Source organism: Alteribacter populi, assembly GCF_002352765.1.
GTDB classification, from domain to species: domain Bacteria; phylum Bacillota; class Bacilli; order Bacillales; family Salisediminibacteriaceae; genus Alteribacter; species Alteribacter populi.
Map to the genome: position 1 here is coordinate 1423800 of NZ_KZ293963.1, position 57671 is coordinate 1481470.

A 57671-nucleotide genomic window follows, 5' to 3' on the forward strand; every position below is an offset into this window, starting at 1 on the left:
CATAAAACACTTGATCTGACATTATATCTTGTTGATAAGGTACCCTGGACAATAATGGTCTAAACATTTACTCGCACTTCCTTCTGACTTTCCCGCACCTATTCCAAAAGAAAAGCCCCTTGCCATTGATACTATTGGGTCACTTCAGAGGTGCAAACAAGCTATTCGCAAGCAAAATCGCATAACAATTCACACCCCTATTCACATAGGTTGAAATATTTAATTCCACCGTGTGATTTAGCGTGCGAATTCCTATGTGAAAGAGAAGTATTTGGATACTTATGTTAAAATATAATAAAGGAATGTAAGGTATTTGTGAGTAAGTGTACTAAAAACTATTTGGTTTACTTCAATAAGTAAATGTCTTTCTATCTCTTTATGCAAAAAGAGTAGTCGAAGAAAAGTATAATTGTTTCATGTTAATAAAATTGATATGATTAATTGGATGTAAATGAAAGGAGCATTAGATATGTGTTGCTCATGTTGTCCAGTCGTAGATATGCAAAAGTCTCTCTAATTTAAAAAACTTAGGAGGTTATTTTGCAGATGTTATTACAGGAAAAATTAATTAATGTAATTAAAGAGAAGTGTGAGAATGATCCTCGTATTTCTGCATGTATGATGTATGGATCGTTTACAAAAGGTGAAGGAGACCAATACTCAGATGTTGAGTTTTATATCTTTTTAAAGAATACGGAAATTGGACAATTTGAATCTTCCGACTGGATTAGAGATATTGCCCCATATGGTTTACTTTTTTATAACGAATTTGGATCTGAAGTTGTCGTGTTTTCCAATTTAATTAGAGGGGAGTTTCATTTTCAGGCTGAATCTGAGATTGAAGTTATTAAGACATTTAAAGACACAGGTGTCTTCCCTGACACAGAATCCATGTTCATTTATGATATTACAGGTAAATTAAAACCATGTTTAGATTATCTAAATGGTAAAGGGCCAGAAAGAATGACAAATGATAATGTCAATTTTGCTTTTAATAACCTTGTTAATGCATGGCTTATGGGTATAAACGTTTTAAAAAGAGGGGAAATTGCACGTTCATTGGAATGTCTAACATATGTTCAAAAATACGTTTTACAATTGATTAGGATTCGTGAAAAAAACGTAGAACGTTGGCTAAACGCTACAAAAAACTTAGAATTTGACCTTTCAGAAAAGGCGTATGGTGAGTATGCATCAATTACGTCAAAGTTAGATAAAGAAGAATTATATCGTGCCTATTCTAATACACTGGATGTAGTTGAAGGGTTAGTTCTTGTACTTGCTGATTATTACCGATTTGACATTAATTTAATATTTTTAAAAAAATTACATTCTTATTTAACTAATCGGTCTTAAACTCATTTTTTGACTCAGATTTCCCTTGTAAAGTAGATAGCAAAAGGAGAGATAGTGGGCATTCAAAATATAATTTCGATACCCACTTTTTATTTTTATATAAAACATTGTGATTAAGTGTACTTAAAGTAACGCGTGCGTTAGTTTAACTAGCGAATATTATAATTAAAGGGACGAAGAACAGCTCTTCGTCCCTTTTTCAATGCGATTTCTATTGTGATTTGGTTTGTGAAAGTTGTGTGATTTTATCTGTGTTTTTTCGTTTTGCATCTCACAAGTGAACCCGTTGTCAATGAAACAAGGAGCTGTTAATTACTTAAGCTTTTTCAATTCTTCAATCGTCTTTATTTGCTGTTCAATTCCAACGTTCATATCGTCATCCCATTTAAGCATGCCTCCGTCGTAATTTGTGACGCGATCATAGCCATTGTCTTTCATAAAGAGGGCGACATTTTGTGAGCGGTTCCCGCTTCGACAGATAAACACGTACTCCTTATCCTTTTCAAACCCTTCTAGTAATGGAGGGATGGAATGCATCGGTAACAACGGAACACCTGGAATATGACCTGCTTCATACTCTTCAGGCTCTCTTACATCAATGACAATCGTATCCTCGGGGTTACTTTTTAACAATTCTTTCAATTCATTTACATCGACTTGTTTTATTCCATCTGTTTCATGAGCCAAATCAATCACCTCTATCTAAAATTCTTAAAAACTTATTCAATATAGAGAGTATAATAAAAACTGCCGCTCCATTCAAAAAACGCGATTTATTTTACCTGCCACCTTCTGCACTTTCTTCTCTTTTATCATGGTCTTGTTTCCGCTTTAGCATATACAGCCTGTATGTGTGCGAGGCAATAACTTTTGATACAGCATAAAATGGGACAGCTAACAGTAAGCCAATCAACCCGGCAAAACGCCCTGCAACGAGTAATAGCAAAATAATCGTTAATGGGTGTACTGCTAGTTTTTTCCCCATCACTTGTGGAGAAATGAGATTACTTTCGATTTGCTGGATGACAACAATTGCAATGACAACTTTAAGTACCATAAACGGAGAGTCAATAATCGCGACAATGACGGCCGGAATCGTCCCAATCCAAGGTCCAACAAAGGGAATGATGTTTGTAACCATCGCAACCAAAGCCAAAATAAGTGAGTAATCGATCCCGATAATACGAAACGCAATATACATTAACACCCCGACACAAAAACTTACAATGATTTGCCCTTGAATGTAGGAGCTTAGTGCTATATCCATATCCTTTAATATGCGCTGTCCTTCACCGCGTTGCTTTTTTGGCAGAAAACGCAATACTTGTCCTGGTAGTTTCCCTCCATCTTTAAGCATATAAAACAAAATAAATGGAATGATGATAAGTAAAATAACGACATTCGTTATGACACCGATAAAGCTTGCGATGTTACGCGTAATAATATCAAATGCTTCCGATAAATATTGTGTAAAGTTGTCGGTAATTTCTTCAATAGAGAAGTTCTCAGTTTCCTGAAAACGATTAACCCATTCGTTATTTTGTAGTTCAATCAACATATTACGGAACTCGTTAAAGAGAGCTGGAGCATTGTCAACTAAGTTGCTGACTTGTTGTTGAAGTGTAGGACCGATCAAAAAAACTAAACCGGTTATGACACCAATTACCGCTAAATATATAATGAGAATTGATAACGTCTTAGGTACATTTTGTTTATGTAATAACCCCATAATTGGCCGAAGGAGATAAAATAAAACACCTGCAATCAGAAATGGGATAAAAAGTGTTTGCACCATTACTTGAATAGGTGTAAAGATAAACGTAACTTTTGTAGATAAATAGATAATTAGAAGAATAAAACTAGCTGCATATAAAAATCGAAAAAACTTTGAATGCGGCAACCGATCCACCAACCTTCCTACAATTCGCAACTTTATTATAACATATTTTACCTTTATGTGCGTGTTCAAAAAGGAGAACAAAATGAGCCGAGAAGATCGAGGCAGCGCAGCTTAGAGCATAAAGCTGGTCGCTTCGTCAGCCATACCTTACACGCCAGAGAAGTGGATTTTTTCCCCAAGTAACGGAGCGTGGTATTAATACGTGAGTTGCGCAGAAGCAATAACGAACTTCCCCAGGATGGGGTGATTCCTGTGTTGTCACAGGGCGTGGCGGTATTTAGCAAGAGACCCTATTTCCCGACAGCTATTTTCCCCGACTTTTTGAACGTCCTCTTTATGAGGTTGTTCAAAGTAGAGGCTCAATGAAAAACTCTGCCCTTTCAGTCGTGCGTAGCTTTATTCAATTCAAATGATGAAGCAATCAAGCGGCCTACGGAGCTACATAAAGCTACTCTGAATTTAACACCAAGCAAGTTAGAGACCGTAGCCAAGCTGAATTGTGTTTAAAAGGTCTCTTAATAAAAATGATCTTCTGCGTAGTTGGCCGGAATCTGCGAGACTCCCTCAGGAAAAGTTGATATGGCGGGGGTCCGCCCGGATTTTGAGGCCCTAAAAAATTTTTTTGTACTCGCCTCCGACTGCCAAGGTCCACATAATTCTTGTAAATACATTTACTGTATTTAGAGATTACGCGTTGCGTTGGGAATGTGGGGTACATTTCCATATATAGGTGTAATTCACACGAGAAAAACTCTGCTACAATCAGGTGACTTACCCTCCCATGTCTCCTGGCATCAAGTGCCTACATTCCTTCGTTGGGTCTTGCCTGACGCAGATCTCGGACTCTTACTCCTGCATGGACTGCCCTTTACTGGGCGTCTAAAGTCTCCGTCTTGCCGAATCTCTGTGCCTGTGTTGTCAAAGGTACATTAAAGCACTGTGAAGCCTTACGCTGCCTTGTTCTGAGGATAGTTGGAAGAGTCTATCAACATTCTCTCAGGGTCAAACATTGCCTGTTTCTTGCTAAGTCCATGGAACACCTGAAGCAGCTTTCTGCATAGCACAACCATTGCTTCTTTCTTGGTCAGTGGATTTTGTTCCCGTGAGTGATAATGCATGTACAGTTGACGAAAGCTTGCATTGTTCTGAATGAGCGGAAGGATCGCTTTATAAAGTAAGGCTCGTAGTCGTTTTCTTCCGCGTTTAGAGATCTTCTTTGTGCCTTTATGCTGACCTGAACTGTTCTCACGCAACGTAAGTCCCGCTAGCTTAATGAGTTGGCGTGGATGCCTGTAATTGCGCATAGAGCCTGTTTCAGCCAATAACTCGCTTACAGTGTTCTCGCTGATTCCCGGAATGGAGACGAGGTACTGAAACTCTTCTAATGACTGGGCCTGCTCAACCATCTGGGAAGTCACCTCTTCAAGTTGTGATTCCAATAGTTCCAGCTGTTGAACAAGGCTGCGAATCTCCAGCCGTGACATTTCCTGACTGCGTGTTACGCCAATAGAGTGACGAGCCACTTCAATCAGGGTCACCATTTTGGGTTTCCCAGCATACTTGGCGCCAGCTTTCTTCTGTTGCCTGACCATCTCTTCGACAGACAAATGTGGAACATCCTGGGGAAGAGGTGTCAGCTTTAAAACGGCAAGAGCTTGTTGGCCCAATTCACTGAAGACTTGATTGAATTCCGGAAAGTAAAGATCCTTCCATCGCTGTATCCTGTTTTTTACGGAAGAGATATCTTTTCGTAATCGTTCCCGGATTGCGGATCCATGCCTCATGTGATGTTCAGCGGTTGTCATCTTCCGCGGTATACTAAAATAGCCGTTAGGAAGAAGTTTCGCTATAACGCGTGCATCTTTAGCGTCGTTCTTCGTTTGAGAATTATCGTCCATTTCCTTGGATTGTTTTACATGCATTGGATTGACGATGACAAAAGGGAATTCGAAAGCCTCCAGCATAGCCGCAAGGTTCATCCAGTAGTGGCCGGTTGCTTCAAAACCGATGAGCACATTTGATTTGTTGTGTGTCTCCATCAGTTGTCTAACAGCCTGCTCAAAATGGATGAAACCATCTTTTGACTGGTGGATGCGCCATACTTTCGTTAATTCGCGTCCGCGCAAATCGACGGCACAGGCATAGTGATTCTTTTTTGCAATATCGATTCCAATAACTAGAGTGTTTTCGTTGACTTGATTAATTCGTTCATTTCTACTACGATTCATGAAGGGTTCCTCCTTTGTGATTGCTGGTTTGTTTTTGCACCTTGCATCATATCGGAGGATCCTTTTTTTATCAATAGGGGTAAAACCTATCCGACAGGAATGCTCCTGCGGAAAAACGGACCAGTCGAGACCCCGCAGGGCGCTTTTCCCGAGGAGGCTTGGCGGTTCGTCCGCGGAAAGCGAGCAGGTGCAGGCCTACGGAGCTACATAAAGCTACTCGTAATTAACACCAAGCAAGTTGGAGAACGTAGCCAAGCTGAATTGTGTTTAAAAGGTCTCTTAATAAAAAAGATCTTCTGCGTAGTTGACCGGAATCTGCGAGACTCCTGCGGAAAAACGGACCAGCCGAGACCCCGCAGGGCGCTTTTCCCGAGGAGGCTTGGCGGTTCGTCCGCGGAAAGCGAGCAGATGCAGGCCTACGGAGCTACATAAAGCTACTCTTATTTTAACACCAAGCAAGTTAGAGACCGTAGCCAAGCTGAATTGTGTTTAAAAGGTCTCTTAATAAAAAAGATCTTCAACTTTTTTCTTGAGCTTTTGAAAACAACCTAACAAAAAGAGAACCTTATATCCAAGATTCTCTATTACTGGGTAATTATTTTTTTTACGTTCTTTTGGCAAGATTGTCTTTTAATGAGCTTGTGAGGAATAATGACTTTTTTTGCAGCTGAATTAGGTTGATCGATTTTTTCGATTAAACATGCTGCTGCCTCATAGCCTAGCCCGTAAATATTAATATCTACAGTTGTCATCGGAGGTGCTGATAACTCTGAGATTAAAACATTGTTAAAGCTCACAATGGAAACATCGTCAGGAACAATAATATCCATTTCACCAAGCATGCGCAGAACCCCAAAGGTCATAATATCATCTGCTACGAGTAACGCTGTAGGTGGTTCTTTTAAGCTCATTAAATCTATAACCGCTTCTTGCCCTCCCTCTTGCAACTCTTCACGGAAGACAATATATTCATCCTGCAAATCAACCCCTGCATTATTAAGCGCACGTTCATACCCTTCCATATGGTCAACTGTGACAACAAAGTCGAAGTTACCTCCGATAAAAGCAACTCTCTCATGACCTAACAGTAATAAATACTCTGTCACTGTTTTCGCAGCTTTAAAGTTGTCATTGTTTACATAAGTAATATTTGTCATTCGTTCATCATAGGGCCGACCAATGATTGTAAACGGAAAGTTTTGCTCGTATAAATACGAAATCACTTTATCATTTACACGAGAGTATAAAAGGATGATCCCATCAACTCTGTGCCCTTGAACCATATCTTGTACTTCTTCATAAATTTCTTCTTCCGTTTGACCAGTTGATAGGTATAATCCATAATCCAATTGATGAGCTTTAGTACTTATTCCTCTGATAACTTCTGGGAAAAAGGGGTTTTGGAATGTTTTATTCGCTGAATTAGGCATGACCAAACCAATCGTTTTCGTCGTTTTGTTCGCCAAGCTACGGGCATTAAAATTAGGATGATACCCTAACTCCTCCATCGCCTCCCTGACTTTTTCTTTTGTCCTTTGACTGATTCTAGAGCTGTTTGCGATCACTCTGGAAACGGTAGAAGGAGCCACATTTGCTCGTTTTGCAACGTCTTTTATTGTGATAGCCATGGGCTTAACATCCCTTTCTATACGTAGTTTAAAGGTATTTGTTTTCGAAAGAGGATGGTTATACTTTGCCATTCTCCAGTCCTTCTACAGGGGTACACCTCTTCGTAAACTGTTACGTCTATTTGTATTGAAGGCATCATGAACAATAAAAAGGACAAGATGTCCAGACAAGAGTAAATACCATGCTAACAACCTTCTGTTGTAACCGTTAACACCTCTTTATCATAGTCCAGTTTTATAGACTTTTCAAACGTTTCCTGCTCTTGCTAGCGAACGTTTCTCCATTATCTTCATAGATGGTACGAAACATTCCCGGCTTTCACATTTACAAACGAGCTGATTCATTCGCACGCATTCTTCGGAATTCATTAGGCGTAATTCCTTCAATTTTTTTAAAAACCCTCGAAAAATAGCTCCGGTCTGTTATGCCAACTTCCTTTGATACAGCACCTAAGTCTTGATTCGTTTTTATTATAAGTTCTTTGGCAATTTCAAGGCGATATCGGGTCAAATACTGATTTGGTGTTAGACCGGTTGTTCGCCTCATACATCTTGTTACATAATCGGGATGATATAGGAGCTCACTAGATATACCGGTTAGTGTTAGAGATGGATCATTGAAATGCTCTTTAATGTAGGAGACCGCTTCACTTGATACCGTTTCCGCACTTGTGGGTATCTGTACAGCTTCTTGTTGAATAATGATCATACATTCATAAAAGATCGACTGTTGTTTAAGTTTGTCCAATGGTGACTGGGATGGATTTAACCTATTTAATAGTGAAAGATGATGATATAAGCGTTCTTCATTTGTTATTTTTCCATACCTGGGTAGATGAAGCTGAAACTGTGCAGGGTCTATATATGTACTTTCTTGTTTCATAATATGAGACCAATCTACCTCAGTTTCATCTACTAACGAGTAGGACCTCGGAAAGCTAAAGTGAACCCAATAAAATGTCGTCTCTTCCAAACACCCCTTAACACCACAATGGTAAATTTCTGGAACCATCATTAAATACTCGCCGGATCGGATTGAATATACAGTCCCTCCTTCCTCTATATAAAGCGTCCCCTTTTCCCGATTTAATGAAGATCGGCAATGGCGGCACCACAGTCTTAATTAGCTTCATTCCTTTCACTCTCCATATCGGAAATATCCTAATCTAATCGGTTTTGTATTCTTTTAATAATTAAAAAATCGCTATAAACTAAAGGGAGTAAATTTCGCTTTTGTCCATATTGTTTCATTATACTTCAGGAGGCACCTCTTATGCCAAAACAGCAAGCTAAGAAAAAACTAACGCTGTACGCATTAACGTGGCCGATCTTTATTGAGATTTTCCTTCATATGTTAATGGGGAATGCAGACACTCTCATGCTTAGTCAATATGATGATAACGCCGTTGCGGCTGTGGGTGTCTCGAATCAACTGATGAGTGTCATAATCGTCATGTTCGGATTTGTAGCAACGGGAACAACGATACTAATTGCCCAATATTTAGGCGCTAAGAAAAATCAACAAGCGAGTCAAATTGCTGTCGTTTCCTTAGCAGCTAATTTACTTTTTGGATTACTATTAAGTGCTGTCCTCTTCCTTTTCGGCCCACAACTGTTAGGAGCAATGAATCTACCTCCAGAGCTTATGGAAACAGCTCTCCTTTATTTACGTATTGTTGGTGGCTTTGCTTTCGTTCAAGCGTTAATTATGACTGCAGGCGCTGTTATAAAAAGTCACGGGTTTACCCGCGATGCCATGTGGGTCACGTTAGGTATGAACCTTTTAAATGTTATCGGAAACTACCTTTTTATCTTTGGTCCTATGGGCTTTCCATCATTGGGAGCTACAGGGGTAGCCATAAGTACAGCAACGAGCCGAACTCTAGGACTGGTCGTGTTAATGCTCTTATTGTATAAACGAGTCAACGGAGAACTGCCTTTTTCTTATCTTTTCCGTACATTTCCAAAGGTGGAGCTCCAACAGTTAATGAAGATTGGTATCCCTTCGGCAGGTGAACATCTTTCTTATAACGCTTCACAAATGGTGATCACCTTTTTCATTGCTTCGATGGGAACGATTGAATTAACGACCAGAGTTTATGCCACGAATATTATGATGTTTTCCTTTTTGTTCGCAATTGCCATTGGTCAAGGTACCCAGATTCTTGTTGGTCATTTAATAGGAGAAGGAAAATATCAAGAAGCTTACGCACGTTGTTTACGAAGCTTATGGATCGGCTTTACCGTATCTACTACGGCAGCAGCTCTTTTTGCAATTTTCCGTAAGCCTCTGCTCTCTATTTTTACTGACAATCCGGAAATCATTGAATTGGGCGGTATTTTACTCTTGCTTACTGTTATTTTAGAACCGGGCAGAGCCTTCAACCTTATTGTAATTAATTGTCTTAGAGCTGCCGGTGATGTTAAATTTCCTGTTTATATCGGAATCTTGTCTATGTGGGGAGTCTCGGTCACCATTTCATATGGTGCAGGGATCATTGTCGGCCTAGGGCTTATCGGCGTTTGGCTCTCATTTATTGCAGATGAATGGCTGCGAGGCTTGCTTATGTTGAGAAGATGGAAAGGAAAGCAGTGGCAAAGGATGTCATTTGTTCATCAAAAGGAAGAAGATTCGAAGGAAACAGCGAATGCTTAGTAAAAACTCTTTTTATTCGAGGGCGTCACAAAAGGTCAAAACTTACCTTTTGAGCGCCCTTTTCATATTCAATATTTTTCAATTAGTCTTTTACTAGTTTTGAAACATAAACTATAATAAAAAGTTTACCTGTTTACGAGTGCACCACCATTCAATTCATTACATTTTTATGCAACGATGCCTCCTATTTTACCGTGTTCATAAGTAAACCGAACTACTGACTCTTTTGAATTGCAAGGGCTTTCAAAAATCGACAACCTTCGCAGGTTTCATGTTGTGGCGCGGCATGGAGAGGATAGCTTCTCTTATGCAAGTATGAAAGTTTTGACAACATCGCTAATATCTGATTAAATTAAAAAGTAATATCAACAATTTTTATACGGTTGTTGGTATGAAATAACTAATAATACTTCAAAAAGGGGGAAATTACTTTGAAGAAAAAGTTTTACACAATGTTTGCTTCTGTTATGACGTTTGGCATGCTGCTTTCTGCATGTGGCGAAGCTGATGATGCTGAAGAAAACGGTGGCACTGCTGACGAGGGTGAAGATACTGGTGAGGAAGTAGCTACTGATGATGAGGTACGCTTGCAAATGGGTACTGGAAGCACAGGTGGTACATATTATCCACTAGGTGGAGAAATGGCCAACGTCATTAATGACAATATCGAAGACTACGAAGACTTTGATATAAGTGCGGTTTCCAGTGGTGCATCTGTTGATAACTTATCTCAGATTTTCCAAGGTGAAATGGATCTAGGAATGACGGTTCACTTGCCTGCAGTAGATTCATTAACTGGTGCTGGTGACTTCGAAGGTGTTGAAGTTGATAACTTCGGTTTCATGGGCCATATCTACCCTGAGGTTATGCAAATTGCAGCTCCTGCAGATGCTGGTATTGAAACAATCTCTGACTTGGAAGGTAAATCTGTTGCGATTGGACCACCAGGAAGTGGTACTCAAGCAGCAGCTACGTTGATCTTAGAAGCTCACGGCCTTGAAGAGGGGGATTACACTGCCCTTGAAGAAGGTTTCGGTGATGCTGCGGGTCGTATCCAAGATGGTAGTTTAGATGCATCATTTGGTCTTTTAGGATTACCTGCTGGTAGCCTTGATGAGCTATCTGTTAACACTGACATTGTTCTGCTTTCCATTGAAGACGATGCGATGGATTATATCCTTGAAAACAGTGGCTATGCTCAATTTGATATCCCTGCAGATTCATACGACCAAGTTGAATTAGATGGTCCTGTCAACGCGATCACTGCTTATGCAATTTTAGTAGGATCCACGGACACTATTGATGAAGACCTTGGCTATGAGATTACGAAAGCGTTATTCGAAAACAGTGAAAGCATTACACACGACCAAGGACAACACTTAACCAAAGAGAACGCCATGAACGGATCTGATGGTCTGCCAATGCACCCTGGTGCAGAGCGTTACTTTGAAGAAGAAGGCTTGTTAGATTAATGACAGACTGAAGGCCGGACTACAAAATTGTCCGGCCTTTTTTAAAGAGGTTTTCAAAACTCGCTTGAAGAGATTACTGTCAAGTCCCTTTTCCTCTGGAATAGAATTTCGAGTACAACGTGAAAATGAAAGAGCTCCTTTAGTCATATCATCTCCCTTTATTGACAAGACACTTCGGAATTTTTTTACTCATGTTGAAAGCGCATTCGTTCATGAAAGTTTTTATAACCAGTTGTATCCATTGTTTTCATTTTAAAACTGTGGTAAAAAGGTACTATTGCTGTATTTTTTTATTCCGCTAAGAGTTCCCTAGCGGAGTGCCGACGAAAAAGCAGGACTTAGCTCATCACGCCTACTTTTTCGTCGGTTTTTAATTAAAGTGCTCGTTCAAAAAGATAGGGTTAGCTTCTGTTAGAGATTCATAGATTTTACCGCCATCTCAGCCAACTTATTCCTTCTTTTTGAAAACGTTAAAATTTGAGGGTGGTGATTGTATGGCAGAAAAAACAGATCAGCAAAAACAACAAGAATTAATTTCAAAATACGATAAAGAATCCGCTTACCGTCAAGATACAGGGAAATGGTATTGGATCATTGCATTTATGGCAATCTCATTAACGATTTTTCACCTGTATAGAGCTTATCCCGCTAATGGTCCCTTGGTCTTTTTAATGCAAGGAGCAGTTCACCTCGGTACCGCAATGGGGCTGATATTCCTTTTATACCCTGCTACTAAAAAAGGGATTAAACGAAAAGGAATACCTTTTTACGATGTGATCTTAGCCTTTTTAGCAATGGGAAGCTCCTATTATATCCTTTTTCGATATGATTGGTTAACCGGAGGAGCAAGAATCCTAGGTTTCTCTACTCTCGACATCATTGTCGCTTCAATTGGTATTATCCTATTATTAGAGGCATCTAGACGTGCGGTTGGTATTCCGATCGTAGTTATCGCAAGTTTAGCGATTCTTTATGGTCTATTTGGAACGAACATTCCTTACTTTGGACACGGTGGCTTTGATTGGTCCGGATTATCAAGAAGATTATTTTATTCATCAGACGCAATATTTGGTACTCCAATCCAAATATCAGCAACGTATATTTACCTGTTTTTATTTTTCGGGGTTATGCTCATCAAAACAGGTGTAGGACAATACTTTAATGATTTAGCTTTCGGTTTGACCGGTCGTTATACTGGTGGTACCGCAAAAGCGGCTGTTGTTGCTTCAGCCATGCAAGGAACAGTAACAGGAAGTTCTGTTGCCAACACGGTAGGATCTGGTTCCTTTACAATTCCGATGATGAAACGGGCAGGCTTTAGACCTCAGTTCGCGGCTGCAGCGGAAGCCTCGGCTTCTACTGGTGGACAGATTATGCCACCTATTATGGGTGCTGCTGCTTTTATCATGGCCGAATATGTAAGCGGCGTTTCATATAGTGATATTATTATTATCGGGATAATTCCAGCAATTTTATATTTCACAGGTGTGTTCATGGGAACCCACTATGAAGCTAAGCGCTATGGTATCCATGGTTTACCAAAAGATCAGCTTCCAGCGCTTAAAGGGATTTTAAAAAAGATTTATCTTCTCTTACCGCTTGTTACAATTATTACGATGCTGGTGAACGGATTTACTCCTACCACCGCTGCCTTATATGGTATCGGCGCAGCCTTCTTAGTAAGCTTTGTACAAAAAGAAACGCGATTAGGTTGGCGAGATCTCCTTGATGCCTTTGAGCAAGGTGCACGCATTGCCCTCCCAGTTATCGCTGCCTGTGCTACCGCAGGGATCATTGTAGGTGTCGTTGTATTTACTGGATTAGGAAGCAAAATTGCTGGTGGCCTTTTAGGGCTTGCTGGTGACAGTTTGTTCCTGCTCCTATTCTTTACGATGATTGCTTGTATATTACTTGGTATGGGCTTACCGACTACAGCTAACTACGTTGTAACCGCAACGATGGCGGCTCCAGCATTAATCGAGTTCGGGATCCCACCGATTGCTGCTCACTTCTTTGTTTTTTACTTTGGAATTGTAGCAGATATTACGCCTCCAGTATGTTTAGCCGCATACGCCGGAGCCGGAATTGCAAGGGCAAATCCGATGAAAGCTGGTGGAAATGCCTTAAAGCTTGCGATTGCTGCGTTTATCATTCCATATGTTTTTGTATACAATCCAGTTTTACTGCTAGAAGATGCAACATTTATGAATCTAGCACCGGTTCTTATTACAGCTTTAATTGGAATGGCTGCCATTAGTGCCGCGATGATGGGCTACTTCGTTAGAAAGCCGAACTGGCTAGAACGAGCCCTATTACTCGGCGCAGGTGTGATGTTAATTTACCCGGATAATTTGATCCTTTCAGGTTCAGGTTTAGTTCTATTAATAGGAATTGGTTTGTTTCAAAAATTTCTTAAAGAATCATCTGAAAAGGCGACTTCTGCTTAAAAAAATAATAATCAGGGTTACTCAAAAGGTAAAAACCTCTGATTTGATTGCAATGGCTTTGCTCGATGCTTGCCAGCTATGAGAAAAACGCTCATAGCTGGCTTTAAACATGCATCGGCTTCGCTCATTGCTTCAGGGTTACTCAAAAGGTAAAAACCAACCTTTTGAGTAACCCTTTTTATTCTTCAAAGACGTCGAAGTTATCCCACAGGCCTTCTAGTTCGTTTAAGCGTTTTTCTACTTTTTTATGTTCCGATCTGGTAACTGCAGTGATCAGTGCGTTTACGATGCTTAAGGGTGCTGAGAACGAATCGATAAACGAGTTGATTTCTGTAGCGGCAATTAATTTCAGATCTCCTAACGGGACAAGCGGGCTCATTAAGTGATCGGTAATGATGAGAGTTTTTGCTCCCCTTTGCTTTGCATACTTTAATACTTCCACCGTTCGCTTTGTGTATCTTGAAAAGCCAAACCCGATCACTAGGTCGTTTTCTTTAATATCGAGAAGGTGTTCTGAAACGCCATCAGCCTGGCGAATCATTTCTGTATTTTGCAACACCATATCTAAATAAAACTCTAAAAAACTCCCAATACTGGTCGCGCTCCGGTAAGCGACGATGTAAACCCGATCCGCTTGAATAATTTCATTGACTGCCTGCTCAAAATGTCTAGTATTAAGTTGGTTTAAGGTTGTTTTTAAATTTTGAATATCATCACCTAGAATTTCTGTAATGACATCTTCTGTAGCCCCATCCTCTTCTGTTGTCTTTGCTAACACTTCAGCAGACGTCATCTTCCTCTGCAACGCTTCTTGCAAATGACGTTGGAGGTCAGGGTAGCCTTTATAATTCAAAAAAAAAGCGAAGCGGATGACCGTTGCCTCCCCTACTTCTACATACTTTGCTAATTTTGAAGCCGTTAAAAAGGGGGCCGTTTCACGATTTTCAATTAAGTAGTTGGCTATTTTTTTGTGTGACTTACTCATCGTTTGCTGCTGTTCAATGATTCGTTCGTAGACTTCGCTTTCAAACATAGTAGCACCCCTTTTGAATTACGCTCCAGTCATTCTTTGATTAAAGACCTTTTGTAAAGCGTCCATCGTTTTACTCAGTTCTTTTTCGTTGTGAGCTGTGGAGATGCTATAACGGTTTAAAGGTTTTGTGTAAATCCCCTCGTTAATTAGATGCATATCTAGCTCTTTACGAAACGTAAGATCGGCTTTCTGCAAATCACGGTAGTTTTTCACTGAGTTCTTTGTAAAAACCATGTTAAAAATCGTTCCTATTCCAAGAGCTTGCATCGAAATCCCCTGTTTATCAAAAAACGTCTCCAACTCGCCTTTTAATCCTCTTGTGTATTCTAGTGTTTGTCTGTATTCATTCTCTAAAACATTTATCGTCGCCAGCCCTGCTGCTAAGATTAACGGATGCCCATTGTACGTACCACTATGAAATAATGTATCCTTAGCGGAAGAGCCCGAACTTTGCGACGTATCAAAAACATCACTGCCTTGCTTTGGACTGGAAACTGCCATAATCTGTTTTTTTCCACCAACAACACCAAAAGGAAAACCACCTCCGATTACCTTTCCAAGAGTGGTGAGATCCGGAGTGATTTGATAGATACTTTGAGCACCACCTAATGAAGAACGTAACCCTGTTTTTACTTCGTCAAAGATTAAGACAATTCCTAGCTCCTTCGTAATGTTTCTTAATTGAAACAGAAACGTTTCATCCGCTGGAATAAAGCCTCCTTGGACAGGTTCAATCATCACTGCCGCTAATTCATCAGCATGTTTCTTTAAAATCCGTTCACAAGCTTTCGCATTATTGAATGGCAGGATAATCGTATTTTTATCATTATCCTTTAATAACCCTGCAGATTCCGGTACTGGAAAGGGTTCATCCGCTTCTCCTGCTTTTAACGGGTCGGGATTGATGCTATATAACATTTCATTGTATCCACCATGATAATGACCTTCGAACTTGGCTACCTTTGATTTCCCGGTAAAGGCAAACGCGAGTCGTAGCGCTAATAGCGTAGCTTCAGTACCAGAATTCGTGTATCGCAGCTGCTCTATTGAAGGAAAGTATTGTTGAATTTTTTTAGCAAAAGCACCTTCTACTTTATGTGGTGTGCCAAACAAATAGGTACCATCTTTTTTTAACTGCATGTCAATTGCTTCTTTAATCGAACGATGCCCATGCCCTAACGCCAAGGCACCATAGCCCATTAAATAGTCAACGTATTCATTCCCATCCACATCTGTAAGCCTAGCTTCCATTCCATGTTTCATAACAATTGGATAAGGAGTAAAATGCTTAATGTTGGCCGTAACACCTCCAGGCAGAATGTTTTCACTCTCTTTCTGAAGCCGGTACGACTCTTTCGTTTTACTTAAAAATCGAGGCAAGGGATGAGAAAAATGGTGAATAGCCATAAATAAATGAGCGTCTCCTTTCATTCCTTCATTTTTATGAAGTATATATTTCATTATATGCTCATTCTTCTCATTTTTGAAGAGAAAATTTCGCCTATTTTTCAAAATGAAAGATTCATTTCAAAATTTACTAATTATTCGAAATATTAGCCATACTAAACTAGTCTTGTTATAATAAACAAGTAGCTTAACTGCTAGAATCTTCAGAGGAGGGTGATCGTATATGGCTCAACCAAAGTACATTATGAATCTCGACAAAATTGACCAGATTCCAGAAGAGGAAAAGGAGAAGCTGAAGCAAATTACCGATAAATTTGTATTCAGAGTAAATGATTATTACCTAAACCTCATTGACTGGAATGACCCGAACGATCCCATTCGCAAGCTCGTGATACCAAATGAAGGGGAATTAGAAGAATATGGACGGTGGGACTCTTCTGATGAGGATACGAACTACGTTGTCCCAGGCTGTCAGCATAAGTACACAACAACAGCATTACTTATCGTTTCTGAAGTTTGCGGCGCCTATTGTCGCTACTGCTTCCGTAAACGTTTATTCCGAAATGATATTAAAGAAGCAATGGCGGATGTACAACCAGGAATCGAATACATAAAAAATCATCCGGAGATTAATAACGTCTTATTAACTGGTGGTGATTCGTTAATTTTAGCTTCTAAAAAACTGCGAAAAATTATCGAACAACTACGTGAAATTGACCATGTAAAAATCATTCGATTAGGCTCAAAAATGCCTGTCTTTAATCCGATGCGTATTTACGAAGACGAAGAGCTTTTAAAATTAATTCGTGAATATTCCACTGCGGAAAAACGCATTTACGTTATGGCTCACATTAATCATCCGAAAGAGATTACCGAAGAAGCCAAACGAGGCTTTGAAGCTCTTCATGATGCAGGCGCGATTGTCGTCAACCAGACCCCTGTTCTAAAAGGGATCAACCATGATCCTGAAGTCCTTGCTGAGCTTTTAGACAAATTATCTTGGGCTGGGGTAACCCCTTACTATTTCTTTATCAACCGTCCGGTAGCCGGAAACAATGATTTCGTTTTATCATTGAAAGAAGCCTACCAGGCAGTCGAAAAAGCGAAAGCGATTACATCTGGCTTAGGAAAACGAGTAAGGCTATCCATGAGCCACACGTCCGGTAAGATCGAAATCCTTGCCATTGAAGACGGAAAAGCCTATTTAAAATATCATCAATCACGTGATGGCGATTATGGGAAGTTTGTCGTACTCGACTGCCCTGAGGATGCCTCCTGGTTCGATGACTTACCAGGCAACGAACAATATTGGGAGCCACCATCCAAAAAGCTCGAGACATTTGAATCTGCCAATGAAAAGATCCGTCTAAAAGAAGAAGAACAGTCTGTTAAATACTAACGCTAAAATATAACACGGCACCTGCTCTTTCTAGGGCGGGTGTTTTGTAGTATTACAATTGGATATTAATCACATCAAAACTTGCTGAGATTCATTGAAAGTTGATCTGTATAAATCATAAAAACGTGTGGCATGAGGCTAGCTAACCGTTTTATAGTATTTTTACTTTTTCTTTTTCAAAAAAAAAGAAACGATGATTTTATTCATCGTCCCTTCTCGTAAGTTCACCCTAAACCTTCAACTAAAGGAGGTTCGTTTCAATTTTCTTCATTTCATAGAAGTAGCCTTCCATCATCATGAGCTCTTCAAACGTACCTGATTCAATAATTCTACCCTTTTCCATTACGATAATTTGGTCCATCTTCTCGAGTTCTTTTAATCGGTGGCTAACGAGAACAAGGGTATCTTTATTCTCCTCAGCTTTCTCGTATAAATGTTCGTAAAGCTGCTGCTCAGTTAATGCATCGACTGAGGAAGTGGGCTCATCTAGAAGCCAAAGAGGCGCTGCCTTTAACATCGCTCTTGCAATAGCTAGTCGCTGCTTTTCTCCACCAGAGAGATTCTCCCCTTTTTCATATACTAAATCATCTAATGAAAAAGTGTCGAGCGTTACTTTTCCTAGCGCTTTTTGCATTTCTCCATCTGTTAACTCATCACCTGCTATTAACAAATTGTCGCGAATCGTGCCATAAAAGAAATGATTCTCTTGTAAAACGACATTCGATGCCTCCCAAACATTTTCTTGACTCACCTGCTCTATTGACGTGTGATTAAAACGAAGGGTTCCTTTATTTGGAAGAAAAACCTTCGATAAAAGGAGCAGGAGCGTCGATTTCCCAGAACCACTAGGGCCTACGATCGCCGTTTTAGAGCCAGTAGCAAGACGAAGGGTCACGTCATGTAACGCTTCACGCTCTTCATCAGGGAAGGAGAAAGAAACATTCTCCATTTCGATTACGGGGGCCCGGCTTGTATCCAAATGGACGTTGGCTGATGCCTTTTCTCCTCTCACAACATCGTTTTCTTGATCAACAACTGAAAAAAGGCGGTTCGATGCGCGTTTACTATTCTCAAAGTGACTCGGGAACACCGCCATCGGATTCGATGTTTCGAACACAGTGAGTGAAATCATCACGAGCATGGCAAGAAATACGCCATTTAATTGGCCATCAACAACAAAGTAAGCCCCCATTCCAAGAACAATCCAGGCGATAATGAGAGAAATCATATTGTTCACAGACTCGCCGAATAACGCATGAATTCCTTCTCTTTCTTGTTCACGTAAATAATGGTCGGAAGAATCGGTAAGCTGTTGTTTTTGCCGATCCAGTTGTTGGTGAATTTTCAAATCACGAAATCCGTATAAAAATTCTGTTACGTCTGTTGATAAGATGCCTCGCTGTTCTCTTACATGCCGATCGACATGTCTTTGCCGCATTGCAAAAAGAGCAGGGACAATAAATCCTGTTAATAGAAGGCCGCAAACTAAAGCTAAGGCGACATAGACTGAGAAAAAGGCTGTAAAGAAAATCGTGCTTAAAAAGACGATAAGCATAACAATCGGCGGATAAAACACGCGAAGGAAATAATTTTGTAACGTCTCTACATCGCCCACGATTCTAGAAAGGAGGTCACCGCTCCGATATTTTTGAAAAATACTCGGTGCTAATGGCTCCAGTTTTTCATAAAAATAAACGCGGATGTTACTTAATATTGTAAACGTTGCTTTATGTGAAAAATACCGCTCAGCATAACGACTGCCTGCCCTTAAGAAGCTAATAAATTTTATGAAAGCAATGGCAAACGTCAACGTATAAAGAGGAGGCACCAACGCTGCTTTTGAAACTAAATAACCACTTGTAGCAAAGAGACTTACAGCGGCAATCCCGGCAAGAAAGCCAAAAACGATCGAATACAGCACATGCTTTTTTTCGATGATCATAAGTCGTGTCACAATAGCAAAGTCTTTCATTGTGATATCCCTCCTTGCTGCACAGACACCATTTCCCGATAATCTGAAACTGACTTCATGAGCTCTTCATGTGTTCCTTGTGCAACGATTTCACCATGATCAAGAAAAAGAATCTTATCAGCGTGCGTGATTGTGTGAAGACGATGTGCCACAGTAATAACAGATGACGACTGAGCGAGCTCCGCTATAGAAGCTTGTAATATTCGTTCTGTTTGAAGGTCCAGCCCCACTGTCGGCTCATCAAATAAAATAACAGAGGGTTGTTTTAAAAAGGCACGTGCTAAGGCGATCCTTTGCTTTTCACCGCCAGAAAGTCCTCGTCCTGCTTCACCAATTGGCGTATCATAGCCCCTTCCAAGCCCTTCAATCATCTGAGAAATCCCCGCTTTTTCAGCCGCTTTTTTTACTTCTTCTCTTGAAGGTGGGGAAGTGGCTCCGATCGCGATATTCTCTTCAATCGTTCCGGAAAATAAATACGGATGCTGAGAAATATAACTTAATTGATCGAACCAATCTTTTTCTTTGTATTCCGTTCGTGAACGATGATTGACAAAGACCTGTCCTTCAGATGCGACAAGGCCAGCTAATAAATGTAATAATGTTGTTTTTCCTGAACCACTTCGCCCGACAATTGCAACCTGACTAAACGAAGGAATTTCAGCATCAAGTCCCTTTAGAGAAAACGCATCGTCACCGTAACTAAACCCTGCCCCTTGTAAAGTAAGCGTTGGCGGCTGCTCACGGGTGTCTAATTTTTGATCCCCCCATTGGACCGGTTGCTCTGTTTCATCTAACTCTGCCATCACTTTTTTAAAAGCAGCTACACTTCCTCGCCCGGCATGAAAAGCAGCACCTAAGTTTTTCAATGAATTAAAGAACTCCGGTACAAGCACTAAAACAAAGAAAGCAGTAAAAAAGGAAATACTTTCGTAAATGACAAGACGAAGACCTACTTCGACTGCAACAAGCCCTACACTTAGCATCGAAATCAGCTCCATTAATAACGAAGAAATGAACGCTACTTTTAATACGTCCATCGTTGCTTCGCCAAAGCCTAAGCTGCTTTCTCGGATTAATTCCCGTTGTTGTTTAGCACGACCAAAAAACTTTAGTGTCGTGAGCCCTTGTAAAGTATCAAGAAAACGTGCAGAGAATGCCGTCATTTTTTCCAACTGCTTGTCTTGCTTTTTCTGAGTCATCCCTCCGATGAGAATCATACAAAATGGGATAAATGGCGCGGTAATAATCATGATCAGTCCAGAATAAGGGTTTTCAGCAAAAACAGCGATCAAAATCATCAATGGTACAATATAAGTTTGGATCATCTGCGGAAAGTACTTACTAAAATAACTATCCAATTCATCAACCGCATCCATCATGACACTCACTTTTTCACCTGATTGCCCTTTTAAAGATGCTTGAATGGGATTTCGTGAAAACTTATTTAATAGCGCCTTACGAAAGTCACCTTTTACTTTCGCCGCCATTGTCACTCCTGTCCGGCCACTTAAGTAAGCTAACGCTGCTCTTGAAATAAAAATAGCCAGTAAACTAGCTAATAAAGGTGCGATTTCTTGAAATGATTCCCCTTTTAGAAAAACGGCATCTACAATCGTGACGATCAAATAAGCTTGTCCAATAATCACTGCACCTAATAACAAGGATAATAATATGAGAAATACCACTCGCCTCCTCTGGGCGAATGCCAGCTTTTTTAATTCCTTCATGTCTATGCTCTCCTCATGTAAAAATCAACGAACATTTGTGATCCACTTCACAAATTGATATAAAAATGAATGATACTACCTTTATTAAAGTATTGCACTTTAGCCACCTATATAATGTTTATATAGTCCATTATAATGGAAATCACCACAAAATACATTGTAAGCACTTAGCGATTTTTTGACTTTTAAATAGTAGATTTGCGAATTTCAATTGTAGCTTAGCATTTTAATCTAGAACGGCGCTTTTTATTTTGATAAACTAACACAGAAACGAAGCAAAGTAAGACGACGCTGATCTCGGAGGAAATGGCTTTGATACGTTCCCTATTTACTACGGTTACTCTATTATTTCTACTTAGTAGTTGTGGTCTTTTTAAAGAAGAAGAAAACTCCTCTTCATCTCAAGACAACATACAAACGAAAACAGAATACAATAAAAATCCTTTTTCGATTACTTACGATCCAACTTTAGCAAATAAGACTGATTCAAATACATACTCAATCGTATTGCGCGTACAGCACGTCCGTCCTGATGATTTATCTGTCGATGATTTATCCTTTCAATGGCCTTCTTTTATTGAAGACGAAAATCATCTTCCCTACGAGGTTCAAAGCGTTAACTACTTTGAAGATGAATATTTGCAAGAATCTTTAGAATCTCATGAATTTGTCATCGAAATGAACCTAAGCACAGGTGAGGTTGGTCAAAGCAACTATTTCTTTATCCCGTTTATCGTGGATCCCGTATTGTTTTTGGATGGCTATCCTTTTCATTTTGATCACGATGAGACTGCTACAACTACGATTGGAGATCTTACTCTAGAAGACGTGAAGATATCCGGGCAAGACGTGTCTTTTGATCTTTATGATCCTTTAGATCAATATGATCGCCCAATGCGGTATCAGATTACGCTAGTTGATAATGAAGAGTTGTATCCGGTGACGACCACTCGAACCGAATCGAGTAATGGCCGATCTCAGCTGTTATTAACATTCTCTTCTGAGTCATCTCTTCCTCTTGAATTTCGCATTCGCCGGGAGACCGTCCCAGTTCCAAGCTGGCAGTCTACATTTATTTTACCAATTTACTAGTGACTATGTTAAACAATCACATAAAGAAAAGCCGCATTTGGTCATACCCCTGTCAAGTAGACAGCTAAAAAAGCTAGGCAGCTAGCGCGCATCGATGCTCTATCGGTGCGCGTTTATTTAGTTTCTTTTGGAATCGTTTGTAGTTGTAGTAATAAATATAATCTTCAATTGCTTGTCTTAATTCAACTTCTGATTTACACTCAGTCATATACAACTTTTCAGTCTTCAGATGCGAGAAGAAGGATTCAATACAGGCATTGTCTAGGCAGTTTCCTTTGCGAGAGTGGCTGCCTTTTACCTGATTTGCTTCTAATCGCGAGTTGTATCGCTTAGACGTATACTGAAAGCCTTGATCCGAATGGAGAACGGCTTCGAATATATCTTTTTTCATTGTCCATTTTTCTACTGTATCTAATACAAGCTGTAAATCATTTCGTTTAGATAATTGCCAGCTAACCACCTCGTTGTTAAAAAGACCCTGGATAACTGAAAGATAATAAAAGCGTGAACCATCAGTCACATACGTAATATCAGTAACTAATTTCTGATTAGGTCCGCATGCCTTAAACTGTCTTTTTAACCGGTTTGGATACTGAACAGAAGGCGCTTGACCATGATATCTGCGCTTTTTTCGAATTTTAGATTGAATGCCTAATTCTTTCATTAAGCGATAAACCTTTTTATGATTGATCCTATACCCTTCGTCTTGTAAAGCCATGGTGATTCGAGGATAGCCGAACTCTGGATGCTTAAAATGGATAGCCATGATATGATTTTTGATATCATGGTCCTCTGATTCACGCTCTTCCCGCTCTGCCTTCGTTTTCTTCCACTTATAATAGGCAGCTGGCTTAATAGAGGCAATTTTCAACAGCCTTGAAGCTCAATAGACAGATTTCAAATTCTCTATTATTTCGTACTTTACTTGTCTTGAGACTCGCTTTCCTCCTCCACCAGATTTGGATACCGCTTTTTTAAGTAATCTACCTGCGCTTTCAAATAGTCTCTTTCTTCTTCCACAGACTTGAACTTTGTTCTTGGACGGCCTTTGAGTGGATTTGAGGCCCCTTCCCGAGTATCGAAAGGTTCACCAGCTTTCCATTTTTTCACCCACACCTTCAGTTGAGAACAATTACGAATGCCTAATTCCTCTGCGGTCTGTTTGTAGCTTTTAGATCCGTTTACATATTTCATTACAGCCTTTAACTTAAATTCTTCTGTATACTGGCGAAACGTTTGCCCTTTTATTGCCATGAAAAATCCCCTCCAAGTCACATTCTAACCTCATCATATCTGAGGTTTTTTTCGAATGTCTACTTTAAGGGGATAATATCAATTGCGGTCTTTTATTAAAGCGGTTTCCTAAAAGATGGTTGCTTTTTGATAAAATAAGCTCTTCGCTCGAATCCGTTACAGGCGGACGCTTTCCGCGGGAAGCGCTGCCACCGCATGTATTGTTGCTTTCCCCTGGACGAGCGGCGTGAAGCTAGTTGTCCGCTTATACGTTCTGAACTTTCTAGCTAAAAACCCTACCATCCCATTCGTATCAGGACGCTCAATAAAAACTAATATTTTCTAAGTGAGCCTCAAAATTTAACACATGAACGGCTCAAGCCAAGAAAAGCGCAAGGCGCCCGTGTACCCGAAGATATGCAAATGTTCTGTCCGATAAAAAGTGCTTTCTACTTTTAATCGGGCAGATTATTTGACACGAAACGGTGGCGCCTGGAGCTAGACACAGAAACGTAGATTTTTATGCTTTCTTAACTCTTAAAAAAGTACGCCGCCATCATCATCGTCTATTGGCATGTGACCTAATTGAGGCATCCCTGATTGTGGGCCATTCATCATTTCTGGATGGTATTGAGGGTGGCCAGCTTGATCCATTGGCATCTGACCGTTCATGTGGTGATTACCTACACCCATACCCGGATGTTGCATTCCCATTACCCCCGGCATTGGCTGGTTTGCCCCTCCCATTCCGGGATGTTGCATTCCCATTACTCCTGGCATTGGCTGGTTTGCTCCTCCCATTCCGGGATGCTGCATTCCCATTACTCCCGGCATTGGCTGGTTTGCTCCTCCCATTCCGGGATGCTGCATTCCCATTACTCCCGGCATTGGCTGGTTTGCTCCTCCCATTCCGGGATGCTGCATTCCCATTACTCCCGGCATTGGCTGGTTTGCTCCTCCCATTCCGGGGTGCTGCATTCCCATAGGACCCATCATTTGAGGGTGCCCCCCACCATAGGCTGAATGTTCGCCCATGTGAGACCCGTGTCCTTGCCCTATCCCTTGTTGAGGGTACCCATGGTTTTTTCCGCATTGACAACTCATATCAACACTCTCCTTTATGTTTTTCCAATATATTCAACTCAAGCCAAGTACATTTCATTTTATGAACAGATGATAAAATCGTGATTGATACCCTATGTCATTCGCCGACACGAATGACTTGTCATGATAAAAGTAAGATAAGCACAAGGCGCCTGGAACTAGACATCGAAACCTGGACTTTTAAGCTTTCTTTACTCTCGAGCAAAATTGATGGAACATCTTCTCCCTTCCTCCCCCATAAAATAGATAAACGTTATCTAAGGAGGGATACGATGGCCTATTTTTCTCCGATATCATCCGTTGCCAAAGATGGTGAGCCTCTCATGATTCGTTCTGCTGGTATCAAGGACGCAAAAGAAATGCTTCAATTAACGAAAAACGTGATAAAAGAAAATGACGGGCTCACACTCACGGAATCCGAGTTTTCCATGACGACCCATGACCAAGCGGAAAAAAATTATTTTGTTCTCCACTCCCCTTTTCACCTACTCGTCATTTGCTTAAGAGCCAATAAGATCGTCGGGATTGCCTCCTTCGACCCTGAACAGCCGATTGCTAGAATGAAGCACCATGGAATGCTCGGGCTGATCGTCGCAAAACCTTACCGTTCGCTAGGAATTGGAAAACAACTTATGCATGCTGTTATAAATTGGGCCCGTAATCATCGCGATCTCGAAAAGCTGAGCCTCGAAGTTTTCACGAGTAACACGCCTGCTGTTTCACTATATGAATCACTCGGTTTTACCATTGTCGGCCACTTTCACTATCATATTAAACGGTCACCATATCAATACGAAGACGTTTACCGAATGGAGTATCATGTCAAATAACACTTTCACCGTCTACTCAGCATAGGGAATGGAAAATATGATATGATAAGGCGAAATGATTAGGATTGTGTGGAGGTTTTACTCAAATGAAAATTGTCGCGACAACACTTAATGCAAAATACATTCATACTTGTTTAGCACTGCGCTTGTTAAAAGGATATGCACAGCCTGAATACGATGTGGAAATTTCAGAATATACAATTAAAGATCCAGAAATGACGATCGTCTCTGATCTGTATAGTAAAAAACCTGATGTGATTGGGTTTAGCTGCTACATATGGAATATTGAACAAACCATTCAAGTCGTGAGAATGCTGAAAAAAGTACTTCCTAATACAAAAATCATCCTCGGGGGACCAGAAGTATCCTATGATACAAAAGTGTGGCTTGAACGCGTTTCTGAAGTCGACTTTATTGTGATTGGAGAAGGCGAGGAAACGTTTAAACATTTATTTCAAGAAATAAAAGGAGATCAAGGATATCACTATGTATTTGGTCTCGGGTATCGAAAAGGCGACGAAATTGTGATAAATCCTGGTCGCGGTAAGATCGACATTAACGAGATTCCTACCCCATACCGTTTCGAAGAAGACCGTGACAGCTTATCCACACGCGTCGTTTATTTTGAGACCAGCCGTGGGTGCCCGTTTAGCTGCCAGTTTTGTCTCTCCTCTATTGAAGTGGGAGTACGCTATTTCGATATAGAACGTGTGAAAGCCGATCTTCTTTACCTCATTAACAGCGGGGCAAAAATGATCAAATTTATAGATCGAACGTTTAACATTAAACGAGATTATGCCCTTGAAATCTTTGACTTTCTCATAAAAAACCACGGTGGTTGTGAGTTTCAATTTGAAATTACCGCTGATATCATGCGTCCGGAAGTGCTGGAATTTTTAAATGAGCATGCTCCTCCGGGAATTTTCCGTTTTGAGATCGGTGTTCAGTCAACAAACGACGCTACAAATGACCTTGTCCAACGACGACAAAACTATAAAAAGTTAGCACGAACAGTAACAATGGTGAAAAACGGCCAAAAAATTGACCAGCACCTCGATTTAATTGCCGGTCTACCTGAAGAGGACTATCATTCTTTTAAACGAACCTTTAACGATGTTTTTGCCCTTCGTCCTGAAGAGCTTCAGCTAGGCTTTTTAAAAATGCTAAGAGGAACCGGTATGAGAGCGATGGCTGAGCGCTTTGACTACCGTTACATGGATCACGCACCCTATGAAATTTTATCAAACAACATTCTTTCGTTTGATGACATTGTAAAAATTAAGCGTGTAGAAGATATTTTAGAAAAGTATTGGAACGACCACCGGATGGATCATACAATGGAATACTTAGTGAAGCATTCGTTTCCAACTCCTTTTGACTTTTTCCAGGAGTATGGTAACGAGTGGGACAAGCAAGGCTGGTCCAGGATCGGCCACCAGTTAGAAGACCTGTTTAGAAGGCTTGACTATTTCCTTGCAAAATCCGGTGTAAAAAACCTCGATGTGATTCGCGGACTGATGAAGTTGGACTACTTGCTTCACCAAAAGCATAAACCGCGGACGCATTGGTGGGAACTTGATATGGACAGAGACGAAAAAAACAGGGTGCGAGAAAGTTTAACAGATTATCCTGAAATGGTAAACTCTGAATTTGCAGCTTTAAAGTTATCTACTAAGGAAGTGCAAAAACACCTTGTCGTAGAGCGAATCCCCTTTGATCTACATCAATATACAGATAGTAGCACAATAGAACGGACAGAACATTATCTCGTTGTTTACTACAACCCTAAAACGCTAGAAAAGCAAACCTTTTCTTTTCCTGTGTTCCCTACAAGTGAGCGTTCAAAAGGGAGGATAAAAAGCGCCAAGTAGTATTGGACATCCAAAAAATGAACATCGTTTAATCGAAAGGCGGGATTTCGTGAATAAGTGGGCATTTTCATTTATTATTGGGGGAGCTGCCCTTTGGGGGACAATCGGAATCTTCGTTCAAGGGCTCTACGAGCTAGGGTTCACCCCGATTGAGGTCGTCACAATTCGTGTTGCCGTAGCCTTCGCAGCACTGCTTTTCATCGTAGCATTTAAAAATAGACAAATGTTTAAAATCAAACCAAAGCACGTTCCTTTATTTTTAGGGACAGGCATCTTTAGTATTGTATTTTTTAATTGGGCTTATTTTACGACGATTCAAGAGATTAACCTGTCCATCGCAGCTGTTCTGTTGTATACAGGACCTGCTTTTGTCACGGTTATGAGCCGGATTTTCTTTAAGGAAGTAATCACTTTACAAAAATCGGTCGCCTTACTCATCACTCTTCTTGGCTGTACACTTGTCATCGGCGTCTTTCCTTTAAACGCTGAACAACTGTCGGTTTATGGTGTGTTTATTGGAATATGTTCTGGCTTTGGTTACGCTTTATACAGTATTTTTGGAAAAGCAGCATCGTCTCGAAATTATTCATCGTTAACGATTACATTCTATACGTTTTTGTTCGCTTCTGTCGCTCTTGTTCCAACGAGTGGAATCCTGACTCGTCTTGAGCCTCTTTTTACAATGGAAGGAATACTGTTAGCTCTTGGACTAGGAACGGTCCCCACTGTGCTTGCTTACCTGCTTTATACAGCCGGTCTTCAACAAGTGGAATCCAGTAAAGCTTCCATTGCGGCAACGATAGAGCCGGTTGTAGCAGCGATGATTGGCGTGTTTATTTTCCAAGACCAGCTTACTCCTTGGCAATTTGTCGGAATGTTCTTCGTCCTCCTTGCTGTCTTGTTTATTCAAAAAAGTAAACAGACAAACGAGAGCAAACAGGTTCGTTCCTTGGAACGCCCCTCCTAAAAGCGTAGAACTAGGTCTCAAGTTTAACTTCATTCTCTTAGGGAAAACATCCATAAATAACATCATAAGGGATAAGAGACTGAAGGAGGAATCAACACTATGGCTGGCAAACATGTAAACGTTGATAAGCGTCATGAGGATGTAGAAAAAAAACAAGACAATAGTCGCGTTGCATCCAATTTTATTAAATATGCGGCCTACCTTATTATCTTTTTCGGCATCTTGTGGTTCCTGATCAATTATATTTTGCCAATGTTTTAAAGGGTAACTTAAACAATTCTTTGAGCACAGAAAGCTTTTACACTTTGCGTAAAAGGACACTCAAAAAGCAAATAACAACATTCTTTTAGAAATGAACCTAAAAGTAAAAGCAAAAGCCTAGTTTCCTCAAATCGGAAACCAGGCTTTTTCACATTCCATTCTTTTATCTTCACTGTTTTTCCCAAGAACGTGCAAGTTCCTTTGTTTCTGCTAACATCTTTTTTCTCTCTTCATCCGAACATAAGATAACATTCCCAAAATAGCGGTGATTATGGACCTCGAGACCACAGAATTGGAATATCCCTTTATCAAAAATTCGATTAATCGCTTCATGCATGCCTTGTTCACGGTAAACGTCTGAAGGAGATCCCGTTGTACATATGGTCGCGACTTTCTTTCCCGTCAACTTAGGAACCGGACTTTCCTCTTTTAAACGGTAAGCAAATCCATAGGAAAAGACGCGATCTACGTACCCTTTACCGATAGCAGGAAGCCCTCCCCACCACAATGGAAAAATAAATGTAATAGCATCAGCCCACGTGATATGTTGATGCTCTTCTACTACATCAGGTGTATACACCTCCTGAAGTGAATCTTCATATTCCTGCTTCGTTAAAAATGGGGAAAATACATATTCAGATAAAGCACGCACAAGTACATCATGACCTGAATTTGTTAACGCCTTCGTATACTCCTCTAATATTGCACCGTTAAAGCTTTCTTTTGAAGGGTGCATGTAAATAATCAAGTGCCTCATCTTTATCAGCCTCTCTTGTTATTTATTTTGTTCGACTTCTTTTATAGAGCCTACACTTAATAAATAAAGCGGGCGCCCACCATAACCCCCATAATCCAATGAGAGCATACCGTAAAGCATCGACAAGTAAGGCATCTCCTAATCCCATTTTAACTCCTTGTTGAATGACAAACAGCCCTGCGAGCCCAATCACAAGAGCACCTGCTTTTTTAACGACACTTTTAACAATCATCATTTTTATATATTTTTTTTCAACCATATACCCTATCCCTGCACCTAGCAAAAAACCCCCATATTTCATTCCTTCAGGTGCTGGAAAAACGAGCATCATCACTATAGGTAAAGCGATTGCCCCAAACCATTTCGCTTTTTCAGGCCATTGCACGATCCACTTCTCTAATTTTACAGCAAGAAAAATGATGAATGCAGCGATGAAAATACCTGCCAGGACATCTGTCGGCCAATGAAGACCTACGTAGAGACGACTGAGTGAAATCGATGCTACAAGAAAAACAGCAAATACCCAAAAAAGACGATTTCGTAATTGATAAGCAATCATCCCCCACAACGTAGCCGATCCTTGAGCATGGCCGCTCGGGAAACTATCATATGGATAATGAGAAACGACCTCAGCAGAAGATACATATAGAGACTGAACCCCTTCGATCCCAACCGGTCTTTGAATACTGAATAAAGCTTTGAGCCATGAATTAATATAAATCGAAACAATAAACACGTACACTAAACGTATCCCAAAGGACTTCGAAATACACCAGTATACAAGTGGAATAATTAGAAAATAAAAAAGTTCATTTCCTAAAAATGTTAAGACATACGCAACTCCATTTCCAAAAGGGTGCTGCCAATCTGTTATTTGCTGTAGAATCGACGTTTCTACTTCTCTCAATTTATTCTCCCCCTCCAACGATAAGAGATTCGACAAAAGTCTATGGATTCCTTTAATGCAAACAAGCAAATAGAATTCGACATTGACATACATCAAGTATGAGAAAATGACAAAATGTTCAAAAGGCATTTTCATCTTCATCGACCTTTGATAAGATAAAAATATAGTTTGACTGAATTTTCAATTTATTTTGGCTGACAGCATTTATTAAAGGAGGATATGTATGACGCTAACGCAAGAAGAAATTGAGGCAAACTTAAAGGACTCCCCGGGTTGGACATTGGATGAGGAAACCTTCATTAGCAAAGAGTTTCAACTCCCGTCATTTGCAAAAGCAGTGTCATTCGTAAACGAAGTCGCCAAGTTAGCTGAAGACCGGAATCACCATCCCCAAATTATCATTGATCATCAGAAAGTGACTCTCCGATTATGTACGATGGATGTAGGTGGAATAACGCAGATAGACTTTGAATCTGCCTATGCTTTTGATCAAACGATCCCTAAATATATAAATTAAAATAGTAATAGTATGTTAAGAAAAGCGCATAGCTGTCGAGGTGCGTGAAGATAGCTGCCCGCTTCCTTAACTTTTGAAAAAAGGTGTCGACAAAACAAACAATGTCGACACCCTCCTTTTATTCTGACAACGTTCGCTCTACCCAATAGCGTGATCCATCTTTATTGCGGTGCATAAATCCATACTCGATTAAATACCTGCGAAGTGTTGCAAAATCTTCGTAAAACCTCTTAATAAGCTCGTTTACTTCTTTTTCTTTATATTGCTGTTCAACCTCAAATTGACTAATTATATATTTTAAAATCACGATTTTTCTTTTTTCTTTCCCAGGAAATTGCAAAAGCTTTCCTGTTTGTTTATCAATGTAATTTTTTAATACCTTTTCTTCTTCTTGTTCTGTAATCACCCAGCGGTCATCCACCATTTTCGCCCCCTTATGAATCGAATGATCATTCTTTTTCCCACTAGACTCTTCGTATGCATTCATAAGCGCCAAAAATACTTTAGCTTGTTTTGCTTTTTCTCTAAATTTAAAACGGTACTGCCGTACAGTTGAAATACTGCCAAACTCCAGCTCACTCGCAATTTTTTCATCACTTTTTCCAGCTAAGAGAAGGCTCAATACATCTTTTTGAATGTCGGATAACCCTGTCTGTTTCTTGGGTAACCCAAGTAATCTGGACGTCATGGACTCGTGTTCCGATTGAACGTGGACTTCAACGGCTTTTTTGGCTTCCATCAACGTATTTTCTTTTTGAAAAATGAACCCTTCTTGAAAGACCTCTCCACATACTAGGCACGTGAATCCGTGATCCTCCTTCACAAACCCCTTCTCGATCTCCTGAACAGTCGAATTCCAAAATGCTCCTTCCATTCTCGCCACCTCCTTTTATAAACATATTATCATTATGTTTATAAATAAGTAAACTAAATCAATATAAAACTTGTGTAAAACTGTCAATTTTCTAATTTGTTTACTGTGTGATAAAATGGAAGTCAATTCACTTACGGAGGAATTTTCATGCGTTGGTTATACTTGTTTTTCGGTACAGTACTAGCAGTCATTGCGTTGTATTATATTTTTACTCACAAACAACGAAAGGCCAGTCAAGATTATGTGATTTACACGTTAGAAAATGATCATAAAAAAATACATACGGGCATGAAAATGTACAAAGTAGCCCTTAGCTTTTCTTATGTCGTCTTACTGTTAACTGTCATGCTGTACTTGGAAGTGTTTCGTAGTTTAGAAACCGCTACAATGGTATTTTCATTATTACTGCCACTCGGGGTCACGGTACTCATTTTTTTAGATAAGATTTTTGAAATTAGAGGAGATGGGATTGTTTTTGCTGGTTATCAAGCCAGGTGGGGGAAAATCAGGAAGATTGGCTGGGGAAAACAGCGCCGGCAACGAACACAACTCGTAATGGAACTTGATAAAGGTACGAAAATTAAAACGTCGATTTCAAATAAAGAGAAACCTCAGCTTGAAGAGCTGTTGGAAAACTATGTAACCTTCAATAAAGAAGACAAAAGCAAATAACAAAAAAGCAGCTCCCTAGTAAAATTCTGTGGGGGCTGCTTTCTTGTTTACATTAGTCACAACACACTCTTTTTCCTGATTCCAACAGATCATTTAAAAGGGGTTGTGTATCTGGAAGTGTCTTAATAATCGATTCAAGTTGATCAAACCAAGGATGGTTCTCATTTAAACGATAATATATCCACTGCCCGCTTCGTCGTTCAATCACAATGTCTGCGTTTTTTAATTTCCGCAAATGTTGACTGATTGAAGGCTGGCTCATCTGAAAAATCTCTACGAGTTCACAGACACAACACTCATCTTTATATAGGATCGCTAACATTTTTAACCGCGTTTTATCCCCAACAATTTTTAAATGCTGGGATGCTTCTTCAAAGGTTCGTTCTTTCGTAGTCAAAACGTTCACCCCCACCACTATTTTACCATACATGCTATCACAAACGATGAAGAACAACCGCATAGCGTTTTTTGATAAGATAAGCACACGAATCCGACCTTGGCTTCGTGCGACATAGAAAACTTGACTTATCGCCCAAAAAGGCGAAAGTCTTAGCTAACCTCGTACTTTCATCAAAGAATGGTTTTATACAGAAAGTGCAAGCATTTTCGACTGGCAGATTGAAGCCGTTTTTGTCTTTTTCTTACAAGCTAAAATGACCTCGTAGCTAGAGCTTGGCATCAAAACATAGAACAAGGTTTATGTAAGCGAGTCACGAAGAGTCGTGATCATCATTTTCAGTGCTTTTTCCTGAGTCTCCAAAGCCATGCTCGGTAAATGGGAGGATGCCGTAACCATTTCCGGAGTAGCGGGAACATGTATGAATCCGGCCTTTATCTCAGACGACTCGTTTTTTAAATAAACGAGCATTTCATACAGCGTGTTGTTACATATGTAGGCCCCAGCCGTATTGGAAATTTGTGCGGGAATACCTGCTTCTTTTAACGCGTTTACTAAAAATCGGTTGGGTAAAGTAGAAAATATCCCATCAGGACCGGTTTCGTAAAGTTTTTCATCTTTTGGCTTCTGACCCGCATTATCACCAAGCTTTCCCTCTCCCACTGTGTCTTGGAGATTGACTCCTATTCTCTCAGGTGTAATACTCGACCTTCCTACAGCGACCCCGAGTGATAAGACAACGTCAGGATTCACCCTTTCTATTTCGTCAATTAACCGCCTCGCACACGCGTGATAAACCACTGGTAAAACAACAGTATGAATATTCACGCCTTCAACTTCCCACTCTTGTGCTTTTTCAGCTAACACTTGTGTAGGATTTACCGATAATTCACCAAATGGTTCAAAACCACTTATAAGTAGATTCATCGCTCTTCCCCCCTCTTTCCCTTATTGTACCACGCATTCCGACTCTATTTTCTCACATTCCCCTTTTCTTCCTTCTTCGTGTAAAGCTCAGCCTTTATTATCCAATTATTCTTTAAAGATACATGAAGCTCCTCCCCCCTCAAGAATAGAAAAAGTTCACTTTGACGAGTCGCTCAACCAAGCCAGCTCTATTAATCTTAGATATACCGCGGAATATGAAGGAGGCGCCTCCTAAATGGAGTCCTTCAATGAAACTGAAAAAAGAAGTCCCACTGAATTTTGACCAAGTTTATCACGACTTTGAACCTCTCATTCGTTCTTTACTAAACAAGTGGCAGTTGGGCTTTGACCAGGATGAATACTTACAAATCGGTCGTATTGCGTTATATGAAGCATGGTGCCGTTATGATCCTCAGAAAGGACCTTTCCCAGGCTATGCTAAAGCGTATGTAAAAGGATATTTGCTAATAGCTATTCAGGATCACGTAAAAAGAAATGAACACTTCCAGCTCACTGAACCTCTTACGTTAACCGACACAGCCCCTGTTTCAGCAGATGAGAGTCTGGAAGAAATCTATTCACTCATACGTACTGCCCGACTCAGCCGTCGTGAGAAAACCTGGGTGATTGAAACGATCATTCACCAACTTAAACCTAGAGAAATTGCAGAGAAGTACAATGTGAAAATATCCACCGTACACACGTGGAAAAAAGAAGCGACCAAAAAACTAAAGAAATCCCTCTCTAAAGAGTGGGGATAAAGGATGTTCAAAAAGTCCGCTAATACTAGCTGTTGGAGAATATGGTCACCTGCTAAATGCCGCCACGTCCTGTGGCGAACACAGGAGTCACCCCATCCTGGGGAAGCTCGTTGGCTCGCATCTCCGCCTCGATCTACACGGCTTTTATGACGCAAATTATTGCCTTCAACTCGTCATTTGAGTTGAAAAACGCTCAAAAACAACAAACAGAGTATTTATTTGAGTATTATATCGCCACGAGTAGGCACTTTTTCATCTATTCAAGCCATATATCAGCGGAAATTGCTCGGCTATCGGCGCAAGTCAGTACTATATCAGCGGAAATTGCTTGGATATCAGCGGAAATCAGCAATATATCAGCGGAAATTGCTTGGATATCGGCGATTCGACAAATAACGCGCACCAACATCAAACTATCTTTAATACAAAGACTCATTTATTAAATTGGTTACTCGTTGAAATTTTTAAAAGTTTTTCCCCCCATTTTTACACGCAAATACATACCTAATTGATGAAAGGAGGTGATCAAATGGAAACGACGATTAACTCTCGTTTAGCAATGACCTTTGTTGTTGGCTACAATGACGACGGAGACGAAATTGAGCGCACGAAACAGTTTCAAAATATCGACCCTGCTGCTGGAAACAGTGAATTAGCAGCCACCGCAGCTGCTCTTGCCCCGCTGCAAATGCATTCGTTAGTAAAAGTTGAGCGAAACAATACGTATGATTTGCAAGGAGAATAAGAATTAAAAATTAATGAAAGGAAGTGAAATGCATGAGTAAACGTCTTGAATTATTATTTTCAAATGATGAAGGTAGAAGTGTCACGATTGCTTTAGATGATCCAGTTGAACCAGCTGACAATCAGGCAATTAGTGAAGCCATGGATGAAGTACTAACCCAAAACGTATTCACATCATCTGGTGGAAAGCTTGTAAGTAAACGCAGCGCACGCATTGTTGAGCGAAACGTTGAAGAAATTGACATCGGAATCTAATGATTAGTAAAGGAGGGATGCTGTCCCTCCTTTTTTAGAATTTAAGGAAGTATAAGATTCACGTATCGATGAGCGCCTTGCGCTTTTCTTGCACGATTAGCTTTCACAAAACAATAAAAGGAGGTTCTCGAATGGAAACGTGGCTCGGTATCGTTGTGGATTATGGTTTTCCTATGGCCGTTACCTTTTATTTATTGCACCGAATGGAGAAGAAACTGGACCAAATTAATAGATCCGTCCTTCTCCTTCATCATAGTAGGCAGTGGACGGATGTGAATAGACACCCTTACCCACAACAGACAAGTCCCTCTCCGCTCCATCCAGAAAAATCAGCAGCAGAAAATTAGTTACTAGCCAGTCATGACCTACGTGACTGGCTTTCCTAATGCTTTGAATAGTCTGTGAGTGAGGGAGAGGTGTTTTTCCCGACCTCAAGCAGCTATTCGGTCCAAAGTAACGTCCCTCATCCCCTCCAGAAAAATTCTTCTCATAATCTCTCTTTTTATCTCATAAAGTCTTTTAAGAGGATGTTCAAACACGCATTTTAAGTAAAAGAATTGGACAAGCTGGCTAATAGAAATGAAGTAGCAAAGGAGAATGAATATGGCTAAAGTCATTTACTTTGAAGAACGGAACCTAAAAGTGCAAAATGAAAATCGTAATGATCAACCAAAAACGATTGAACAAGCCGAACAATTGCGGGACGCGGACCACTTGGTAGAAATCGTTGACAAAACATCAAAAGTTCTGTTTACTTTTCTCATCTGTCTTGGTGGTCCCTATCTTCTATGGGTGATCATTGAAGCGATCATTCGATTGCCGTAAGCGGATACGATTATTTTTTGGGGCCGAGGTCATTACCGCTAAGTGATCCAACTTCTCTTGCATTTGATCAAGGTCCATATCAAGAAAGGTTTCTTGTTTGATTCCTTCAGCTATATAGCGGCAAAACCGCCAAATATCCTCTTGAATCGCTCCTTTCCCATGGGTTGATATTTCATGGAGAGCGTCTAATAAGGCATTTAACACTGCCACATCATCTCGACCGTAAAAGCGGATTTGAAAAAAGCTTTGGTATAAGTAGTCATGAAACGTATAGACCTTTTTGAGCACTCGCAAATTTCCGTCGCGATCATGAAGGTAATTTTCCATAAACGTTTTACGACTTAAAGCTGCCAGCGTATGTCCCAGATAGTTAATGCACTCGATCGCTGTGAAAGGATCATTTATTCCTGGGGAAAGAGACCTTGTCGAAATCTCTACCATTTTGATGATGCCATACCGAACATCTTGAATACTTTCACGCGCATTACCGATAATCATATATTTATTGTATTTCGCTTTTTTTATTTTTCCCTCATTTCCATACACCCTCATGATTGGCATTCCTTTTCCTAAATAATCCCCATGTGAATAAAGCAGCTCCACTAACGTGTCATCTTTCTTACTTTGCTCAACTAACTCTTGAAAATGAATCCATTGAACATACCCGGGTTGCGCTGCAGCAATCTGCTGAAAATGTTTCTCTAGCGTTTCTTCTCCTTCCCAGTCTTCCCAGGGGTCATCTTCTTTTTCGTCTTCAATATCATCCCAATAGCGGTTCATTACATTCAAAGTATCGTTGTATATGTTTTGAATAAGGTTTCTTACTTGGATCCACTTGGCGACATGGTGAACAAAGAAGACGAAAAAACCAACAGAAACTATCGCAATGAGCACAGCAAAAACAGGGGATATTAAGACATCCATTCCATTGGCGCTCGAATGCTTTGTAAGGAGAAGCAATACAATCGAATAAACGAATCCACTTATAAAAACACCTAATATTCGTTGCGTATGATGGTCTGTAATGAAATTTTGCAATGAACGAGGCGAAAACTGAGAGACATAAGTTGTCATCACGACTAAAATTGAAGAAAATGAAATGGATGTCATCGTTAAAATAGAAGTCGCAATGGTACTTAATAGCGTATAAGCCAAGTCAAAATCAGCCAAAAACAAAGTCGGAATTTTTTCAAGAAAAACAGGATTCCGCCAAATTTGCTGGTCCATTTCATGACTTAAAAAAGCAAGAGTAATGGCTAAAAGACCATAAACCGTCGGTATAAACCAATAACTCGACCGAACAAACAACCACACCCTTGTCATAACACGCCTCCTAAATACTCGTAGTACATCTAGTATTTGGAGAATGCCCAAAAATATAAGAGGTACCTCAACAGGTCGATTTTTGACCTGTTGAGGTACCTCGATGTAATGAGTGAAGCCGTTGAAACTTTATTGATTCGCCTTCTATTTATACTGGCGTGACATAAAGCAATATTGATAAAAAATGTGTAATAGAAGCAGCGAGAACGAACAAATGCCAAACAGCATGATGGAATCGAAACTTCCGCCAAATGTAAAAAACCGTTCCAACGGTATACAAAAGACCCCCGGTTACTAAGAGAATAATTCCACCCATCTCCACCTTGGTGGCAATTGGATTGAGGACAAAAACAACCATCCAACCCATAGCGATATAAAACATAGTGGATAAAAAAATAAATTTCTTTACAAAGAATACTTTAAATACAATCCCTACCGCAGCCATAGTCCATACGACAGACAATAACACCCAGCCTAACACTCCATCTACAACGATCACCATTAAAGGAGTGTAAGTCCCAGCAATAAACAAATAAATAGCTGAGTGGTCAAGGATTTCAAATACATTCTTTACTTTTCCTTGTTTGAAGCTATGCAGCAATGTTGAGCAAACATACATCAACAATAAGGTGATCCCATAAATGGTAAAGCTGATAACATGGGAAGCTGTACCGTACATACTCGCAAATACGATTAATAATGTCAGCGCCGCAACACCAAAGACAACTCCTATTCCGTGCGTAACCGCATTTGCTATCTCTTCTTTTTTTGTAAATGTATGTGTTTCAGTCATTTCGTTCATCCCTCCATCTTTTTTTACGTCATAGATCTGTATTGTATGGAGGTTACCTTCCATTCACCTTCAACTTGCTGGAAAGTAAGTTCTATCATTCCATCAAAGACATCTTGGTCTTGTTCGTCCCCATCATCAAGAGAATAAATCGAATAAAGAGCAACATATCGCTCGTTTTCTTTGTCATATTCTGAATCTGCTATTTGTAAAAAGTCCAGTTCATTTATATTTAAATAATGGAAAGTGGACTCTAAATCATCCTCACTAATCAACAGCACTTCACGACTTTCATTTGCTTCAATATTTTCTGCTGACATTTCTGTTAACTGATCGTGGTCACGATTATGCATGGATAAAAAGTACTGTCTCGCTTTTTCATCCATTTGATTTCTTAATACCAGTTCAAATTCTTTCTCTTCTTCTACTTCATGTGCTCTTTGCTTAAATGTAAGTATATCACTTTTTAGTTGATCATTCTCAACCTTTAACTCATCAGCTTCCTCTTTAAGCGTTTCATTTTTTTCAGAATACTTTTCTATTTGATTCACTAATCGTTCATTAGTGGCAATCAATGTTTCTATGTCTTCGCTTTCTTCCATTTCTTCATAGTCCTCCGAAGAGAAATCATCATCTGAACAACCGACCAAAACTACGGTCGTGAAGAGAAGGATCAACATTTTTTTCATGGTTGAGTCACCTGCGTTCATCATAGTTTTTCATATGTCCATTATACAGAAATTTTGGGTAAGGAAAAGATTCCATTTTGGCATTGGAAAGAAATAATCAATTTTGGGTAGAATAAAGTTGTTTTTTTATAACACCAGCGTTCGCTAACAGAGCCAAAAAGAAAAAGACCAACTCCTCTCAGGTAAGGAAGTTGGTATCAAATCGCAAGTGGTTTCCCCTTAAAAAATCATTTACCAGAACAGTGCGGCTCCTAAAACGAAACCTCCAATGGCAGCGAGAGCTACCGGATATACGTAAGGTCGATACCCATAGTATCCTCCATACCCGTAACCAAACCCTCCCCACCCAGGCCGTCTATTACATTCAAGGTATACACAATTGGGCGTAACGCGAACAATTCTTCCTACGTGCTCGTAACCGCCATTTTCAATTATTCGTACGGTACGACCTTGATGGCGATTGCATAGGTTATAGTAGTGTTGTGTTCGTGACAACGTATCCACCTCCTTTACACCATTCACAAATAGTGTATTGCAACGTGAGATAAATCGATTGTACAAACATCACGACATCTGATTATTTAGCTGAATAATTAATGAAAGAAGGTTCAACCCCTAATATGGAAGAAACATATACGTACACTGACATGCTTGCCTATTTTGGTATCACAGTCGCACATCCTGGCGGCCGGAATATCACTGAAAAAGCAATCGAACATTTACCAATTACAAATGGAAGTAAGATTGCTGAAATTGGCTGTGGTGTAGGTGACACGGCATCTTGGCTAACTAAAAGCAGAGGTGCAAATGTCTTTGGTATAGATCAACATCTAATGATGATTCAAAAAGCACGTAAACGACACGGTGAGGCATCCAAAGAGAAAAAACTCCACTTTCTTCACTCTTCAGCAGAAAGTATCCCATTTCCTGACAACAGTCTTGATGGTGTTATTGCAGAAAGCGTGTTAAGTTTTACGAATGTGCACCACGTTTTAAAAGAAGTGAAACGAATTATTCGACCTGGAGGGTTTTTCGCCTCACTTGACCTTGTCAGAAAACCTAGTTTTCCTATTAATGATAAAGATCCTTATCTTGAGTTCTATGGCCTTAAACAAATGTTTACCCTCTCCGAATGGACCGATCTTTTTGAAAGCTACGGGTTTCGTGTCACAGACAAGATTCTTGAAGATATTGAAACCAAGGAGCAAGATATCCCTGAACTCGTTCTTAGTCAGGATATCCCGATTCCATGCTATGAGATCATGGAAAAGCACATCCAACATTTAGAAATGCAACAAAAACACACAAGTTACGCTTACTTTATTTGTAAAGTTGATGCTAGTTCTGACTAGGAACAGAGAACCCCTGTTAAAAGGGCCGAACGATTTACGTTCGGCCCTTTCTTTTATTCGTTATCTTTTTTTCGTTTGTTACGTTCGACGATTCGCTCTAAAAGGTTTAAAAGATCGTCTTTTGACATGTCATTTCCTTTGTGTCGACTTTTTCGAGAAGGAAGCTCAGGTGGATCGTTTTCATCATAGATAAACGGCTTTTCTTCTTCGTAATCAAGATCTGTACTTTCAACCTCTGGTAAGGAGATGTCATAAGACTGATTTAAATAACGATGTGACTGTTCTTCTGATGATGGTTTATTTTCTTCTCGATAGAATTCAGAGAAGTCCAATGCTTCTTGTTCCTCATCGACACCTGAAATCATTTGCTGACGCGTATTTCCCTGGTCTGGTGTATACTTTTCATCGAGCAAATAGGCAGGAATGATTTGTCCGTCTGGCGTGACATATTTCTTATTCAAATTTCTTGTTTCTTTATCAAAGAAGCTGTAAATCACAGGGATGAAGAACAACGTTAAGAATGTTCCACTGATAAGACCACTGATCACTGTGATCGCTAACGGCTGTTGGAGTTCGGTACCTTCGCCAATTCCAAGAGCTAATGGCACTAAACCTAAAATCGTCGTCGTAGCCGTCATTAAAATCGGTCGCGCTCGATCTTTAACCCCTTCAATAATCGCATCATAGCTTCTCATACCCGCTTCTTTTCGTTTATTAATATAGTCAACAAGGACAATCGCATTGTTAACGACAATCCCTGCCAGTACAATGAGCCCAATAAACCCAGTCACACTCACTGGTGTTCGTGTCACTGTTAACCCTATTGCTACACCAATGACAACAAGCGGGACACTAAACATAATCACAAATGGATAACGCAGAGATTCAAATTGAGCTGACAAGACTAAATAAACAAACACAATCGCCAAGATAAGCGCGAGCACGAGATCTCCAATCGCATCTTCTAAAAGCTCCTGGTCTCCTGTAAATGAAACAGTCGTTTCTTCATCTAAACCTAAATCATCAATCGTATTTTGGACAAGCTGACCGATTTCACCAAGATTGTAATCCGTGCCATATTGCAGCGTAAATTGAACGGCATCCTCTTGGTTAATTCGATTAATTTGGGCAGGCCCGTCGCCTTCTTCAATGGTTGTTATATCACCAAGAGCGACAAACTCTCCTTGATTATTTCGAATGAGCAGGTCTTCTAAACTGTCAATGTCTTCAACGAACTCTTCTTGGTACTGGACCTTCACTTCGTATACATCATTGTCATCGGTAATGATTTGGGAAGCAACTGTCCCTCTCATAATCGTATTGACCGAGTTCGCTACTTCGGCAGGCATAAAGCCTTCTTCACGAGCTGCTTCATCGTCAATTTGGATTTGAACTTCACGGACCGTATCTGTGCGATCGTTATTCACTTCCTGAAATTCACTCATGTCCGCTAGCTCATCGTAAATTTCTTCAACGGCTTGATCTAAGCGGTTCGTATTCGTATCACTCACATTGAACGTAAAGGTATTCGGATTACCACCGAATGAAGCTTCCAGTTGAATCGATACTTCCTCTGCATCTTCCGCAGCTCTCTCGATGTCGCGACGCAATGACTCAGCAAATTCGGCAGTTGAATCATTTCGCTCACTGACAGGGACCATCGAAACGTAAATAAACCCTTCATCTCCGCTTCCACTTCCCATTACGCTATCTTCTTGACCACCGGAACCAGCTACGCTCGTATAATCCTGGATTTCCGCTTCCCCGTCAAGAACTTCTTCTACATTTTCCAAAACAGCTAATGTGTCTTCTAAAGGGGTGCCATTTTCCATTTCAATTTCAACTTGGAAAAAGCCTTCATCCGTAGCTGGTAAAAACTCTGTACCTACTGTTGAGACCCCAAAAGCACCACCAACAAGTAATAAGAAAGTTAAAACCAATACACCAAATCGATGACGAAGCGACCATCGTGCTGATCGATCAAAAGCTTTGATAAAACCAGACTTCTGGCGTTTTTCCTCCACGTTCTCACGTGGTGCTTTTAAGAAACGAGCTGCAAGCATCGGTACGACGGTCAACGCGACTGCTAAGGAAGCAAACAAGCTAAACGAAACCGTTAAGGCAAACTCACGGAACAAGTTACCGACAATTCCGGTAATAAAGATGACCGGTAAAAAGACGGAAACCGTTGTTAATGTCGAGGCTGTAATCGCCCCTGCGACTTCCTTTGCACCATCTTTTGCTGCTTGCACAGGGTCTTTTTTCATCGATAAATGCCTGTAAATGTTTTCGATCACGACGATCGAATTGTCCACCAGCATCCCGATACCGAGAGCCAGCCCACCTAAAGTCATAATGTTCAATGAGAAATTCGTAAAGTAAAGAAGTACGAAAGTCACAATAACTGAAAATGGAATGGCAATACCAATTAACAATGGTGTTTTAAAACTTCTTAAAAACATAAACAAAACGAGCATCGCGAATACTCCACCCGCAATAAGAGCCATGGAAACGTTGGAGATCGCTTCTTCGATAAAGTCTCCTTGGTCAAAGAGCATCGCAGTATCGATATCAGAGTATCTTTCCCCTTCCAACAACTCCTCTAGACGCTCATTAAATTGCCGAGAAACTTGCGCGGTATTTGCATCGGCTTGTTGCTGCACACTCAAGAGAATCGAAGTATCTTGATTTGTTCTTGTAATCACATCCGCAGATTCTGGTGTAAGTTCCACAGTACCTACGTCAGCAACTGTGACATCATCACCAGTTTCCGGGTCTACAGATACAACGATATTTTCAATATCTTCGACTGTTGTTAGTTCAAATAACACGCGCGTTGTAAGTTCGAGGTCGTCACTTCTCACATTCCCACCCGGCTGGGTGACATTATGAGCTTGGATTGCGGAAACGACTTCATTTTGCGCTAACCCATAAGACTCTAAGTCATCTTGATTAAGCTGGATTTGAATTTCATCGACCAAATCCCCTTCAGTATCAATAGACCCGACACCTTCGACTTTTAAAAGTTCTTGTTCAAGGTCTGAAACAAGCTCAGTAAGCTCTTCATTGTCTACTGCCGAAGATAAAGAAAGCTGAATAATCGGGAACTGAGATGGATCAAATTTTAAAAAACGCGGGTCTCCCGTATCATTTGGGAGAGGTGTCTGATTCATCCTCGCTAAGATGTCATTTTCTATATCATCAATGGAAGTGGCCCAGGAAAATTCTAATAACGTTAAAGAAGAGCCTTCCATGGATATCGAACTAATATTATTAAGTCCAGGAAGCGTTGACAAGCTCTCTTCCATCGGCCGTGACACTTGATCAACGACCTCTTGTGGCGCTGCATCATCGTAACTAACGACAACCGCTCCAATCGGAGGGTCAATATCAGGGATCAGTTTTAACGGGATATTCGTAAGGGAAATAACCCCAAGTAGTAAAAATAACGTCATGGCTACAAGTGTAAATATCGGTCTGCGAATCGAAAAGTTCGTCAGTTTCATACGTTTTTCCCTTCTTTCTCTTCAATCATGATGTCACGCAACTGTTTATAAACATCACGAAAATGGATAAGGTCTTCTCTTGGAATCTTCATCAAGTACCTACTAATGATCGTTTGTCTCGTATGTTCCATATGTTCAAGAAGCAAGTCTCCTTCATCATCCAATTCAAAAGGAACCGTTCTACGGTTTTTTTCATCTAAAGAACGTTTTACTAATCCTAACTGCTCCAGCTTGGATAACAGTTGACTTACTGCACTAGGGGAAATGTTTAAATGAAAAGCTAAATCCTTTACGTACTTCACATCATGCCTGCCGATTAAATAAATAATCATTTGTTGATTTGACGAGAGTTTGTTGTCATATTCTGAGCCAAATTCATGCTGGATCATCATCATGACATCAACAACAAGCTGCTCAATTTCTAAAATGGTTTGCTCGCTTTCCATCTTTATCTCCCTTTCGTAATCAGTCACAGTATGTAAAATCAAACATTAAGAAAGTTAACCATTAACTTTCTTAACTATAATTGTTGATGGATTTCCATGTCAATGAATACTTCATGAATAAATTGTGACACATATAACACTACATATCTACGTAGGTGTATGGTCCTCTTTTTTGAAAAACTAAAGCACCTCCCATTATTTCTGAGAGGTGCTCTTTTAGGTTATGGCTTCTTTATAAAGGCTGTTTTCTATGTGATTGTTGGTTTTATATAGAAGGCGCTACAGGCGGACGCTTTCCGCGGGAGTCGCCGCCTTTCGCTTTTTCGTACTTATTTTTAAAGAACAACGAAGTTTGCGAAACCAGCGTTTATAAAAGATGTTGTTATATTTTTTTAATCTTCAAACGTTCCTTTGCGGATGTGGCCCCCATCCTTCATCATCCACTCCCCTTTGGCCATAACACTGTCGATTGTTAGTTCGTCGCTAGATACAAGAAGAAGATCCGCATCAAACCCAGCACCGACTTTACCTTTTCTCGCCAATTTATAAGCGTGAGCTACATTGGAGGTAGCAACGCGAATCGCTGTTTCAAAAGGAATTTCTCCTTCAAGAACACTATCGCGAATTTCGTTGTAAAGACTAACCACTCTACCTATTTTCAGCCCCACTAAATTTCGGTTTTCGTCGAATTGAGGTAAACTTCCTTGGCCATCGGAGGTAAAAGTGATTTGTTCAATCGGAACGCCTTCATCGAGCATTCGCTTCAATCCACGACTGCATTTCGTTTTATCGCTTTCAAGAAATTCCTTTGCAGTACTCGTAGTAAAGTCGACATACCCTCCCTTTTTTGCAAATGCAATTCCTGCTTCTAGCAATGCTTCATTTCGGTTAATATGTGTAGGAACGAATTGTGTGATCGGAATCTCAGTTGTACTGACTACCTCCTCTATTAATTTTAACCGGTCAGGACTATCTCCTAAGTGAACATTGACAACACCTGCTTTTCCGGAAAGAATCCCGCCAACTCTCGCTTCACTCGCAATCCGAGCGAGCTCGTCACGAGTAGGTTGGGACGAGCGGTGATCAGAAATTGCGATTTCTCCTGCACCGATAATTTCTTCCACAAGCATAATATCCTGCTCAATTGAGCCTGTCAGCGTTTTGACCGGTACTTGATAGGAACCTGTCTGGCAATAACAGCTGATTCCTTCCTCTTTTAACCCTTTTGCTTTTGCAATAAGGTTCGTCATTGTTCGTGTCGTACCATCGGTCCCAATTACGCCGATAACCGTTGTCACGCCCCCACTTATACAATCTGACAACATTAATTCAGGCGTCCGCGTCTTAAAACTTCCTTCGCCTCCGCCCCCTGTAATATGTACATGAGAATCAATAAGTCCTGGCATCATTTTTTTATTAGATCCATCGATAATCTCAAGTAGATTTGAGTCAAGGCGAATGTCGATCTGATCTTCCACTGATGCTATACGTCCGTCAGCAATAAGAACATCTTTGACCCCTAAATAATCCGGGGAATATACGTTTACATTTTTAATTAACTTGAGCAACCTCTCCACCTGCTTTCAAGTATACTGTAATCAAGGGCAAGCATGCGCTTGCCTAACGCTCAAAAAACAAATAGCAACAATCGTTTAGAAAAGAGCCTTTTCAAAATTATCACTGTATTCAGTATCTCATTTGAAAGGACAATAAGAAAGACCGCATAGCGGCCTTTTGTTAAAGCAGTTTCCTATAAGATTATGGCTTTTTAATAAGATAAGATCTTCGCTCGAATTCCGCTACAGGCGGACGCTTTCACCCCAGGGCAACGCTGGAGTCACCGCCTCTCGCCCTTTCGTTTTATAAATCAATATGAGTATGTCATTAGCTCAGAAATCATTCATATGAGAAGCATATTATACTTCCGCAGAAGTGTCGTGGTCTCTTCGGGCCTTTATAACTAAGGCTGTTTTCTAAAAGATTGTTGTTCTTGACACAAAATATATAAACTGCGACATAGAAGTAGATTGATTTCCGCTCCGGACAGTCGCTTTCCGCGGAAAGCGTAGTGTATTTCCGAAGCTGTAAGTGATGTCGCAGTTTATTTCAGCTGCGAAGATTAAAAGCAACAATACATACGAAAAGAGCCATAATTAAAAGTGAAATATTAAACATGTCTCATGCCTTCATAATTCTGAGCAAAGGGGATAATCATTTAAATCAATAACGACAATCTATGCAAAAGGTGCCTTTATTAAAAACAGAATTAATTTTCGCCGTATATTTTAAAGTCTCAGGAATGCTTTTCCCTAGAGACGAGAGGCGTGAAGGTAGCTGTCCTCTATATAAATAAAGAAAGCTGACAGGAAAAATCAGCTTTCTCACTTTACGTATTCATTTACTTCAAAAAAACTTACCCGCCGATCGTATAGAAGACAAAAATAAAAATGATCGAAATAGCTCCGAGAACCGCCATTGAAAAGTTTTTAAGTTTAGGTGTCTTCAATACATATGCCACAAAAGCGATAAGTACAACGATAATAGCAAAAAACAAGATGCCATCTACAATTGGATGAATCAACGTTCCCTGTATTGTCGTTTCTTGATAAATAGGAAAATTAACTAGTAATGCCACACTCCAAAACAGTACTAAAAACCCTGAAAAACCAACAATCAAACGTGCCAACATCATCACCTCTTCCTCTTGAAATTACGTGTATTTTCTGTATTTTTTGACAAATTCAATAGATTATTATTGTATTTGCTCATGATTATTCGTACAATTAAGGAAAGTTCTGGAGAGTTGGGAGCGTTCCTCATGAGCATGTTTAAGGATTTTTTACATAACTTATTTTATATTTTAACTCCCATTTTTATTTATGTCAGCTTTTGGAAAGGGGTTGGTTTTCATCGTAACCGAAAATTAACTTCTTTATTCATATTCCTTTTATGTCTTAGCTCTATGATTTTGTCAATGACGTTTCCGGTATACATAGGTGAGAGTACAACCTTTGACCTACGTCACGTCCCACTAATCATTGGTACCATTTATGGAGGATGGCGAGTCGGTTTATCTCTATTAATTGCTCAAATCACTTACCGGATCGCCTTTATTGGAACAGAGGGTCTTTTCCTTTCGGTCTATTTAGCTTTTTTATGCTTTATTCTCTTTTACATATTCTCTAAGTATCACATAACCATGAGTCTAAAACGTAAAATGATTTATTTCATGCTTACGTTAATTTTGATAACATCTTTAACCTTTGTGCTTCCATCGAATCGCTTTGCAGATAACCGGCTGGAGATTATCTCTTATATGTCTGAGTCTTTCGGGGTGTATGCGGTCGTCTTCTCGCTTGTCATCTATTTAATAGAACGGATCCGAATCAATGAACGGTTAAAATCTGACTTACGAAAAAGTGAACAGCTCCGTCTAGTTAGTGAGCTTGCTGCTTCTGTTGCCCATGAGGTCCGTAATCCTATGACGGTAGCAAGAGGGTTCATACAGCTTATTCATTCCAATGCGAACATCTCAAATAATGAACGAAAATACTTACAGCTTACTCTATCAGAACTTGACCGGGCACAATCGATCATCAGTGATTATTTATCTTTAGCTAAATCAAAGAAAAGCGAATTACAGACGATTAATATAACCTATACACTAGATAAAGTTCGCCACACCATTCAAGCTTATGCATTAATGAACAATGTGTCTGTGTATTTGGATGTCCCTTCCCAACTAAAGATTAATGGCGATGAAAAAGAACTCACACAAGTGATCTTAAATATTGCAAAAAATGCGATTGAAGCAATGCCTGAAGGAGGCAGTTTGTTTCTTTCAGCAAGTCACACAGGTCAGAATGTTCGAGTTAAAATAGCGGATACCGGAACAGGAATGACGAAGGAGGAAGTCAATCAGCTTGGTACGGCCTATTACTCGACAAAAGAAAAAGGAACCGGCCTCGGATTGATGGTTTCATTTAATATTATTCGTTCCTGGGGCGGTCATATTCAAGTCAATAGCCAAATTAATAAAGGTACCGAATTTTTGATCACACTTCCGACAGTAGTTGAGATCAAAGATGAGCACGAAACTGCCTTATCGTCATATAATTCGTAAATATTATTGATCCATCTTGAGCGTTTTGCCACACACAAACTTAGGCCAAAAAAGCGATCCCTTCATGGGATCGCTTTTTAACTATTCTTCATTTAACACGACTTGATCATAGAAGAGTTCATAGGTTGGTTCTTCTGCCCCTCCATAAATACGGTCCACTTCTTCGCCATTTTCATAATGAACGACTGTTGGTGTTCCTTCGATATCATAATGGTTAAAACCGTCTTGGAACTCCAATAAGTTAAATAAATGTAAGTCGATACCTTTATCCTCAGCTAACGGTACCAAAACAGGAGAAACTTCTTGACACACATGGCAAGCAGGACTATAGAAGTAAACTGTAAAGTCTTCTTCACCTTCAATCTTCTCATCTAATTCTTCGGGAAGAATGACATTACTGTAGATTGGATTATCCAGTTGATCGATTGTTTCTTGGTGAAGCCGATCTTTTCCAAATGGGTTCCCTTCCGACTGCTGTTGGTTTTGATTAGATGTAATGAATGCTAAAGCACCGAAAATAGCAATAACAGCAACACCGAACAAAATAAGCTTTTTCATGATGATCACTCCTTTGACTTAAAGATTACATAAATCATTAATAATGTAATAGAAGAAAATGCAACCAATGCTAGAAATGGGATCGTAATAAATCCTGCCACATTTATATATTCAGCGTGACAGGGGATCACACCACATGCATTTGACGATTCTGCGAGGGCAGGCACTTTCTGTATAAAATAATGATAGAGCGACACCCCCATACCAATTATACTGATAGGAAGTGAATAGACTGCTTGTCTCACATCTTTTTTTACTGCTGCAATTGCTAACGTTATCGCTAACGGGTACATAAAGATTCGCTGTACCCAGCACAGCTCGCAAGGAATAAACAGTAATATTTCAGAAAAGTAAAGGGAACCTAAAGTAGCGATGAACGCAATGCCCCAGGCACAAAACAAAGCATATTCCACTTTTTTATTTTCTGCGTCCATAGATCCATCTCTCCTATTTAACGTATAACACTACTATAATACGAAAGAAGAGAAACGTATAGTATACTGCTTTATGTTCACCTATTTGTAAATTTTGCATAAATTCATCATCACGATATTCCAAGCATGGTTTCTGCCTTTTTGTCATGTAAAAATTGCTTTACATCATCTGCCATTAAAGGTTTACAATAAAAATACCCCTGCATTTCATTACAATTACTGTCATCAAGGAATGACATCACTTCTCGAGATTCCACTCCCTCAGCTATGACATTAATATTTAAATTCCTTGCTAGATCAATAATGGAAGTGACAATCGCTTCGTCATTAGCATGAATAGAGAGATCCTGAATAAACGACTGGTCAATTTTTAACGTATCAATAGGAAACTTTTTCAAATAACTATAGGTGCAATATCCTGTTCCAAAATCATCTATTGAAATCTGTACGCCTTGTTTTTTCAATTTCTCCAAAATTAGGTGACCTTTTGAAAGGTGATAAAGAAGTTGGTTCTCGGTAATTTCTATATTTAAAAAAGCCGGGTCCATTTGTGTCGTGCTTAATGTAGCCTTAACATTATCTAGGAATTCCCTATGCTGAAACTGAACAGGTGAAATGTTTACTGACATTCTGAGCGTTAAGCCTTCCTCTTTCCATTTATTTGCCTGAAGACAAGACTCTTCAATTACCCATTCACCAATGTCAATAATCAAACCTGTTTCTTCGGCAATTGGAATAAATTCAGATGGTGGTACAACCCCTAAAACTCTATCCTGCCAGCGGATTAACGCTTCAACTCCGACCACCCGCTTTTGACGGAGATCAATTTGAGGTTGATAAACAAGATGAAATTGGTTTTCTATTAGAGCCGTCCTCAACCTTTTTTCAATAAGTAATTTCTTTTCATACAAAGAGCAGGCTGTAGAATCATACCATGTAAAATTGCATTCAACGGTTTCTTTCGAACAGCGCATCGCCGATCTTGCTTGATCAAGAACGTTCTCAAATGAAATAGCTGGATCTACACATTGCGTAATGCCAATGTTTACGGAAAGCTTAATCACCTGTTTGCCTATCGTTACTTCCCGGTTAAAAAGATCAGTTAGTTTCGTTATTAAAGACCGAGGTGTATCAGGTACGACACATTCATCACTTACTAAACAAAATTCATCGATGCCATAACGGTACACACTCACATCGTTTGTTTGCAGAGATTTTAACCTAACACCAACTTCAATTAACAGATCCTCGCTTGAAAACGGTCCTAAATCTTCTAGATAAGACTTAAAACGTTCAATTTCGAAAAAAATTAATGTGAATGATGAGCCATTCACTATTTTCTTAGAGATTACTTTTTTTAACGCTTGATGGTTCGGCATAAGTGTAAATTCATCAATCAATACTTCTTTTTTCTTAACCTGGTCATCCTTTTCATTCAAAGGTTCTTTTTGAAGCACAAACAAAGCGTACCGTTTGCTCGGAGGGGAATTTTCGAAAATTGAAAGAATCGTTCCACTATAGGGATGAATAGCACCATTTTCGTTGCGAATCAACATTTCTTTTCTTTCAGTTAAAGAGCGGGATGGAACGTAACCTTCTTCAAATAAGTGATAGTGACTGTTTAAAACTTGATGCTTATGTAAACCGGTTACTCGATAAAAAGACTCACTTACGTACTGAATTTTATCCTCAGAATCAATTAAAATAAGGAGAGCTTCTCTATCAAGAGCTTGATTAAACCGTTCAATGATATACGTCAATTCTTGTTTATCCTTGCCTGTTAAATTATCCAACATGAGCGAACCACCCTTTTTGTGATGTATCGATAAACATTCATGATGACCTTACGTTCGACCGCTATCGTTCCCGTATTTTTTGAATTTTTATCCCAAAAACAAAAAACCAACCTTAATAAAACAAAGGTCGGTTGCACTACCAGCTCCAGTTTATCCAAGTGCCCAAATTTAGACAAACATTCTTCGCTTCCTTTTATTGTAATGTAACATTATTGTAATGTTTAGATAACTCGGCTTTCAAGCGTTTTTTGCTACATTTCCAAAAAACCTATAAATGAACTAGTCGATTCTCATTCATTTTTATATTGTTCTGAAAAATGTCTTTCTTTTTGTCCGTTTTCTTTTTTTAATAGTCGGGTAACCTTTTAAGTATAGCTTTGTTTTTAGAAAGGAAGTGGCAGAATGGAAATGGAATTTACCCAGATTAACGATGGAACAATTGAGTCAGTTGCGTTTGACGAAATTGATGGTCAGCTCCATATCAGGTACAGTAATGGGAAATATATCATTTATTATGAAGTACGCAAAACGGATTATGTAGGGTTGTTGGGTTCTGGAGGTTACAGTACGTATATAGAAGAAAAAATTGCACCGGGGTACCCTTCATATAAGGTAAAAGGGGAACGTTTATAGCTAAATCAGCTAAGAACTGGTTTTCACACGAAAAATGGAGCCTCAAAAAACAAACATTCGTTCGTAAAATTATTGTACCACATGCTCAGCTAATTTGGAAAAATATATTCTTTTCATTGTGCATATTGCAATAAAGTAGCCATCATTCTCTACATTCTTTGCCGATTATGAGGAGGGATACTTTTGGCTATTTATGTTAAAATAAAACATGAGTATGTCATTAGCTCAGAAATCATTCATATGAGAAGCATATTATACTTCCGCAGAAGTGTCGTGGTGTCTTCGGGCCTTTATAAGTAAGGCTGTTTTCTAAAAGATTGTTGTTCTTGACACAAAATATATAAACTGCGACATAGAAGTAGATTGATTTCCGCTCCGGACAGTCGCTTTCCACGGAAAGCGTAGTGTATTTCCGAAGCGGTAGGTTATGTCGCAGTTTATTTCAGTTGCGAAGATTAAAAGCAACAATACATACGAAAAGAGCCATAATTAAAAGTGAAATAGTAAACATGGCTGATGCCTTCATAATTCTGAGCAAAGGGGATAATCATTAAATAAAATTGGAAAGTTTAACTAACACTAGTTATAGAAAAATGCAGCGAATACAATTAAGGAGGGTTTTTGATGAGAATTGGCGTACCTAGAGAGATAAAAAACAATGAAAACCGAATCGCCCTTACGCCAGCTGGTGTAGTAGCATTGAATCAGGATGGTCATGAGGTTTATGTTGAACATGACGCCGGAATTGAAAGCGGTTTCAATAATGAGGACTATGTTGAAGCTGGGGCAGAAATTTTGGCTAGTGCAAAGGAAGTATGGGATCGCTCGGAAATGGTGATGAAAGTAAAAGAACCACTTGAGTCTGAGTACCAATACTTTCGCGAAGGTCTAATACTATTTACATACTTGCACTTAGCAGCCGTCCCTGAATTGGCAAAAGCTCTTACTGAGAATAAAGTAATAGCTGTCGCTTATGAAACAGTCGAAGTCAACCGTTCCCTTCCTTTGTTGACTCCAATGAGTGAAGTAGCCGGGAGAATGGCAGCACAAATCGGGGCCCAATTCCTTGAAAAACCAAAGGGTGGAAGTGGCGTTCTATTATCTGGTGTACCAGGTGTTAAACGAGGTAAAGTTACGGTTATTGGCGGCGGAGTAGTTGGAACAAACGCGGCTAAAATTGCCATGGGTCTTGGTGCTGACGTCACGATTATTGATTTAAGTCCGGAACGATTACGTCAATTAGATGATATTTTCGGCACCGAAATCAATACCCTTATGAGTAATCCACTAAATATTGAAAATGCAGTTAAAGAATCAGACCTCGTTATTGGTGCAGTGTTAATTCCTGGTGCAAAAGCTCCTCGTTTAGTTACTGAAGATATGATCAAGGAGATGAGACCTGGTTCTGTCATTGTTGACGTAGCGATTGACCAAGGTGGCATCATGGAAACTGTTGATCGCATTACAACTCATGACGACCCTACGTATACGAAACACGGCGTTGTCCATTACGCTGTAGCTAATATGCCTGGAGCTGTACCACGAACTTCTACGATTGGATTAACGAATGTGACGGTTCCATATGCACTGCAAATTGCAAACAAAGGAATATCTCGTGCAATAGAAGAAAACACTGCCTTAAAGTTAGGTGTAAACACAGCCGGTGGTTATGTGACCTACGAAGCAGTAGCTCGAGATTTAGAATACGAATATCAACCTGTTGAAAAGGTACTAAAATAACGGAATGACAAAAAGGGCTCTCTATCTCCAGGAAAGAGCCCTTTATTTGTTACTTTGCTCGGCTTTAAAACACGCAGTGGAAGGTAACGCTGTTTTTAATTAGCGCTATGTTAAAATTGAAATCCTTCGAACCAATCCGTGATTCGTTTTACCTGTTGAAGTTGTTCATGCTTTGTCGCATGCTCATGCTGTGAAATATAGACAGCTCTCATTCCTTGAAGTAACGCCGGGGCAATTTCATTTATAAAATTGTCACCTACTGATACCGTTTCTTGAGGCTTTACTTTGTATTCCGCCATTATTGCTTTAAAATGCTCGTCAGTTAAGCTTGGCTTTTTCGCTGATGTCACAATACGCGGAAACACCTGCTCCAAATTCAACTCTGAAAGTAGACGCCCTACATCATCAGCATCACTGTTCGTCATAAGGACAATGTTTGTGTTTTCTTTTAAACGTAATAAGAACTCTCTTAAGCCCGGAATCGGTGCTAATTTGAAGTCATCAGTAACCATGTACTCTTTCGTTTCAACGTACCTTTTATAGCAGTTTTCTACCCCATAATGTTTCGCACAAGCAAATGGAAGCCACCAGCCATCACCGATCGCGACAATGTTTTCAAAGTCAAATGCCACTTCATCTACATAAGTTTCCTCGATTTGTTCAAGTGTCCATTCAGTCCCATCCCAGTGATGGGCTTGTACGACAGTCAAAGTCATCGGATCAACGGTTAAAATCGCATCTTCCTTAACGTCATAAGCTTTCCCAACCTCAAGTGGATGCTCACCATTTTTTGTGCGTTTATAATCATCCCAAAATTTTCCTTGGTCAGCCTCTTTCACATCTAACGCTAACCTTTTTGCGTAGTAATCAAAATGGTCAGTTCCTTCATATAACGTGCCATCTAAATCAAAAATATATAAACCTTCTATTTTCATAATCCTGCTCTCCCTCACTAATCAATTCTCACCTATTAAACAGAGTATATTTTTTTACGATAACGTGCAAGTTCTACTCCTTTTTGTTTAAAAAGCCCGCTATGAGTATTCTTCAAAGCGGGCGAGTAGTGAGTGAAGCCCCTGCTATTTTACTACCACCTAGTATTCCTTTGGGTCGTTCAAGTTAAAGCCTGGCTAACCAAAGCCATTCCCCTCTGGCAACCAAACAGCTTCATTCACAGTTCTTCTTATTTTCATCGTCAGCCCCTCCTTTATTAGTAAGTATGATCATTCAATGTTTTTACATAAATCGGTGCCATTCAGCATGACGTGTTTTTTGATGCGCTATTTGGTTGCAACTTCTTTCGTAGTGCTGCTCTTTTTCAATTTCTTCTTCGCTATACGGGCGTCTTTGAATCGTTACCGTAAAGTGGAATAGTGTAAACATCATAGTATCACCTCCCTTAACTCCTTGATCAACGTATGTCGAAAGGATAAATTCGATACGACATTTGTTCGTTTTTTAATGAGATTCGTTATAAAGTCACCTTTAAACAAAACGAAAGACCATTTCACATCCGTTTACCTCCTCCATTTTTACTATTCTGTAAGATAGACGAAATAAAGCACAAACTAACTCTATTAAAACACCAAAAAACGCAGATCAAATACATTCGACCTGCGCACTTAAATAAACATTTTTTCCGTCTTAATTAAGACATACAAAAAACGCAGATCGATTATGACCGACCTGCGTACAATGATTTGCCTAGGGAATTACCCTATACTTCCAAAGGATTTTTTCCAACAAAAAACTATCCCCTGAATTTATATCATTACGAGGCCGCTCAAAAACGACGTATATGAAGTTGTAGTGACTGAATTTGCTTTAAAATAAGTCATCTGAAACGGCCTCCTTTCGATTTTAATAATTGTTGGCGCTTCTTCCACTTATTATCATATAACATATTTAGAAAATTGCAACAGTTCAACTGTGTAAAAATATGTATTTCTAAACAATGTGTTACTTTAGGAAATTTATGTTATATCTTTAATAAAGAGGTGAAATAATCATGTTGAGTGAAATCTCGGTTCTTGATATGCTTTACCAGCTTTTCGGATTTGCTATTATACTCATCCTATTTATCGTCCTTCCCGTTTTAATTTTCCGCTTTTATCGTAATCAAAAGCAGATGAAACAAGATTTATCAGCTATAAAAGAACAGCTGCGGAATTCATCCGACAACTCTAATAAAATATAATATGAGTATGTCATTAGCTCAGAAATCATTCATATGAGAAGCATATTATACTTCCGCAGAAGTGTCGTGGTGTCATCGGGCCTTTATAACTAAGGCTGTTTTCTAAAAGATTGTTGTTCTTGACACAAAATATATAAACTGCGACATAGAAGTAGATTGATTTCCGCTCCGGACAGTCGCTTTCCGCGGAAAGCGTAGTGTATTTCCGAAGCGGTAGGTGATGTCGCAGTTTATTTCAGCTGCGAAGATTAAAAGCAACAATACATACGAAAAGAGCCATAATTAAAAGTGAAAACGTGGCTGATGCCTTCATAATTCTGAGCAAAGGGGATAATCATTAAATATAATATCCTAATGCTTAGGTATCGCCAAAGGTCAAAGACCTTTTATTTTATTCGCAATGGCTTTGCTCGCTGCTCGCCCACTGTGAAAAAACAATTACAGTGGGCTTTAAAACATGCAGCGGCTTCGCTCATTGCTTCGAGTCATCGCCAAAGGTCAAAGATCGACCTTTGGCGATGACCCTAGCCTGCTTTTGGTTGGTTGCGATCGCGTTCGTGTGGCATAAGAAGCGGGAGTGGTTTACTCTTCTTCTTTGTTAGCTCAGAGACGACAAAGATCGCGATAAAGGCCATGACCATGGCGAATGTTCGAAACGGGAATAATACGACACCGTCCTCGATCATCGGGTAAGGAAGGAAATGTGGAATACCAAATGCTGCTTCTCCCCCTCCTAATCGTAAACAGACAGCCACAATCAATCCACTTAAGGAACCATAAAAGTTTGCATTTTTATAAAACAGAGCCATCGTCAGTTGCGGGAACAAGATACAATAGACGAGATCAGAAGCTAAAAACCATAGTGTATAGACGCTTTGGACGTTTAAAGCGATTATCATCGCTGTCGTTCCTACAATAATAATACTACGCTTAATGATTTTCTTAACTTGCTCATCAGAAACTTTCTTCCTCACTAACGGTCGATATACATTCCACCCTGCCATTGAAGAGGCTGATAGAATGGAAGAGTCCATCGATGACATTACTGCCGCAGCCAATGCGCCTAATCCGATCGCTGCAACCCATTCTGGGGTTAAGAAACGCAGCACTTGCGGAAGAATCATCGCAGGGTTTTCTGGTGGAACAGCACCTACTGCTGCCCAATCTGCATTATATCCAATGACGCCAATTAATACTGCAGGAATTGCTGCAATGATGCATATAAACCCTGCTGTAATCGATAACCACATGGCCGTTTTTTCACTTTTCGCAGATAACACACGTTGAAAATACACTTGCCATGCAATTCCACCGAAGATAAGGAGTAATGCATAATCCCACCAATGCCAATACCAATTGCCCCAATCCGCATGTCTCCAGCCATCAAGTGGAGGGAAAAGATTAGCGTAACTAGCAAAATCAGCTTGGTAGGTTGTCCAAACCGCCCCCATACTGCCAACATGTTGCAATGTAAACGGAATAACGAGAAACAAACCACCAATTAAAATCGCTAATTGGAATAAATCGGTATAGGCTACTGCCCACATACCGCCTAACACAGTATAGGCAATCGCAATAATTCCTGAAATAATAATCGATGTTGTAAAGTCGATCCCTAAAATTGTCCCAAATGTTGTACCGAGTGCAGTTAAAATCGCCGCACTCCAAAACAATTCTCCTAATAGTGCTGGTATATAAAGGACTCCTGCTAGCTTCTTTCCAAATCGTTGCTCTAATGGATCAATAATCGTCATAAATTCATAACGTCTCATTTTTCGAGCATAAAAAATACCACCAATGATTAAGCTTAATGCGTAACCCCAGGGTGCCTGCGCCCAAACTAAACCATCACTATACGTGTATTC

Annotated in this window: 51 protein-coding genes, 1 pseudogene and 1 riboswitch (1 of these 53 only partly in view); of the genes and pseudogenes, 22 read left to right on the forward strand and 30 right to left on the reverse strand. The window is 39.9% G+C overall.

The annotated features are described in order from the left end of the window. The first annotated feature begins 546 nt into the window (after positions 1–546). Entirely contained in the window at positions 547–1356 is an 810-nt protein-coding gene (locus CDZ94_RS06930; RefSeq protein ID WP_096435778.1) for a nucleotidyltransferase domain-containing protein, read from the forward strand. 312 nt (positions 1357–1668) lie between these two features. Here the strand turns inward: CDZ94_RS06930 and CDZ94_RS06935 are convergent, their stop codons facing one another. The 5 genes from CDZ94_RS06935 to CDZ94_RS06960 form a co-directional block, all read right to left on the reverse strand. Beyond that, positions 1669–2052, reverse strand: coding sequence for a rhodanese-like domain-containing protein (locus CDZ94_RS06935; RefSeq protein ID WP_321196075.1), 384 nt, complete (start codon positions 2050–2052; stop codon positions 1669–1671). 82 nt (positions 2053–2134) lie between these two features. Next, on the reverse strand, positions 2135–3265 hold the full coding sequence (locus CDZ94_RS06940; protein WP_425352525.1) for an AI-2E family transporter: 1131 nt from the start codon (positions 3263–3265) through the stop codon (positions 2135–2137). 938 nt (positions 3266–4203) lie between these two features. Beyond that, on the reverse strand, positions 4204–5484 hold the full coding sequence (locus CDZ94_RS06945) for an IS110 family RNA-guided transposase (RefSeq protein WP_096434449.1): 1281 nt from the start codon (positions 5482–5484) through the stop codon (positions 4204–4206). Positions 5485–6068: 584 nt separating this feature from the next. Continuing rightward, positions 6069–7112: a LacI family DNA-binding transcriptional regulator gene (locus CDZ94_RS06955; protein WP_096440629.1), complete on the reverse strand. Its 1044-nt coding sequence runs from the start codon at positions 7110–7112 to the stop codon at positions 6069–6071. A gap of 325 nt (positions 7113–7437) precedes the next feature. Next, the gene (locus CDZ94_RS06960) at positions 7438–8127 is read right to left on the reverse strand and encodes a helix-turn-helix transcriptional regulator (RefSeq protein WP_096435782.1); all 690 of its coding nucleotides are present in this window, start codon (positions 8125–8127) and stop codon (positions 7438–7440) included. A gap of 258 nt (positions 8128–8385) precedes the next feature. On the opposite strand from CDZ94_RS06960, the gene CDZ94_RS06965 reads away from it, so the two are divergent. From CDZ94_RS06965 to CDZ94_RS06975, 3 genes are all read left to right on the forward strand, one after another. After that, positions 8386–9768 carry an MATE family efflux transporter gene (locus CDZ94_RS06965; protein WP_096435783.1) on the forward strand — a complete coding sequence of 461 codons (1383 nt, stop codon included), beginning with the start codon at positions 8386–8388 and terminating at the stop codon, positions 9766–9768. A 431-nt stretch (positions 9769–10199) separates the two neighbouring features. After that, positions 10200–11240, forward strand: a complete 1041-nt coding sequence (locus CDZ94_RS06970) for a TAXI family TRAP transporter solute-binding subunit (protein WP_096435784.1) — start codon at positions 10200–10202, stop codon at positions 11238–11240. Between the two features lie 494 nt (positions 11241–11734). After that, positions 11735–13687, forward strand: a complete 1953-nt coding sequence (locus CDZ94_RS06975) for a TRAP transporter permease (protein ID WP_096435785.1) — start codon at positions 11735–11737, stop codon at positions 13685–13687. Between the two features lie 178 nt (positions 13688–13865). Here the strand turns inward: CDZ94_RS06975 and CDZ94_RS06980 are convergent, their stop codons facing one another. Then, the gene (locus tag CDZ94_RS06980) at positions 13866–14720 is read right to left on the reverse strand and encodes a MurR/RpiR family transcriptional regulator (protein WP_096435786.1); all 855 of its coding nucleotides are present in this window, start codon (positions 14718–14720) and stop codon (positions 13866–13868) included. 18 nt (positions 14721–14738) lie between these two features. Further along, positions 14739–16181: an aspartate aminotransferase family protein gene (locus CDZ94_RS06985; protein WP_245415707.1), complete on the reverse strand. Its 1443-nt coding sequence runs from the start codon at positions 16179–16181 to the stop codon at positions 14739–14741. A gap of 169 nt (positions 16182–16350) precedes the next feature. Between CDZ94_RS06985 and CDZ94_RS06990 the strand changes: the two genes are divergently transcribed. Then, entirely contained in the window at positions 16351–17526 is a 1176-nt protein-coding gene (locus CDZ94_RS06990; RefSeq protein WP_096435787.1) for a KamA family radical SAM protein, read from the forward strand. A 241-nt stretch (positions 17527–17767) separates the two neighbouring features. Here CDZ94_RS06990 and cydC read toward each other — a convergent pair whose 3' ends face one another. Both cydC and cydD read right to left on the reverse strand, forming a co-directional pair. Further along, positions 17768–19498 (reverse strand): thiol reductant ABC exporter subunit CydC, encoded by a 1731-nt coding sequence (gene cydC / locus CDZ94_RS06995; RefSeq protein ID WP_096435788.1) that lies wholly within the window; start codon positions 19496–19498, stop codon positions 17768–17770. Further along, positions 19495–21225, reverse strand: a complete 1731-nt coding sequence (gene cydD / locus CDZ94_RS07000; RefSeq protein ID WP_096435789.1) for a thiol reductant ABC exporter subunit CydD — start codon at positions 21223–21225, stop codon at positions 19495–19497. Before cydD ends, cydC begins: the two co-directional genes overlap by 4 nt. A gap of 312 nt (positions 21226–21537) precedes the next feature. Between cydD and CDZ94_RS07005 the strand changes: the two genes are divergently transcribed. Then, entirely contained in the window at positions 21538–22317 is a 780-nt protein-coding gene (locus tag CDZ94_RS07005; protein WP_096435790.1) for a hypothetical protein, read from the forward strand. 73 nt (positions 22318–22390) lie between these two features. Here the strand turns inward: CDZ94_RS07005 and CDZ94_RS07010 are convergent. Together CDZ94_RS07010 and CDZ94_RS07015 are read right to left on the reverse strand one after the other, a co-directional pair. Further along, positions 22391–23571, reverse strand: a pseudogene (locus CDZ94_RS07010) (IS3 family transposase). A gap of 516 nt (positions 23572–24087) precedes the next feature. Next, positions 24088–24654, reverse strand: a complete 567-nt coding sequence (locus CDZ94_RS07015) for a hypothetical protein (RefSeq protein ID WP_096435791.1) — start codon at positions 24652–24654, stop codon at positions 24088–24090. Positions 24655–24926: 272 nt separating this feature from the next. Between CDZ94_RS07015 and CDZ94_RS07020 the strand changes: the two genes are divergently transcribed. The 4 genes from CDZ94_RS07020 (at position 24927) to CDZ94_RS21520 (ending at position 28583) form a co-directional block, all read left to right on the forward strand. Next, a complete protein-coding gene (locus CDZ94_RS07020) occupies positions 24927–25484 on the forward strand; it encodes a GNAT family N-acetyltransferase (protein WP_157811938.1) in 558 nt (185 codons plus the stop codon). An 86-nt stretch (positions 25485–25570) separates the two neighbouring features. After that, complete coding sequence (locus CDZ94_RS07025) at positions 25571–27355, forward strand: B12-binding domain-containing radical SAM protein (protein ID WP_096435793.1); 1785 nt, start codon at positions 25571–25573, stop codon at positions 27353–27355. A gap of 49 nt (positions 27356–27404) precedes the next feature. Beyond that, the gene (locus tag CDZ94_RS07030; RefSeq protein ID WP_096435794.1) at positions 27405–28322 is read left to right on the forward strand and encodes a DMT family transporter; all 918 of its coding nucleotides are present in this window, start codon (positions 27405–27407) and stop codon (positions 28320–28322) included. A 99-nt stretch (positions 28323–28421) separates the two neighbouring features. After that, complete coding sequence (locus tag CDZ94_RS21520; RefSeq protein WP_198520819.1) at positions 28422–28583, forward strand: hypothetical protein; 162 nt, start codon at positions 28422–28424, stop codon at positions 28581–28583. A gap of 169 nt (positions 28584–28752) precedes the next feature. On the opposite strand, the gene CDZ94_RS07035 is transcribed toward CDZ94_RS21520, so the two are convergent. Together CDZ94_RS07035 and CDZ94_RS07040 are read right to left on the reverse strand one after the other, a co-directional pair. Beyond that, positions 28753–29340, reverse strand: coding sequence for an NAD(P)H-dependent oxidoreductase (locus CDZ94_RS07035; protein ID WP_096435795.1), 588 nt, complete (start codon positions 29338–29340; stop codon positions 28753–28755). Between the two features lie 22 nt (positions 29341–29362). After that, positions 29363–30247: a phosphatase PAP2 family protein gene (locus CDZ94_RS07040; RefSeq protein WP_245415708.1), complete on the reverse strand. Its 885-nt coding sequence runs from the start codon at positions 30245–30247 to the stop codon at positions 29363–29365. A 223-nt stretch (positions 30248–30470) separates the two neighbouring features. Here CDZ94_RS07040 and CDZ94_RS07045 point away from each other — a divergent pair, with 223 nt between their 5' ends. Beyond that, positions 30471–30764 (forward strand): 4a-hydroxytetrahydrobiopterin dehydratase, encoded by a 294-nt coding sequence (locus CDZ94_RS07045; RefSeq protein WP_096435796.1) that lies wholly within the window; start codon positions 30471–30473, stop codon positions 30762–30764. 118 nt (positions 30765–30882) lie between these two features. On the opposite strand, the gene CDZ94_RS07050 is transcribed toward CDZ94_RS07045, so the two are convergent. Continuing rightward, on the reverse strand, positions 30883–31638 hold the full coding sequence (locus tag CDZ94_RS07050) for a DUF2087 domain-containing protein (RefSeq protein ID WP_096435797.1): 756 nt from the start codon (positions 31636–31638) through the stop codon (positions 30883–30885). 147 nt (positions 31639–31785) lie between these two features. Between CDZ94_RS07050 and CDZ94_RS07055 the strand changes: the two genes are divergently transcribed. Next, positions 31786–32310, forward strand: a complete 525-nt coding sequence (locus CDZ94_RS07055) for a hypothetical protein (protein WP_096435798.1) — start codon at positions 31786–31788, stop codon at positions 32308–32310. Between the two features lie 52 nt (positions 32311–32362). Here the strand turns inward: CDZ94_RS07055 and CDZ94_RS07060 are convergent, their stop codons facing one another. Both CDZ94_RS07060 and CDZ94_RS07065 read right to left on the reverse strand, forming a co-directional pair. Beyond that, a complete protein-coding gene (locus CDZ94_RS07060) occupies positions 32363–32716 on the reverse strand; it encodes an ArsR/SmtB family transcription factor (protein WP_425352556.1) in 354 nt (117 codons plus the stop codon). Positions 32717–33007: 291 nt separating this feature from the next. Continuing rightward, positions 33008–33634, reverse strand: a complete 627-nt coding sequence (locus CDZ94_RS07065) for a pyroglutamyl-peptidase I (RefSeq protein WP_096435799.1) — start codon at positions 33632–33634, stop codon at positions 33008–33010. Between the two features lie 248 nt (positions 33635–33882). Here CDZ94_RS07065 and CDZ94_RS07070 point away from each other — a divergent pair, with 248 nt between their 5' ends. The 5 genes from CDZ94_RS07070 (at position 33883) to CDZ94_RS07095 (ending at position 36219) form a co-directional block, all read left to right on the forward strand. Next, a complete protein-coding gene (locus CDZ94_RS07070; protein WP_157811937.1) occupies positions 33883–34395 on the forward strand; it encodes a sigma-70 family RNA polymerase sigma factor in 513 nt (170 codons plus the stop codon). A gap of 529 nt (positions 34396–34924) precedes the next feature. Continuing rightward, entirely contained in the window at positions 34925–35140 is a 216-nt protein-coding gene (locus tag CDZ94_RS07080; protein ID WP_157811936.1) for a DUF1659 domain-containing protein, read from the forward strand. A 32-nt stretch (positions 35141–35172) separates the two neighbouring features. Then, complete coding sequence (locus tag CDZ94_RS07085) at positions 35173–35394, forward strand: DUF2922 domain-containing protein (RefSeq protein WP_096435803.1); 222 nt, start codon at positions 35173–35175, stop codon at positions 35392–35394. 131 nt (positions 35395–35525) lie between these two features. Continuing rightward, the gene (locus tag CDZ94_RS21910; protein ID WP_096435804.1) at positions 35526–35741 is read left to right on the forward strand and encodes a YvrJ family protein; all 216 of its coding nucleotides are present in this window, start codon (positions 35526–35528) and stop codon (positions 35739–35741) included. Between the two features lie 256 nt (positions 35742–35997). Next, complete coding sequence (locus CDZ94_RS07095) at positions 35998–36219, forward strand: hypothetical protein (RefSeq protein ID WP_096435805.1); 222 nt, start codon at positions 35998–36000, stop codon at positions 36217–36219. Here CDZ94_RS07095 and CDZ94_RS07100 read toward each other — a convergent pair. The 4 genes from CDZ94_RS07100 to CDZ94_RS07115 all read right to left on the reverse strand — a co-directional run bounded on the left by CDZ94_RS07100 (position 36181) and on the right by CDZ94_RS07115 (position 39516). Then, on the reverse strand, positions 36181–37542 hold the full coding sequence (locus CDZ94_RS07100) for a DUF2254 domain-containing protein (protein ID WP_096435806.1): 1362 nt from the start codon (positions 37540–37542) through the stop codon (positions 36181–36183). The two genes, CDZ94_RS07095 and CDZ94_RS07100, sit on opposite strands and share 39 nt — an antisense overlap. A gap of 148 nt (positions 37543–37690) precedes the next feature. Then, positions 37691–38335 (reverse strand): PAQR family membrane homeostasis protein TrhA, encoded by a 645-nt coding sequence (gene trhA / locus CDZ94_RS07105; protein WP_096435807.1) that lies wholly within the window; start codon positions 38333–38335, stop codon positions 37691–37693. A gap of 23 nt (positions 38336–38358) precedes the next feature. Further along, positions 38359–39021 (reverse strand): hypothetical protein, encoded by a 663-nt coding sequence (locus CDZ94_RS07110; RefSeq protein ID WP_096435808.1) that lies wholly within the window; start codon positions 39019–39021, stop codon positions 38359–38361. Positions 39022–39252: 231 nt separating this feature from the next. Beyond that, complete coding sequence (locus CDZ94_RS07115; protein WP_096435809.1) at positions 39253–39516, reverse strand: hypothetical protein; 264 nt, start codon at positions 39514–39516, stop codon at positions 39253–39255. A 101-nt stretch (positions 39517–39617) separates the two neighbouring features. Here CDZ94_RS07115 and CDZ94_RS07120 point away from each other — a divergent pair, with 101 nt between their 5' ends. Next, positions 39618–40373: a class I SAM-dependent methyltransferase gene (locus tag CDZ94_RS07120; protein ID WP_096435810.1), complete on the forward strand. Its 756-nt coding sequence runs from the start codon at positions 39618–39620 to the stop codon at positions 40371–40373. Between the two features lie 53 nt (positions 40374–40426). On the opposite strand, the gene CDZ94_RS07125 is transcribed toward CDZ94_RS07120, so the two are convergent. The 4 genes from CDZ94_RS07125 to CDZ94_RS07140 all read right to left on the reverse strand — a co-directional run bounded on the left by CDZ94_RS07125 (position 40427) and on the right by CDZ94_RS07140 (position 47017). Beyond that, a complete protein-coding gene (locus tag CDZ94_RS07125; protein WP_096435811.1) occupies positions 40427–43879 on the reverse strand; it encodes an efflux RND transporter permease subunit in 3453 nt (1150 codons plus the stop codon). After that, positions 43876–44325, reverse strand: a complete 450-nt coding sequence (locus CDZ94_RS07130) for a MarR family winged helix-turn-helix transcriptional regulator (protein ID WP_096435812.1) — start codon at positions 44323–44325, stop codon at positions 43876–43878. The genes CDZ94_RS07125 and CDZ94_RS07130 overlap by 4 nt, the downstream gene beginning before the upstream one ends. A gap of 392 nt (positions 44326–44717) precedes the next feature. Next, entirely contained in the window at positions 44718–45893 is a 1176-nt protein-coding gene (iadA, locus tag CDZ94_RS07135) for a beta-aspartyl-peptidase (protein WP_096435813.1), read from the reverse strand. Positions 45894–46738: 845 nt separating this feature from the next. Continuing rightward, complete coding sequence (locus CDZ94_RS07140; RefSeq protein ID WP_096435814.1) at positions 46739–47017, reverse strand: hypothetical protein; 279 nt, start codon at positions 47015–47017, stop codon at positions 46739–46741. Between the two features lie 126 nt (positions 47018–47143). Between CDZ94_RS07140 and CDZ94_RS07145 the strand changes: the two genes are divergently transcribed. Beyond that, a complete protein-coding gene (locus tag CDZ94_RS07145) occupies positions 47144–48448 on the forward strand; it encodes an ATP-binding protein (RefSeq protein ID WP_198546698.1) in 1305 nt (434 codons plus the stop codon). Positions 48449–48529: 81 nt separating this feature from the next. Here the strand turns inward: CDZ94_RS07145 and CDZ94_RS07150 are convergent, their stop codons facing one another. The 3 genes from CDZ94_RS07150 to CDZ94_RS07160 form a co-directional block, all read right to left on the reverse strand. Next, on the reverse strand, positions 48530–49006 hold the full coding sequence (locus CDZ94_RS07150) for a thioredoxin family protein (RefSeq protein ID WP_096435816.1): 477 nt from the start codon (positions 49004–49006) through the stop codon (positions 48530–48532). Between the two features lie 5 nt (positions 49007–49011). After that, positions 49012–49440 carry a disulfide oxidoreductase gene (locus tag CDZ94_RS07155; RefSeq protein WP_096435817.1) on the reverse strand — a complete coding sequence of 143 codons (429 nt, stop codon included), beginning with the start codon at positions 49438–49440 and terminating at the stop codon, positions 49012–49014. Positions 49441–49550: 110 nt separating this feature from the next. Continuing rightward, positions 49551–51236, reverse strand: coding sequence for a putative bifunctional diguanylate cyclase/phosphodiesterase (locus CDZ94_RS07160; protein ID WP_096435818.1), 1686 nt, complete (start codon positions 51234–51236; stop codon positions 49551–49553). Between the two features lie 116 nt (positions 51237–51352). Next, positions 51353–51436: riboswitch (cyclic di-GMP riboswitch) on the reverse strand. A 202-nt stretch (positions 51437–51638) separates the two neighbouring features. Here CDZ94_RS07160 and CDZ94_RS07165 point away from each other — a divergent pair. Continuing rightward, entirely contained in the window at positions 51639–51869 is a 231-nt protein-coding gene (locus CDZ94_RS07165) for a KTSC domain-containing protein (protein WP_096435819.1), read from the forward strand. Positions 51870–52493: 624 nt separating this feature from the next. Further along, a complete protein-coding gene (gene ald, locus CDZ94_RS07170) occupies positions 52494–53609 on the forward strand; it encodes an alanine dehydrogenase (protein ID WP_096435820.1) in 1116 nt (371 codons plus the stop codon). Positions 53610–53719: 110 nt separating this feature from the next. Here ald and CDZ94_RS07175 read toward each other — a convergent pair whose 3' ends face one another. Both CDZ94_RS07175 and CDZ94_RS07180 read right to left on the reverse strand, forming a co-directional pair. Further along, positions 53720–54544, reverse strand: a complete 825-nt coding sequence (locus tag CDZ94_RS07175; RefSeq protein WP_245415710.1) for an HAD family hydrolase — start codon at positions 54542–54544, stop codon at positions 53720–53722. A 301-nt stretch (positions 54545–54845) separates the two neighbouring features. Then, positions 54846–54995, reverse strand: coding sequence for a YrzI family small protein (locus CDZ94_RS07180; RefSeq protein WP_096435821.1), 150 nt, complete (start codon positions 54993–54995; stop codon positions 54846–54848). A gap of 622 nt (positions 54996–55617) precedes the next feature. Between CDZ94_RS07180 and CDZ94_RS07185 the strand changes: the two genes are divergently transcribed. After that, positions 55618–55806, forward strand: a complete 189-nt coding sequence (locus tag CDZ94_RS07185) for a hypothetical protein (RefSeq protein WP_096435822.1) — start codon at positions 55618–55620, stop codon at positions 55804–55806. A gap of 524 nt (positions 55807–56330) precedes the next feature. Here the strand turns inward: CDZ94_RS07185 and CDZ94_RS07190 are convergent. Further along, positions 56331–57671: the 3' portion of a high affinity choline transporter 1 gene (locus CDZ94_RS07190; RefSeq protein ID WP_232735873.1), read on the reverse strand. Its footprint extends 192 nt past the window's final position; only the last 1341 of its 1533 coding nucleotides appear in the window; its start codon lies off the right edge, out of view; it ends in the stop codon at positions 56331–56333.

Excerpts from the sequence above, each read along its gene's own strand:
- CDZ94_RS06975 (WP_096435785.1), top strand. The coding sequence starts at position 11,735 with ATGGCAGAAAAAACAGATCAGCAAAAACAACAAGAATTAATTTCAAAA.
- CDZ94_RS07045 (WP_096435796.1), top strand. The coding sequence starts at position 30,471 with ATGACGCTAACGCAAGAAGAAATTGAGGCAAACTTAAAGGACTCCCCG.
- CDZ94_RS06990 (WP_096435787.1), top strand. The coding sequence starts at position 16,351 with ATGGCTCAACCAAAGTACATTATGAATCTCGACAAAATTGACCAGATT.
- CDZ94_RS07035 (WP_096435795.1), bottom strand. The coding sequence starts at position 29,340 with ATGAGGCACTTGATTATTTACATGCACCCTTCAAAAGAAAGCTTTAAC.
- CDZ94_RS07025 (WP_096435793.1), top strand. The coding sequence starts at position 25,571 with ATGAAAATTGTCGCGACAACACTTAATGCAAAATACATTCATACTTGT.
- CDZ94_RS06985 (WP_245415707.1), bottom strand. The coding sequence starts at position 16,181 with ATGAAATATATACTTCATAAAAATGAAGGAATGAAAGGAGACGCTCAT.
- CDZ94_RS07015 (WP_096435791.1), bottom strand. The coding sequence starts at position 24,654 with ATGAGTTGTCAATGCGGAAAAAACCATGGGTACCCTCAACAAGGGATA.
- CDZ94_RS21910 (WP_096435804.1), top strand. The coding sequence starts at position 35,526 with ATGGAAACGTGGCTCGGTATCGTTGTGGATTATGGTTTTCCTATGGCC.
- CDZ94_RS07180 (WP_096435821.1), bottom strand. The coding sequence starts at position 54,995 with ATGATGTTTACACTATTCCACTTTACGGTAACGATTCAAAGACGCCCG.
- CDZ94_RS07140 (WP_096435814.1), bottom strand. The coding sequence starts at position 47,017 with ATGATGTTGGCACGTTTGATTGTTGGTTTTTCAGGGTTTTTAGTACTG.
- CDZ94_RS07020 (WP_157811938.1), top strand. The coding sequence starts at position 24,927 with ATGGCCTATTTTTCTCCGATATCATCCGTTGCCAAAGATGGTGAGCCT.
- ald (WP_096435820.1), top strand. The coding sequence starts at position 52,494 with ATGAGAATTGGCGTACCTAGAGAGATAAAAAACAATGAAAACCGAATC.
- CDZ94_RS06930 (WP_096435778.1), top strand. The coding sequence starts at position 547 with ATGTTATTACAGGAAAAATTAATTAATGTAATTAAAGAGAAGTGTGAG.
- CDZ94_RS07095 (WP_096435805.1), top strand. The coding sequence starts at position 35,998 with ATGGCTAAAGTCATTTACTTTGAAGAACGGAACCTAAAAGTGCAAAAT.
- CDZ94_RS07110 (WP_096435808.1), bottom strand. The coding sequence starts at position 39,021 with ATGAAAAAAATGTTGATCCTTCTCTTCACGACCGTAGTTTTGGTCGGT.
- cydD (WP_096435789.1), bottom strand. The coding sequence starts at position 21,225 with ATGAAGGAATTAAAAAAGCTGGCATTCGCCCAGAGGAGGCGAGTGGTA.
- CDZ94_RS07100 (WP_096435806.1), bottom strand. The coding sequence starts at position 37,542 with ATGACAAGGGTGTGGTTGTTTGTTCGGTCGAGTTATTGGTTTATACCG.
- CDZ94_RS06965 (WP_096435783.1), top strand. The coding sequence starts at position 8,386 with ATGCCAAAACAGCAAGCTAAGAAAAAACTAACGCTGTACGCATTAACG.
- CDZ94_RS06955 (WP_096440629.1), bottom strand. The coding sequence starts at position 7,112 with ATGGCTATCACAATAAAAGACGTTGCAAAACGAGCAAATGTGGCTCCT.
- cydC (WP_096435788.1), bottom strand. The coding sequence starts at position 19,498 with ATGAAAGACTTTGCTATTGTGACACGACTTATGATCATCGAAAAAAAG.
- CDZ94_RS07080 (WP_157811936.1), top strand. The coding sequence starts at position 34,925 with ATGGAAACGACGATTAACTCTCGTTTAGCAATGACCTTTGTTGTTGGC.
- CDZ94_RS07050 (WP_096435797.1), bottom strand. The coding sequence starts at position 31,638 with ATGGAAGGAGCATTTTGGAATTCGACTGTTCAGGAGATCGAGAAGGGG.
- CDZ94_RS07055 (WP_096435798.1), top strand. The coding sequence starts at position 31,786 with ATGCGTTGGTTATACTTGTTTTTCGGTACAGTACTAGCAGTCATTGCG.
- CDZ94_RS07185 (WP_096435822.1), top strand. The coding sequence starts at position 55,618 with ATGTTGAGTGAAATCTCGGTTCTTGATATGCTTTACCAGCTTTTCGGA.
- CDZ94_RS06980 (WP_096435786.1), bottom strand. The coding sequence starts at position 14,720 with ATGTTTGAAAGCGAAGTCTACGAACGAATCATTGAACAGCAGCAAACG.
- CDZ94_RS07155 (WP_096435817.1), bottom strand. The coding sequence starts at position 49,440 with ATGGACGCAGAAAATAAAAAAGTGGAATATGCTTTGTTTTGTGCCTGG.
- CDZ94_RS07085 (WP_096435803.1), top strand. The coding sequence starts at position 35,173 with ATGAGTAAACGTCTTGAATTATTATTTTCAAATGATGAAGGTAGAAGT.
- CDZ94_RS07165 (WP_096435819.1), top strand. The coding sequence starts at position 51,639 with ATGGAAATGGAATTTACCCAGATTAACGATGGAACAATTGAGTCAGTT.
- CDZ94_RS21520 (WP_198520819.1), top strand. The coding sequence starts at position 28,422 with ATGGCTGGCAAACATGTAAACGTTGATAAGCGTCATGAGGATGTAGAA.
- CDZ94_RS07175 (WP_245415710.1), bottom strand. The coding sequence starts at position 54,544 with ATGAAAATAGAAGGTTTATATATTTTTGATTTAGATGGCACGTTATAT.
- CDZ94_RS07065 (WP_096435799.1), bottom strand. The coding sequence starts at position 33,634 with ATGAATCTACTTATAAGTGGTTTTGAACCATTTGGTGAATTATCGGTA.
- CDZ94_RS07145 (WP_198546698.1), top strand. The coding sequence starts at position 47,144 with ATGAGCATGTTTAAGGATTTTTTACATAACTTATTTTATATTTTAACT.
- CDZ94_RS06945 (WP_096434449.1), bottom strand. The coding sequence starts at position 5,484 with ATGAATCGTAGTAGAAATGAACGAATTAATCAAGTCAACGAAAACACT.
- trhA (WP_096435807.1), bottom strand. The coding sequence starts at position 38,335 with ATGACTGAAACACATACATTTACAAAAAAAGAAGAGATAGCAAATGCG.
- CDZ94_RS07070 (WP_157811937.1), top strand. The coding sequence starts at position 33,883 with ATGAAACTGAAAAAAGAAGTCCCACTGAATTTTGACCAAGTTTATCAC.
- CDZ94_RS07130 (WP_096435812.1), bottom strand. The coding sequence starts at position 44,325 with ATGGAAAGCGAGCAAACCATTTTAGAAATTGAGCAGCTTGTTGTTGAT.
- CDZ94_RS07120 (WP_096435810.1), top strand. The coding sequence starts at position 39,618 with ATGAAAGAAGGTTCAACCCCTAATATGGAAGAAACATATACGTACACT.
- CDZ94_RS07125 (WP_096435811.1), bottom strand. The coding sequence starts at position 43,879 with ATGAAACTGACGAACTTTTCGATTCGCAGACCGATATTTACACTTGTA.
- CDZ94_RS07160 (WP_096435818.1), bottom strand. The coding sequence starts at position 51,236 with ATGTTGGATAATTTAACAGGCAAGGATAAACAAGAATTGACGTATATC.
- CDZ94_RS07150 (WP_096435816.1), bottom strand. The coding sequence starts at position 49,006 with ATGAAAAAGCTTATTTTGTTCGGTGTTGCTGTTATTGCTATTTTCGGT.
- CDZ94_RS06960 (WP_096435782.1), bottom strand. The coding sequence starts at position 8,127 with ATGATGGTTCCAGAAATTTACCATTGTGGTGTTAAGGGGTGTTTGGAA.